The organism is Helicobacter zhangjianzhongii, from assembly GCF_030249855.1.
Taxonomy (GTDB): domain Bacteria; phylum Campylobacterota; class Campylobacteria; order Campylobacterales; family Helicobacteraceae; genus Helicobacter_B; species Helicobacter_B zhangjianzhongii.
The window spans coordinates 1-56,466 of record NZ_JANURN010000002.1; the positions used below are offsets into that span (position 1 = coordinate 1).

Consider the following 56,466-nt stretch of genomic DNA (forward strand, 5'->3'; position numbering starts at 1 on the left):
ACCCAAGAGAATGTCTCTATCGCCAATGCTAGCTCACAAATCTCACAAGATGTATCAGGGATTGCCAAGGCGATATTAGATGATGCAAACAAGAAAAAGGTATAGCCACAAGCGATTCGCTCTTGGGTAGGCATTTACTTGATTGCTAAAATTTTGGGGCAGTCATTACCGCTTAGGTAGCTCCTGCCCCAAAACAAGCGCAGCGAAGTTTCTTTAGTAATCCACTCTCCCACTAGAATCCACTTTTTGACTTGCCGCGTTTTTTCCGTCATCTCGAGCGAGTGAAACGAGCGCGGCGATCCATAAAACAAACCCAGAATCTAGTTTTGCAAAAGTGGATTCTAGGATTTAGCTCAAAAGTTACATCTCTAGCCTCAAGCCAGCACGCCCTTTTCACAAAGTCTTAAGCACAACTACATCTACGCAAACACAGCTAGATTCTACTACAAGCCCCAAAGTATCTGCTATAATCGATCATCATAAATTCAAAGGAGTAGCAATGGCGATCAAAAAGGTAGTGCTAGCATATAGTGGTGGGCTTGATACAAGCGTGATTTTAAAATGGCTTGGCGATACTTATGGCTGCGAGGTGGTAACCTTCACCGCAGATATTGGGCAAGGGGAAGAAGTCGAGCCAGCACGCGCCAAAGCCTTAAAGCTTGGCATTAAGGCAAAAAACATCTTCATAGAAGATTTGCAAGAAGAATTTATCCGTGATTTTGTCTTCCCAATGTTTCGTGCTAATGCGATTTATGAGGGGGAATATCTGCTAGGCACAAGTATCGCACGCCCATTGATCGCTAAAAGACTTGTGCAAATCGCGCAAAAAGTCGGTGCCGATGCGATCGCGCACGGCGCGACAGGCAAGGGGAATGACCAAGTGCGCTTTGAGCTAGGGGCGTATGCGCTAGACCCGGAGATTAAGGTCATAGCTCCGTGGAGAGAGTGGGATCTAAATAGCCGAGAAAAGCTCCTAGCCTATGCCAAAAAGGCTGGAATCCCCATTGAAAATGCGAAGAAAAAGTCCCCCTACTCAATGGACGCAAATCTCTTGCACATCAGCTATGAAGGGCAAAATCTCGAAGACCCAAGCCAAGCTCCAGAAGAGAGTATGTGGCGGTGGAGTGTCAGCCCTAAAAATGCCCCTAATACGCCTGAAGTCATCACCATAGAGTTTGAAAACGGCGATGGCGTGGCGATAAATGGCAAAAAGCTAAGTCCTGCAAAATTCTGGCAAAAGCTCAATGCGCTAGGCTCTAAGCACGGCATAGGCAGGCTTGATCTTGTGGAAAATCGCTTTGTGGGTATGAAATCGCGCGGCTGCTATGAGACTCCGGGCGGTGCGATCTATCTAAAAGCACATCGAGCGATAGAATCCATCACGCTTGATAGAGAAGAAGCACATCTCAAAGATGAGCTTATGCCGCGCTATGCGAGCCTTATTTATAATGGATTTTGGTTTAGCAAGGAGAGAGAAGCCCTGCAAGCTCTCATCGACACCACGCAAAAAAGCGTGAATGGACTTGTCCGCCTAGAGCTGTATAAAGGCAGTGTAATGGTGCTAGGGCGGGAGTCTAGCAACTCGCTCTTTAGCGCGGCATATAGCACCTTTGAAGAAGATAGCGTCTATGATCAAAAAGATGCCGCAGGCTTTATCAAGCTCAATGCCCTGCGCTTTATCATCGCGGGCAAAGCTCACAAAAAGTCTAAAAAATCCACCAAAAAGCTTGATAAATCAGGGGCGAAAAAATCAGGCAAAAAAGAATCCAAAAAGAAGCAAAAATAATGCATAAAAATCTCGCGCTTGTGCTGGCGTTTTTACTCTGTGGCTGCGGCACGGTCTATACGCCAGGCAGTGCCACAGGTATGGCAAGTAGTAAGAAAACAGGCATTGGGATTTGCAAGAACTTTTTCTACTTTTTTGACTTTGGGGACTGCACGATCGCAGCGGCTGCACGCAATGGCGGGATAGAGAAAATCGCTACCACAGATTTCGCTCGCAATGGCTTCCCCTATATTTACACCAAGCGCACGACAATTGTTACAGGTGAGTAGAATCCACTAGAAAACCCTTTAGCTAAGTGTTGCGGAGCTAGAATCCATAAAGGCGCGGAACTTTAGCTCTGCTAGATTCCAGTCTTCTAGCGTGTCGATGTCGTGGGCTAGGGAGTGGGGCAGCACAATGGGGCGAGAGTGCGGCGCGAAAATCGCTAGCTCATCGTGCCACGCCCACACTCGCCCGAAGTAAAACTGCCCTGCATCGTGATAAATCCTAGGGAGGTCTTGTGAGCGTTTGTGATAATGCTCGGGGAAAAGCATAGTGGGGCTACCTTCATCAATGACAAAGCTTCTATAAGGATTGTAGCTATACTCTAGTGCGCCAAAGCTATATGCCGCGCTAGAATCTAGCAGAGCCTGCAAGCCTTGTGCAAGAAAGCTTGCTTGCAAAAGTGGGGTAGTGGGGTAGATCACACAAAGCACATCGCTAGAGCTAGAATCTAGCCCTAGCTCTTGTGCTGCGTGTGCGGCGACAGCGGCAGTGGGCGTGAAGTCATCGCTTAAAGAGCTTGGGCGTAGGAATGGGATTTCTGCCCCATAGCTTTGGGCAATATCGGCTATGTGCTGTGAGTCCGTGCTAACAATCACACGAGAAAAAAGCTTGGATTCTAGCGCGGTTGTGATAGGGTAGGCGATGATGGGCTTGCCGCAAAAGGGCTTGATATTTTTGCGCGGGATTCTCTTGCTTCCGCTTCGCGCAGGGATTAGGGCGATGATCTTTGGCGCGCTAGTATGTGAAGTATCGGTATTTAGCGCGGTATTTGAGGTGATATGTGGGGCGGTGGTGCGCAAGGGCTAGAATCTAGAAAGGAAATTCATCTTCTATGGCTTGTGTGCCATCTTTTTTGTGGTTGGTCTGTCCGATCGCGCCGATACTTGTGTAAGCGATTTTGGAGTCTGCGATAAACTTTGATGAAATGCTATTATCGCGCTCTATGTCATAGGGGCGGATCACGCCGCTAATGGTTACTAGCCGCTTTTCACCATCGATTAGCACTTCATTATGCCCATAGACGAAGTAGTTGCCATTTTCTAGCACTTTTAGGATTCTAGCGGTTATTGAGAATTTCAGCGCGTCATTGCGGCTTTGCTGTCCGCTGCCCTTGAAGTTGGAGTTATCGGCGGTTTTTTGCAGGGTGTAGTTGGTCTGGTTGTTGAGATCTTGGGTGTCTTTGGCGGCTTGCTCATCGCTGCCGTTATAGCCTAGCACAGGGGCGTTGATCGCGCCACCGCTTGTGCTTGTGTAGTCTTTGGAGCTAGAGAGAGAGGCATTGGAGCTTTCATCGATGTTTATGGTGATAAGATCATTGGGGCGCATAGCTCGCCTATCGGCAAAAAGTGGGCGATCGCCTTGCCCAAAGAGTGAGCCTGCTTGAGCTGGAGCTGGGAGGAACTCCTTGCTAGGCATTTCCTCGACATAATTTGGGGGATTGAAGTCGATCTCTGGGCTTAGGGCTTGGGCTAGGCTTAGTGCGCTAGCTAGTGTGATTAGCGCGGCGATCGCGCGTGCCTTGCGTGATGGGCGGAGCTGGATTCTAGGGCTTTTGGCTGTGTGTGCTGGCTGTGTCCTTACAATGCTCATTTAGGCTATCCTTAGTGGTGTTTGGTAAGGATTGAAGCAAAGGGCGTTCCACTCACTGCGCCAAGCCTTAGCGAAGTATATGCTATGATTGCGCGCTTGTTTTATGTAGGAGGTAGTTATGGGCAAACGCGGATATATATATATATATATTAGTAGTTATTTGTGTCCTTTGTGGGCTGGGGCTTGCATATAGCATTGGGAGTGTGCAAAGGAGTGCGACTTTTAGCACGATCACTTTAGATATAGAGCGCACGCTAGCTAGCAACTCCGCAGTCAAAAAAGCTGATGAATTTGCTGGGGTTGATGAGTTTGCCTCTTATGCTAGGGCACAGAAATTTACGCATTTTATTTATGTATTTACATTTGTGCCTAGTGGCAAAATTTTCACACATAATCGCCTTTATGCAATGCGTGCTATCGCACTTGATCCACATATAGAGTCTATCACTTTTGCTAGAAAGGGGGTAGGGCAGTTTGTAGCAGGCTCGCTTCTTGCACCAAGCGTGCTGCAGGGCTTGAGTGAGCAGGGACTCATCTACACACTAAGCATACAGAAGAAATTTTACAGGGCTGTGGCGATAGGCTTGCTCGCGCTACTTCTTATAATGCTTTTGCTCCAAAGTAGCGTGCGTGTTTATCTAGCTAGAATATCGCATATACCCACACTTTTTAAGCCTAGTGATAGTGTGATATATGTGTATGATTATAGCCTTACACAGGCTCTGCGACTTAGGTGGGATTTCCCCACAATCGCGTTTATCTTGTATGTGGTAGGGCTTAGTGCTTTGATCGCTTCTAGGGCGACTTTATGCGCACTTGTGGGCGATGATTGGATTTATAGCTCTACTTATCCGGCATTTTATAGTCCGCTGGATTTTACGGGCGTGCTTCAAGGGTGGTTCTGGCAAAGGGGGCGACATATCGCTGATGTGCTGATGGTAGCAAGTATGCGCCCCTTTGGCGAAGTGCTAGTAAGCTTTGGTGTAGAAGTTGTAGCGGCTTTTAAAATTATGGCGGCGTTTTTTAGCGTGTGTGCGTATTTGCTTATAAGCTGTATGGCTAGCGTGCTTGTGTATTGGATCAATCAAAGGCGAGATTTTAGGCTGATTTTTGTGCTGGTATCGCTTGTGGTATTTGTGCTTTTTACGCTTATTAACTTTGTCAATATGGCGGCGTATGTGTGGAGTGCTGGGGTGGCGTTGCTGGCGTTTTTGCCTGTGGGGTATTATTTTGTATTTGGCAAGGAAGTGCGCTTTAGCCGTAATCTTCCTATGCATATCGCATTTGTCTTTGTGCTTAGCTATTGCGCGTGCTTTCAAAATGAGCCAAGCACGCTATCTATCGCTGGGCTTAGCTTTTTGCTCCTGCTTAGCAGGGGGTTTAGGGGTATTAGTGCTATGGTGTGGTATTACTGCGCATTGCTATGTGCTATGCCTTTTGTCGCTACGCTTTTGACCTATGTCTCTGGCAGGGGGAAATGGCAGCAAGAAATCATACAAGACACCACCACTTTGGGCAATATCAAGTCCTATCTAGCAGAGCTTATTGCAAGCAATCATATCGCCTTGCAGTGGGTGCTGATCGCTTCTGGCGTGCTGCTTATGGTGCTTGCGTGGCAGCATATACGCAAAAGGCTTGCCCCAGAGCTAGCTTTGAGTGCTGCTATGCTGGTAGTTGGGCTTATAGGGGTTGTGGGGTTTAGCGCGATTAGAGTGAATGCCGTGTGGTTTTTGGTCTTGCTCGTGCTTTGCGCACTTTTTGGCGTGGCGTTTTTGTGGCGACACTCTCGTAATGGTGCGCTTGCCTTGGCGGGTAATTTTGGCATTGTGGTGCTTATCTTTACCCTGCTTATTGCTTCAGCTAGAGTGTATGAAGAGTCTTTTAAGAAGTATTATCCAGCGCATAATGCCCCCTATAATCTCATCACTCTTTTTGTAGAAGCTCAAGCAAAAGGACAAGATGAAATCACTCTAACAAGCAAAGACATCGCTTTATACAGCCTTGAGCTTCAACGCCTAAACACCGATCCAAAGGGCTATCCAAACGAGCATATAAGCTATTTTATGCGGCATTATGGCTATACAAAAGACATCATTGCTATCCGCCGCGTGGAGTAGCGCGGCAAGCTTGCCTATGCGCGGCTCTTGTAGAATCTATGTGCTAAACTTGTCTATCTCTTTTTGTATAGAATCTTATTTATTTGTGATGACATCACTATATAAATCAGCGACAAACTTCCCTATCGCCTTACCAAAATAGTTTTTAAAGTTCTCCGCATTCATCATATCACTCTTAGCGTTATTGCATAAAGAGCAGGTAAGCACGCAATTATCAACACTATACCCAGCATTAGAATCTTTACGCTCTATATGTGGTGTGCTATTAAACTTTTTTGAATCTAAAAGCTCCTTAGCAAACACTTTTTTTAGCAATGCAAATTCCGTATTGCAATAATAGCACCTATCCCCTTGAGCTTCATACCAATAATAAAATTCCTGAAAATCTTTGAATCCAAACTTTATGCCTTGTCTTTTAGCACTAGATTGTTTGTGTGTAAATTTACTTTTCATAAGCTTAATATGCTCCATTTCATTGCTATTAGCAAAAGCTTCTGCTTCACTATCGCTAAGGTTATATCTAGCCTTAAGTGTTTTTACACTTCTTATAAAATCCCCTTGACTTGTAAATTTTATATGTTTTTTCACTAGCTCTTGCATATCCATTTTATCCCCTTTAGTAAGTAAAATTCTGCGCCAAAACGCAGAGCGCAACCCTATCACAAAAAAAAAAAAAAACAAGCAGCCACAAGCATAGAGCAAAGCGCGCGCCAAGCACAAAGCCACTTTACTTTGTGTCGTTTGCCTTATAGAGTAGGGCAAAGCAAATGAGCGTGAAGATAAGCGTATCTGCCCCTTAATCTAAAGCCTGCTTGCTATGTAAGAAAGCGTTCAACTACTCTCATCAGGCTTTATTTGCGCGTGTATTTTTAAATCTTAGCTACAATGCTCGCACATAAAGCAAGGAGTGATTATGCAAGCAACAGATCAAGTAAAATCCATTTTAGTCCCGCTGGCTGATGGCTTTGAGGAGATTGAGTGTGTGAGTGTGGTGGATATTTTGCGCCGAAGTGGGATAGAGGTGCTGCTAGCTGGAGTGAGCGGAGCTAGGGCGTATAAAGGCGCGCACGATATAGAGATATTTGCGCCACACGATCTAGCAAAAGTGGATTCTAGTGTATTAGATCGCCTAAGCGGCATAGCCCTGCCCGGCGGGCTTAGAGGGATGGAAAATCTTAGCGCAAGCGCGGAGATTAGGGCAATTTTGCAGAGCTTTGCTAAGGCTAAAAAACTTATCGCTGCTATTTGCGCCGCGCCTATCGTGCTAGCACGCGCCAATGTGCTGCAAGGATATTTTACTTGCTATCCGGGCTGCGAGTCTTCTTGCTATGAGAGCTCTAAAGCCCCAAATCTGCGCTATCAACAAACAAGTGTCCTTACGCACGACTCCCAGATCACCGCTTCTGGTCCTGCTAGCGCGCCGTTTTTTGCCCTAGAGATTGTGTGCTACTTGCTAGGAAGTGATCGCGCACAAGAGGTGAAAAAAGAGATGCTACTAGATATGCCCCCTTCTAATTCGTATGCTATATGATATGGCAGCTCTAAGGCTTGGCAAAAGTGGATTCTAGTGTAAAAGTGGATTCTAGGGATTTTGCTAGCGCAGAAAAAATGGATTGCCGCGCGGATTTTCAATCCGCTCGCAATGACAGAAAAAACAACGCCGATAGTAAAAAAGTGGATTCTAGGCTTAATGCTCCATTTCTGTCATCGCGAGCCGTGTGCCAGCACGGCGTGGCGATCCACAAAGGCGCGCAAGCGGATTCTAAGAAAAATGCTCAAAATGCAAACCCCCTAGAATCCTTGTTTGAACACAACGCTCCAATTTCGTCATTACGAGACACTGCGCTAGCAGTGGCGTGGCGATCCACAAGCAACAACGCGCAAAAACCACAAAAAATGGATTGCCGCGCGGATTTTCAATCCGCTCGCAATGACAGAAAAAACAACGCTTACACAAGCACAAGCACCGCTCGCAATGACGGAGATATTTCGCCTGCGACTCAATATGACAATAAAAAAGTGGATTCTAGGCTTAAAGTCCAAAGTGTAAAAACGCCAGCAAAGGATTCTAGCGATTTCACACAGAGCTACCGCTTCCGCCTATGGCAAAATCGCTGGCACACCTTCGCCAAAAACACTCGCGCTAGAATCTCGCTCTATCTTTTTGCCGCGCTTTGTCTCCTAGCCTTGCTAGCTCCCTTGCTAGCAAACCACAAGCCCCTGCTCATCTACCATAATGCGCATTTTTACTTCCCCTTGTGGCAGAGCTACCCAGAATCCACCTTTGGCGGAGACTTTGACACCGAGCCTGATTATAATGACCCATATATGCAAGAGCTTTTGCGCGATAGCTTTGTGCTAAAAGCCCCTATCCCTTATAGCTATGATACTATCGTGCTAGATCTGCACACCCCTGCGCCCACGCCCCCTTCTCTTAGGCATTGGCTGGGCACAGATGATCAAGCCAGAGATGTGCTAGCGCGGCTTATCTATGGTGTGCGCACAAGCATAGCCTTTGGGCTGATTTTAAGCGCGTGTAGCGTGGTGATTGGCATTGCTATTGGGGGCTTGCAGGGGTATTATGGAGGGCTGCTTGACCTCATCGGGCAAAGGGGGATAGAGGTGTATGCAAGTATCCCGCTGCTGTTTTTGCTCATCATTCTCTCAAGCTTTATCACACCTAGCTTTTGGTGGATTCTAGGCATTGTGCTGGCGTTTAGCTGGATTAGCCTTAGTGCGATTGTGCGCGCGGAGTTTCTCAAAGTGCGCGAGAGCCTGTATGTCAAGGCGGCGCGTGCTTTGGGGGCTAGCGATATGCGGATAATGCTTATGCATATTTTGCCAAATGCCTGTGTAGCGACGATCGCTTATGTGCCTTTTCTTATGGTGGGGAGTATCGGCACGCTTGTTACGCTTGATTTCTTGGGCTTTGGTATGCCTGTGGGGAGTGCGAGCCTAGGCGAGCTACTAGAGCAGGGTAAAAACAACCTTGCCTCCCCGCATTTAGCCCTAAGCGGCTTTAGCGCAGTGGCGTTGCTGCTATCGCTATTGTGCTTTATCGGCGAGGGCGTGAGAGACGCGCTAAACCCTAGCGCACAGCCCCGATGAAGTCTGCCCTAAAGCCTAGCGCGCCTGTGCTATGCGTGCGGGATTTGTGCGCGCGATTTGGGGACTTTGCCTTAGAAAATATATCGCTAGAAGTGTGGGCAAATGAGCGCGTAGGCATAGTAGGGAAGTCTGGTAGTGGGAAGAGCCTTTTAGCAAAGCTGCTTATGGGGCTAGTGGCAGGCAGTGATATACGCGGAAGTATCACGCTACAAGGCATTGAGGCAAATCTCGCCGCCTGCCCTATCAGCTCGCCTCTATGGCGCACGATCCGCGCTAAAGGCATAGCCTATATCCCCCAATCCCCCAAGCTCGCCCTAAATCCGCTACATAGCATAGCAAAGCAGCTAGGTGAAATGTGTGCCTTGCACCTGCCCCACACGCCAAAATCGCACTACAACGCCATTATTGATGACGCACTAGAATCCGTGGGGCTAGAATCTAGCCTAAAGCACCGCCTGCCCCACACGCTTAGCGGCGGACAGGCGCAGAGGGTGTGTATCGCGATGATGATCCTAGCACGACCAAAGATTTTACTCTGTGATGAGCCTACAACAGCCCTAGATGCGCATATACAAAGCCAGATTCTAGAGCTTTTAGCCTCTTTTACAGAAATGGCGATCGTGCTTATCAGCCACGATTTGGGCTTGATGGGGAGATTTGCGGAGAGGGGGTATGTGATGGAGGGAGGGCAAATCTGCGGGCATTTTGGGAGGGATTCTAGCTCCGCAATCTTAGAATCCAAAAGCCCCACTGCAAATCTTAAAATCCTTGAAGAAGACAAACAAGCCGAGTGTGAAAAATCTGCCGAAAATAAAAAAGTGGATTCTAGTAATGATTATTTTGCTGCTGCAAAAATTATGGATTCTAAAGAAACATCGGCACAGCCTAAGCGGTATCCCTTGTTTTGCCACGCCGCTGCTACCACAGCGGCTCGCAATGACGATAAAAATACCGATACGCAAAAAGTGGATTCTAGGGATAACGCCCAAAATGTAGAAAACTCCGCACAGGATTCTAGGATTTTTACCCAAAATGCCCCAATTTCAACCACGCCACAGGCGGAAGGATTTTGCGATGATTTTGGGGGTTTTCAAGGCGGGGGCGAAGGGATTTTACTCGGCGTAAATGAGCAAGTCCCCGCCGCAGAATCCCCCAAAAGCGCGCAAAAAGCCAACGCCGATACACAAAAAGTATGCCTACGCTTGCAAGATTTTGGCGCATATCACACGACTAAAGGCTTCTTCACAAAGCAAAAAATCCCAGCCGTGCAAGGCATCAATCTAGCCCTAAAAATGGGCGATAGTGTGGGCATAATTGGGGCTAGTGGGAGTGGAAAGTCTAGCCTAGCCCTTGGGATTTTGGGGCTAGAGGGGCAGCTAGGTGAGCTTTGTCTCTATCCCACCGAGTCAAAAGATCCGCTCATCTACACGGATAAAAGGCGCGATAGGGCGTTTATCTCTATGGTGCAAATCGTTTTCCAAGACCCTCTAGCCGCGCTTAATCCGCGAATGTGCGTGCTAGAGATCGTGCAAGAAGCCCTGCAAAGCCAAAATGCCAAAAAATCTAGCCCCCTACAAGCTATGCAGATTTTAGAGCAAGTGGGGCTATCTAGGGCGTTTGCCTACCGATATAGTGCTACTCTTAGCGGTGGAGAAGCCCAAAGGGTGTGTATCGCTAGGGCGTTGGCAAGTGGGGCTAGGATTTTGCTGCTTGATGAGCCTACTTCCGCACTTGATAAAAGCACGCAAAAAGACATTATCACGCTACTTTTAGACCTGCAGCAAAGGCTTAATCTAAGCTATCTTGTCATAAGCCACGATCTTAGCGTGATAGAGGCGATGTGTGATTGTGTGCTGGTGCTAGAATCCGGGCAGGTGATAGAGCAAGGAGAGCTTGCGCAAGTCTTTAGCGCACCTAGCCACCCTTATACGCAGGCGTTGCTTAGGGCTAGGATTTAGCTTGATTTGCTCCGTGGGGGGAGAGAGCTATGGAAGCGGGGCTTGCAGGGCAGCGCGGATTTCTTGCCTATCATCAAAATGCCGCTTTTCATCACCGATGATTTGATAAGTCTCATCGCCCTTGCCTAGCACCAGCAGCACCCAATCTCCTCCTAACCCCTCCATTTTTGGCTCCCCTTTCTTTAGCTCCTCCATTTTTAGCTCCGCTACGGCTTTTTGTATGCTAGCACGCCGATCAATATCAATATACACGGGCTTTTTAGGATCTTTGGGTATGCCTTGTAAAATATCGTTGATAATGCGTGTAGGATCTTCACTGCGTGGATTATCGCTTGTGATGTAGAGCTTGCTTGCGTATTTATACGCCACTGCGCCCATTTTGGGGCGTTTGGTGGGGTCTCTATCGCCTCCAGCCCCAAAGACTACGGCGATATTTTTGCCTATAAAGCTTGTAAATATCGCTTCCATACCATCGTGTGTGTGGGCAAAATCCACGATGATCAAAGGATCTTTGCTTACTACCTCCATACGCCCCTCCACACCGCCAAAATGCTCCAAATGCTCCGCGCAGGATTCTAGGGGCTTTTGGGCGATGAGCTTGACACAAAGCAATGCGGCTAGGATATTGTAGAGATTGTGCTTGCCATATAGGGGGGCTTGTATGATAGCGTGCTCTAGAGAGTCTTTAGCTCTGCTAGCTGGGGTATAGGATAAATGCGCGGTGATGGCGTGATCTAGGCTATAAGCGTTTGGCTTTAGGTGGGCGTTTGCTTCTATGGCATAGGTGTGGGCGTTGTGGCGATTATAGCTAGCGTGCGGCTCATCGGCATTGATGATTTTGCAGCCATCATCGCTAAAGAAGCTATTTTTCACGCGGATATATTCGGCTTGGGTCTTGTGGTAGTCTAGGTGGTCGCTTGTGATGTTGGTTAGGATTTTTATAGAAAAGTGAATGCCAGCAATGCGCTCTTGCACGATCGCGTGCGAGCTTACTTCCATAATCACAAATGCACACTTCCCAACCATAGCCAAAATCTCATACAGCTCTAGCACGCAAGGCGTGGTAAGCCCCTTTGGCTTAAGCTGCTTGTCATTAGCAAACACTCCGCGCGTGCCAACTAGCGCACACGAGTAGCCAAGATCAAGCAAGAGTGAGTAGATAAGCGCGGCGGTCGTGGTCTTGCCATTGGTGCCGGTTATGCCGATGATTTTGGGCAGTGGGGCAAAAAGCTCTGCTAGCTGCTTTGCTTCTATGCTGGGGTGATCTGGCGTGAAAGCCGCATTTAGTGGCGTGCGGACAAAGAGTGTGTGAGAGTCTAGCTCTCTGCTATCATCGCTTAAATGCGTGTAGGCTGCGCCTTGATACACGCAAGGCTTAGTGATTTTCACTTATGACCTGCGATATGAGAAACGATCTTTTCTGCTTGGGCGATCGCCATAGCCACAGACGCCCCAGATTTAAAGCCAATATCCCCAGCGATAAACACGCCTTGCACAGAAGTTTGCAAATGCTCATTCACTATGGGGAGATTGTTGCTATCTAGCTCGATATTGCACTTTTTAAGAAAATCCACCGGCGAAGAGCCGCCAATGGCATAAATCGCGCGGTCAAACACATCGCTACTACCATCGCTAAAATGCGCACAAATCTTGCCCCCTTGCTCTTCTAGGCTCTCTATATCCACGCCTAGTTTTGTCTTTAGCGTGCCGCTTGCTATGACCTTTTCTAGCTCTTGCTTGTTTGTATCATTGATCCTTGCAAACTCGGTGCGGCGGTAGTTTAGCGTGGTATCGTGCGAGGCGCAGAGGTCGATAGCGTATTCCACAGCGGAGTTCCCACCGCCTACGATCAGTAGCCGCTCGCCTGCTTGGATACTAGAGGCATTGTAATTGACTTGGCGCAAAATCGCTGGAGGGATTTTGTAGCTAGGCTTATTGGGCTGCCCCATTTTGCCAATGGTGATAATCGCATAATCCGCGCTTATAGAGTGATTGCCACTTGTGCGGATAAGTAGGCTGCCATTTGCTTGTCTTTGGATCGATTCTACATCGTTGTTATAAGCGACATTGATCGCGTGCTTTTCTAGCAGGCTATCAAACATCGCTAGCGCGCCTTCTTTGTTTGTATCGCTGAAATCTATCGCGCCTACAAGCTCGACTTTATCGCCTTTGTAGTCTCTATCTACGCGCTTACCATCTTTGTAGAATTTCCGCAGTGTGGCATTATGCTCTGCGCCCTTTTCTAGCAAGATGACAGAGAGTCCTTTAAGCGTGGCTTCCACACTTGCGCTAATGCCTCCGGGTCCTGCTCCTATGACTGCTATGGTGTAATGCTCCATTTTTGACTCCTTGTGTTTGGGATTGGGGGTTGCTTGCTGGTTTTGAGCTATGGCATTGGCTAGGTTTAGATCCTCTATACTATCAAATAGCGCGCCGTGCGTGATTTTATGCGCATCATCAAACTGCCCATTACGCAAGCCCCAGAGGAATACCACTAGCCCCACTAGCCCTATCCCTAGTGATACCAGCAGCATAATGGTAATAATAGGGGTATTCATACTAGCTCCAAGAATCTCACAAGCTTTTCTATACTAAGTCCTAACGCGCTGGATTCTAGCCCGATTTGCCTGCGGATATAGCGTTTGTGGAAGCCCTCTATCATCACGCAGCCAGCTTTGCCCACCCACGCTAGAGAATCCACATAGCCTAGCATATCGCTTGGCTCAAATTTGCCTAGCTCCAAGACACACGCGCTTAGATCCACAAAGCTCGCGCGTTTGCTTTGGTAGGCTAGGGCTGTTAGGATACTTATATGCTTGGAATCTTGCAATTCTAGCATATTTCTAGCTTCTTGCTTATCTCTAGCTTTGCGCAGTAGCTTGCCATTGACACTTACCACGCTATCTGCACATAGCACCCCAGAATCTAGCGCGCTAGTGAGCTTGCCCCTTTTGTCCAAAAGTGCTAAAGTGGATTCTAGCTTTTTCATACAAGCGATATAGGCAAACTTCGCAGGATCGCTGATCTCTAGGCTCTCTTCATCAAATCCGCTATCCATTTGGCTAAATGCTATGCCCCACTCTTGCAATATCCGCGCACGCGTGGGGCTAAGGCTCGCTAGGATAAGTGGCTCTCTCATAATCGCTCCTAGATTCTAGTGGCATTTTGGGATCGCTATTATACGCTATGTGATTGTCTTGGCGAGATTATTGGTGGTGCTTTGGTGGTGGTAGATATAAGGCTTGCGTTTTTTTTTTTTTGATTTACTATTGTGATTTGCAAAATATTAAGGAGGGAATATGCGTGTAAAAATCGCGATATTGCTTGCTGGGGGCATTGTCTCTAGCTATGGTTCAGGCTTTAAGCTTACAGAGCAAAGTCTCAATGGCACCGCGCTAAACTCTGCATATATCGCTGGGGCGTATGGCGCGGACTCTAGCTACTATAATCCCGCGAATATGGGCTTTGATGAAGCTAATGAGATAGAAGTTAATGGGACGATGATTTTTATCCCGGGGTTTGACTTTACTACGGCAGGTAGAGATAAAGGGGAAATTTCTACGGGAAATATAGCTGCTTTGGGTCCAAATCGCCCAGCAGGACCCGCTATCGTAAGCGGTAGGGCAAACCCCACGCTAGCCTTTGCGCCAAAGATATTTTTCAAAACCAAGCCTTGGCATATAGGCGATAGCGTGAAAACAAACTTCGGGCTATCAATCACAACGCCCTCAGGGCTTAGTATGGATTGGAGCGGTGAGGGGGGAGAGTTTTTAGACAATGTGGGGATAATGATGATAGAGACAAATCCCGTGGTTTCCCTCACGCTATGGGATCGGCTAGGGCTTGCTGCTGGAGCGCGTATCATCTATGGCTCTGGGGATTTTGATAATACGCTGTATGTGCCTTACACTGCAGAAAATGCTATGGGGCTTGGCTTAAATATAAAAGGCACTACTAAAATTTCCCAATCATCATCGACAAAGGCTTGGGGGCTAGGCTACAATGTCGCACTTACATTAAAACTTACCAAAACCACGACCCTAGCGGCTACTTATCGCTCTAAAGTGCATTTTGATATGAAAGGCAATCTCTCTGCTACTTCACACATAGATGGTGGGAAGTTGGCTGGAAAAGGGACGGTTGATATGCGAGCAAACTTGCTGCTTTCTACGGATTTGCCCGATACACTTAATGTCGCCCTAGCCCAAAGGCTTGGCAAACTTCTCGCAGAATTTACCTATGAGCATACATTCTGGGGAAGTGCGGATATTTTTGAATTTCAATATAGCAATCAAGAATTTAGCAATGCACAAGGCTTTACGCCTGGGTTTGAAAATACCATTATCGCAACGGCATATCAAAATATGGCAGGAGCCGACTACAATGCCGTGGCTATGGGGCGTGGCTGGAAAAATAGCAATGCCTTCCGCCTAGGCTTTACACACTTCTCTACCGAAAATCTCACGCTTATGGGATCACTCGCGCTAGATTTTACCCCTGTGCCGCAAGGCAGAGATACATTTGGTATCCCTGATGCCAACTCCTATATGCTAGGGCTTGGTGCTAGGTATAATCTCTTTGGCGGGAGGGCAGATGTAGGGCTTGCCTACTCACTCGCGCTCAAAGATAATACAAAGAGCTTTATCCAAAGCCAAAATGGCTTAGGGCAGCTGCATTTAGTAACCTTGGGCGCGAAGTATAGATTCTAGTGCAAGCAGATTCTAGTGCAAGGATTTGGTATAAATAGATTCTACTAATAGCTTCAAGGTAGCTAGGATAGAATCGCTTCTACTACATTGCCCTTTTGTCTCTTGCGTTGTTTAAAAAAACCCATTATAAACACATTCATATATCGTAATTATTTATTCTCATAAGGAGTGTAATGCTACCTTTTAGCGATAGTGAGCTGTATGAGCCTGTGCAACGATCATTAGAAAAGGTGCGACCGCATCTTTTGCGCGATTCTGGCGATATAGAGCTACAAGAGATTAAAGGCGGTAAAGTTTATGTGCGCTTGCTTGGGGCGTGTCAAGGCTGCTCTGCTTCGCATATCACGCTAAAGCGCGGTGTAGAGCAGCAGCTTAAGCGCGATATACACCCAGATATGGAAGTAGTAGAAGTTCGATAAAGGCAGAGTATGACCATAATCCCACCAAACCCCACCTACAATCCGCGTAAAAAACGCTTGATAAACAAAGGCTTCAAAGCCCTTGCGGCTAGGGATTTCACCCTTGCGGCGCATTATTTTAACCTAGCTTTAGCACTAGATTCTAGCGATAAACGCGCGTGCATAGGTGTGCTAATCGCGGATATTGCGCAAGACTTCCCCAAAAAGGCTGAGATTTTCACAGAGCTTTACCAAATCTTGCTAGCTTCAGCCCCCCGCGCCCAGCACAATGCTATCCATACGCAAATGCTTGAAATCTTGCGTGATTTTGACACAAGCTTAGATCATATCTCCCACGCCGCACAGGCAGAAGACTCCCTAGAATCCGAGCAGCTAAATGGCATAGCGTATAAGGATTTTACTACGCTCTGTCAGGCAAAAGGCTTTAAAGAAGTGTTTGAAAACTTAATCTTTAGCACTAAAATCATCTTCACCGAGCGCGATGATTTTTATCAATTTCTTAAAGATCTTATCCACTATGGCTTTAAGCAAATCGCACTCACTTATATAGAAGATATGCCACAAATCGCTTATAACAGCGAGATACAAGAGATTTTAAAGCAGTTTTAGTAGTTTGGGTGGGGCTAGGATTTGGGCTAAATGTGGCTCTAGCCCAAAGTGGATTCTAGGGGAATGCCAATGGATTGCCACGCCACTGCTACCGCAGCGGCTCGCAATGACAAAGTAAGCGACTTTCCCCATCATCGCGAGCTGCGCAAAGCGGCGTGGCGATCCATAACACAATCTTAGAATCCCAAGCAGAAAAAACGCACAAAGGGTAGAATCCACTTTTGCAAAAGTGGATTCTAGTAGGGGGATTCAGCTTTTCTAAAGAAACCTGCTTGCGTGCCCCCGCCTCGCACCGCTGTCGCTGGTTTTGGGCTAGAATCCCAAAACGACAAGAAAAAGTGGATTCTAGCAATGCCACAAATTTAAAAAAGCAAGCACAGGATTTTAGGATTTTTACCCAAAATGCCCCAATTTTAACCACGCCGCAGGCGGCAGGATTTGAGATGAAAAATTGTAGTTTTCAAGGCGTGGGCACGCAAGCAGGTTTCTTTAGTAAAAGCGCGCAAAACAAGCGAAGCGCAGTTTCTTTAGAAAAGCCAACACCATTTCTAAGGGCTTAGGCTAGACTTTGATATTAAGCAAATGTGTCTCACCACTAGGGGAGCTAGCAAGTGTGTCTAGGCTTTGAGCCTGCTCACTCTCCTCTTTGTCTTTTTTGCCTTGGTCATCTTGCTGCTCCCATTGGCTATTGCCTTTAGCGTCTTTATCGACTTTGTTATTTGTCTCTGTGGGGCGCACTTCTTGGATCTCTTTGAGCTTGTCTTCAAACTCTTGGGGGATCATATCGCCGCGCTGCATAGCGTTTGCGTGGGCGGCAGAAGTTGTCTGCATATTTTGATTGATATAGGTGATATTACCAATGGGTGAGATTGCCATAATGCCTCCTAGTCTATACGCGATAGCGCAGGCTTTGATGTTTGCTAAAGATCACGCACGCACCGCTTGTGATTTTGACAAATTTTCTCTTTGTATAATCGACTAAAAAGTCCCCTTGCTTAAGCCCGCTTACACCGAGCAAAATCTCACCGGCTTTGTAGATGATAGATTCTGCTAGGGCATTTTTCCCACAATGTATAATCAAATGCGATGAAGGTATATCGCGGATATGCATCCACAAGTCATCAGCCCTAGCGGATTCTAGGAGCTTGATATTTTCTCTCTCATTGCGCCCTATGGAGATTTTCACCCCTTGGATAAAGATCACATAGACTTGATCGTTAGAAGGCTTTTGCCTTTTTTCTATCTTTTTGGGAGCTAGGATCGCAAGGGTGTCAAGCTTATCTGCTCGCGCGATAAATGCCAGCTCCTTGTCTAAAAATGCGATTTTTTCTTCTAAGTTTGTGGCTTCTTTGTGGATATTTCTTGCCTTTTGGGCGAGCTTCTTTGATGTGCTAAAGAGCTTATTGATCGCTTCTTGCGGGGTTTTGCTTGCGGGGAGATTGATATGATAGAGTGTGCCATTATCTGTGATTGTAGCGTGGCTTTGGTAGGGGCTTAGTGTGTGGAGATGAGAGAGTAGCAGGCTTGCTTGGTGATTGAGCGTGCGACTCTCTTGCAAAAGTGCTGTTTCTTTGGGGAGGGTATCTAGCAGGGCTTGCAAGCGGGCTTTGGTGCGTGTGTAGTGCGATAGCAGAGAGTGGCGTAAGGATTCTAGGGCTTTGCTTTGCTCAAGATTGTGTGCTTGTAAGAGTAGCTTAGGTATAGATTCTAGGGCTAGTGGCGCGCATTGGGGGGCAGGCTTTTTGGGATTTTTGGGGATTTTGGCAAGGGGGTAGCCTACTTTGACTTGGCGGTGTGATTGGGCTTGGGAGATATGGCGCAGGGCATCGATAATGATTTGCTCGTGGGTTAAGATGATCGCATTGGTGTGCTTGCCGGTAAATTCACATTGCAAAAATGTGATAGATTGCTTATAGCTACCTTGCTGCAAGAGCTCTAGGCGCAAGATCCTATCATCATCATAAAGCGTGGCGGATAGGATTTTAGAGCGATTGAGCCGTGAGAGTGCGACATCAAAGGGAGCATTGTAGCGTTTGGGGCTTAGGGATTCTGGCTTAGAGTCCTTAAGGGTCGCTTGGTCTTGAGGGGGCTTTTGGAGGTCTTGTGTGGTGTAGGCAAAGCTTTTGCCCCTTGTCATAGCCAGATACACATCAAAGCTCTTTGCCCCTTGGAGCGTGGCGCATAAGCTAGGATTCTGGCATTGGGCTAGGGTAAGCTTTAGCGTCATATCTGCTACGCGCTGCACAAGCACAAGCTTATCAAAGCAGCCTATAAAGCGCGCTAGCGCATCAATCTCTGCTAGGGTCATTTGAGTCCTTGGGGGCTTTAGGTGTGTTATAATGCCATAAATTCCGTGAAAGAAAAGAGATGATTGGCTTCTATCGCTCGGCATTCCTTGGGGATAATGTCATCGCTATTAGGGCGTTATATACACTGCGCAAGCTATATGACTGCCCTATCGTCATCTATACAAATGCCCAAGGTATGCAGATTTTCTCTAGGCTTAATGATGGCTTTGATAAGACTAGGGGCTTTATATGTATCGATACAGAGACTATGAGCAAGCAAGAGCTGCTAGCACATATCAATGCCAAGCAGTTTGACTACTTTATCCTAACCCAGCCTAATCGCTGGCGGTGTAAGCTACTAAGTGCGAGTAATGCTAAGTGTATCATCTCCTTTGCCACTGCGGCAAATCTCCTTAACCCTCGTATCCATAAGGTGTTTTTCTCGCGTGCTTTTTCAGCTATCCCTTATCATAAGGCGTTATTAAAGCTTGTGCGCAAGATTGATCCTACGCGCTATGATAGGGCAGAGATCGCTTATAGCCACTTTTCCTACCCCATAGATGAGTGCGCAAAAGCTCGCGTGCTATCTGCCTTGGATAATGCCTTAGCCAAAGCGAGTAATCTCATCACTATGGGCGATATGCCACCGCAAGCTCGCGTGCAGGCGCAAGATTTTGCACGCATTACTACGCCTATCATTTGTCTAAATCCCTTTGTCAAATCCACACGCATCAATCTCCCCCTAGAATCCTACATCGCAGTAGCACAAGAGCTTGCCACGCATTATCCGCAAATGCTTATTGTCTTGCTGCATTATAAGGGCGCACCTACTATCACACTGCAAAGCCCTATGCCAAATCTCCTAGTCTTTAGCAATGATGACAATCTAGCGCATATCATCGAGCTTTTGCGGCTCTCTTGCTTGTTAATTAGCCCAAGCACTGGCACAATACATCTAGCCGATATGCTGCGCATAAACACCATAGGCATATACAACCGCAAAGATTCTAGGCTCTGGCTGGGTGAGAGTATGCAAAAAGAGCATTTACTCTTGCTTGAAAAGCCCCTAGAGCAAATGTCTAAATACGAGATAGCCACAGCGACACAAGATCTACTAGCCCTAGTCAAATCCCTACTGCCCCTACCCCAAAAGCCCCAAATCTCTCCTGTAAAGAGAGTCAATGACTAGCATACGCCCATCACACACACCGCCCACGCCACATCTCCCAAGCCTTCTGCCACACCTCCCGCCAAAGCCCCTGCTAATCGCCCAAGATCTGCGGCTTTTAAGCATTATGCTACGCGCACATATTTCACTCCAAGACGCCCTCCTAACACTCTCTCACACAAGCCAAAACACAGCCCTATCAAGCGCGTATAAGCAGATTCTAGCCCAGCTGCAAGCAGGGGCTAGCCTGCCTAAAGCCATAGAGCCTTATGCGCATATTTTCTCCCCTATGGGCATAGCCTTGCTTCACTCTGGATCGCAATCTAGCGAGCTTGATAGTATTGTAGAAATCCTAGCGCGCTATTTTCAAACCATCGCCAAAAATCGCGCGAATTTTCTTAAAGCATTGTTTTATCCTATCTTTGTGCTGCTAGGCATTGCAGTGGCATTTATCATCATCGCCCTTTTTGTGATCCCAGAATTTAGCGCACTTTTTGCAAGCTTTGATGCTGTGCTGCCACTTAGCACGCGCACGCTTATCGCAGTATCATCGCTTGTGCAGGAGTTTTGGTGGGGGATTGGGCTAGCAGGGCTAGCTTTACTCTATGTGGGAGTCGTGAGTGTGCGCAAGAAAAATGCCCTTTATACCGCAAGCCTAGGGCTACTTCTACGCGCACCACTGCTTGGTAGATTGCTACTTTATCGGGAGTTGTGGGGGTATTTTCTAGGATTTTTTTACTTGTATCAAGCGCATATTGACTTTGACACATCTCTGCCTATCGCGCTACAAAGCGTGCAAAATCCCACCTTGCAGAGAGCTTTAAGCATCTCTTGCGAGCGAGTTGCTAGAGGTGATGCGCTAGATAGGGCGTTTGCTTCTTGTGCGTATATTGATACAACTCTGCAAAGCTTCCTTGCCACCGCGCAAAAATCCGGTGAGCTAGAGTGCATTTTAGAGCTTTGTGCGCAATACTGCCACGATATGTATGAGCAGCAAATCGCTAGGATTCTAGCACTCATCGAGCCGTTTTCGACTATCATCATCGCGCTTTTTGTCTCGTGGCTGGCGTTTGGGATATTTTTGCCTATTTGGGAGCTAGGGGGGATAAGCCTATGAATCTAGCCATAAGCATAGGCGATAGCAATGGCATAGGCTGTGAGATCATCTTGCGCTCTCTTGAGTGGCTTTTGCGCCAATGTGGGCAGCTGCCTAAGCAGTCCTCTAGCGTGGGGGGAGATTCTAGCCCTAGCGCACTTTGCACGCCTATTATTTGCGCGCATAAGAGCCTGTTAGAATCCGCCCTACAAACGCTACTTACGCGCGGTGGGATAGGATCTAAGCGTGCTAGCCATATCCACTGCTTGCTTGATATGGTGTGCTTTGAGCCTCCAAGCATAGAGCCACCCCCTATCCACATCGCCCAAATCACCGCAGAGAGCGGGGCATATAGCTTTGCTAGCTTTGCTAAAGCCATAGATCTAGCCCAAAGCCTGCCAGATACCGCGATACTCACGCTCCCTATCCACAAAGCCGCGTGGAAGCAAGCAGGGATTAGCTATGCTGGGCATACGGAGTATTTACGCGCACATTTTCAACGCCAAGCCCTTATGGTGCTAGGCTGTGAGGCTATGCTTGTGGCACTTTTTTGCGATCATATTCCGCTAGCACAAGTGAGCCAGCATATAAGCGAGCCAGCATATACAGACTTCTTGCTAGCCTTAGAATCCAGCCTAGATTTCTCTCAAGCCCTTGTGCTAGGGTTTAATCCACATTGCGGTGATAATGGTGCTATCGGCGGAAAAGAAGATACGCTTATACAACGCGCCCTAGAATCCGCAAATGCCACGCTTAACCGCCAAGCTTTTGTGGGGGTGGTCGCGCCTGATAGTGCCTTTACCCCACAGATGAGAGAAAAATACCGCGTGTTTGTCGCGCCCTATCACGATGTGGGGCTAGCTCCGCTTAAGGCTCTCTACTTTGATCAAAGTATCAACATAAGCCTAAATCTCCCTATAATCCGCACTTCTGTGGATCACGGCGTGGCATTTGATCTAGCCTATCGTGGCAAAGCCAGCACGCAAAGCTTTCGCAATGCCGCGCTTTTTGCCCTAAAGCAGCTGCAAATCCCATAAACTATCTCCACGCTAAAGGCATATAATGATCCCAAAGACCTTGCATACAGAATGGATAGAGCTTTTGGCTGATGAGTTTGAGAAGCCATATTTCAGCGAGATTATTAGGCACTATACGCTAGCTAAAGCACATAGTGTGATCTTCCCTCCTAGTGATAAGACATTTCACGCGCTCAATCTCACGCCGCCATCTCGCGTGCGTGTGGTGATTTTGGGGCAAGATCCCTACCACGAGAGCAAAATGCTAAATGGTATAGAGATCCCCCAAGCTATGGGACTAAGCTTTAGCGTGCCTAGGGGCGTGGCTATCCCTCCAAGCTTGCGCAATATCTACAAAGAGTTAGAATCCACTTTAGCTATCCCGCCCCCAAATCACGGCGATCTAACCCAATGGGCGCATAGAGGTGCGCTGCTGCTAAATGCGATCCTTAGCGTAGAGAAACACAAAGCTGCCTCACATAGGCATTTTGGCTGGGAGAACTTTAGCGATGCGATTATTAGCACGCTTTCAACGCACTATCAAGGCATTGTCTTTATGCTCTGGGGCAATTATGCAAGGAAAAAGGCAGCACTGATAGATTCTAGTAAGCACTGCATTATACAAGCCCCGCACCCAAGCCCGCTAGCAAGGGGCTTTGTGGGGAGTGGGGTATTTGTGCAGGCGCAAAATGCGCTTCAAGCAATGGGCAAAGAGCCATTTGATTGGCATCTTGTGTAATCCTGCTTTTGAAAAGTGGATTCTAGGATCGCTGGGCTAGAATCCACTTTTTACACTACCACCTGCGGCGTGGTATAAAACGCCTTTTTTCTGTCATCGCGAGCGGTGCTTTTGCACCGCGTGGCAACAAGCCCCACGCAGTTTCTTTAGAAAACAAGTAAAACGCTCGGCGTAGCCGATGTTTCTTTAGTAATCCACTCTTTCCACTAGAATCCACTTTTTCAAAAGTGGATTCTAGGCGCATATCACTTAGTGTTTAGCGGCGAGGTTTTTGTCTTTTGGGCTTTTGGGGAGTCTTTTTGGTGGGTAGCACAGAGTAGGATTCTAGGCGGCGCAAGACCCTATCAAAGCCTTTAGAGTCATTAGCATAGATCCTAGGAGAGTAGTCATTATAGCTTGGCGTGGAGCTAATGCTTACAGGGATTACGCTATGCACTAGCACGAAATCCCCTAGCTCATCGACTCGCTCCACACCTTTGATAAATGGCTTTTCCAAGTAGGCTTCTTGCGCACACGCATCAAAGCGCAAGTCCTCTATAAACTCACGCCTTTTACGCGCAGAATCTAGCCTTATAAAGCGCGTTTGATAGATCATACTATCTTTATCAGCGGGGTTTTTTGCCCCTCCATAGATGAAATTCCCTAGGCTATACACGATTTTTTTGCCCTTGTATGTCTCTACGCCTTGTAAGACATGGGGGTGATGTCCTATCACCATATCCGCCCCAGAGTCAATAGTAAAATGCGCTAGCTCTCTTTGCGCGGCGTTGGGATAGTGCTGCCGCTCCTCCCCCCAGTGGAAGGTGAAAATCACAAGCTCCGCGCCTTGGTCTCTTAGGGCTTTGATCTCTCTTGCCACTTGGGGTTTAATGCCTAGATTCCAGCCTCTATGTCCAGCTAGCCCGATCTTTATGCCATTGACTTCATAGATATGCACAATCCCCTCCCCAAAGACCGCAAGATGTTGCGCGCGTAAATGCGTAATCGTATCTTCAAAGCCTTGCTTGCCATAATCACGCGAGTGATTATTAGCGATATTCATCGCTTCAAAGCCCGCGGTGGTAAGGATTTTGGCATAGTGTGAAGCCCCTTTAAAGGAAAAGGGCTTGTCAAAGGCATTTTTCAAAGGCTTATCACTAAGCACGCCCTCCATATTGCCAATGCTTAGATCATCGGCTTGCAAGACTTCACGCACACCCAAAGAGAAATACCCCAGATCGCCGCCCACTTCTTCAAACTTGGCATTAAAGGTCGCCCCAGAGCTGCCTTTATAATCTCCTAGCACATTATCACCCACAAAGCTTAGCAGAGCTTGGGGCTGCAAATGCGGCACGCACGCTTGCGTTGTGGTGAGAAAAATCTTTTTACTATCTAGTCGCAAGTCTTGGGGCTGCAAGCCCATAGGAGTATCGTCATTTTTCACCGCACAAGCACTGATATATGCTGCTAGGCTCGCTACCCCCACAAAGCGCACCAAGTAGTAGAATCCACTTTTATGCAGAGCTTGTCCTAATATGGCGGCTTTCATTCTTTCATAATCTCTAGCGCGCGGAGAAAGCTTAGCGATTCTAGCTGCATACCTGTGGTCATATTTTTTAGCGTGAAAGTATGGCTTAGAAATTCATTTTCGCCGATGATTAGGCAGTATTCGTGTCCTTTGTTATTAGCATAGGCAAGCTGCTTTTTAAGCTTCTGGGCTTGGGGATAGACTTCTGTGTAGATCCCACTACGGCGCAAGGATTCTGCGATTTTATGGGCAAAGCCTAGATAAGAGCTATCCATACAAGCAATGAGTGCTCGCGCACTTGTGCTTCTGCCTTGCAGCAATCCTAGCTCCTCTAATGCCGCTAGCAATCTATCTAGCCCAATGCTCGCCCCAACGCCGCTTAAAGACTCTTTAGAAAAGGACTTTGTGAGATTGTCATATCGCCCGCCAGAGCAGACACTGCCGATATTTTTGAGCCGATTGAGTGTCGTCTCATACACGATGCCTGTGTAGTAGCCAAGCCCTCTAGCGATAGAGAAATCCATTCGGCATTTTGATGTGTCCATTTCAAGGTGCTTTAGGATAGAAAACATCTCTTCAAGATCTTCTAGCCCCTTTTTTAGCTCATCATTCCACGCTTTCATATACCCCACCGAGTCTAAAAACTCATCAACAGCGATGGTTTGGCGCATTGTGATAATGCCTAGCACCTCACTAATCTTACTAGAATCCACAAAGGCTTCTAGCTCTTTTGCTACGCCATCTTTGCCGATTTTTTCAAGCTTATCAATGCTGCGCAAAAAGCCTTCAATCTCTGTGATAGCAAAGTGCTTGCAAATCCCATTTAAAATGCTGCGGTGATTGACCCAAATGGTAAATTCATCGATATTAAGCGTGGCTAGAGAGGCATAGATGACTTGGATAATCTCCGCATCACAGCCGATAGAATCACTCCCAATAAAGTCAAAATCACATTGCGTAAATTCCCTATATCTGCCTCTCTGCGCCCTCTCTCCGCGGAAGACATTGCCAATAGCAAAGCGTTTGAATGGCAGATCAAGCTCATTTCTATACTGCGAGATGAAGCGCGCTAGTGGCACGGTTTGATCAAAGCGCAGCACCACATCGCGCCCGCCGTGATCTTTGAAGCGATAGAGCTCTTTTTGTATCTCATCGCTGCCGTGTTTGACCAAAATATCTGCATACTCTAAATGTGGTGTTTCTATGGGGGCAAAGCCAAAGCTCTCAAAGACACTAGAGAGCTTTTGCAGGAGCTTTTCCTTTGCCATTGCTTCTTTAGGAAGCCTATCGCGGAAGCCACTTAGTGTGCGGGGGACTACAAGATCTGCCATAACTCCTCCAAGCCAAAATCTAAAGGCGCGATATTACAACAAAGTTGCTAAAATTATCATTTAGCTAGGCACTAGCACAAGCCACAAAGGAGAGCCCATAAAGCCCACAAGCCCTATTATCATTATGCGCCTGCCAAATTGGCTAGGTGATGGCGTGATGAGCACACCTTGTATAGAAATGCTCTTTACGCAGCTTCCTACCGCTAGGCTTTGTCTCATCGCGCCTAAGAGTATTTTGGAGCTTTTTAGCGCGGATTCTCGCATATATGCCTGCTTTGAGGACTCCACCAAGCAGGCAAAAAACCGCCTTAAAGCCACTTGGCAGCTAGGGCGTGCGATTAGAGCTAGGCTAGAGTGTGATGGGGGGATTGACATAGGCATAACCCTTACCAATCACTTTTATAGCGCGTTGCTACTTTTTGCCGCTGGGACTAGGGTGCGAGTGGGCTATAAACGGGGGCTTGGGAATGTGTTTTTGACTCATAAGCTTGGGAGAGTTGGGGGGATTCATCAGGTGGAGAGTTATGTGCGGCTGATAGATTTGGCTTTGGGTGAGCAAGGGCGCGTTGGCTTTTTGGCTAAAAATGGCGATTGCTGCGGCGAGTCTGCGCTCATTACCACTCAAGGTAAATCCCTTGACTCGCCTTGCAAAGCCCCATTTTTAGCTCAAAAATCCTGCCGCGAGGATATGGAGCCAGAATCCCAAAATGGCGTTACAAGACAAGCTGAAAACAAAATCGGCGAGTGTGAAAAATCTCCCTTCTCGTCATTGCGAGCCGACAACGGCGGCGCGGCAATCCATAATAAAAAGACACAACCCCTAGAATCCACTTTTGAAAATAATGCTAACAAAACGCACAAAGTGACTCCTATTTTTGCTGCCGCAAAAAATATGGATTGCCACGCGGTGCAAGCGGTGCTTGCAATGACAGAAAAAGAAGCCGAAAATAAAAAAGTGGATTCTAGGAAAAACGCCCAAAGTGTGTTTGATAACCACGCCGCAGGCGGTAGGATTTCTCTAAAGGAACACCAACAATGTCAAAGCGATTCTAGCCCGCAAGCTGAATCGCCCAAACAAAATGAGGATTTTGGGGAAAGCACCACCCACATCCCCCCACTCAAACTTCACACAAAGCCACTAGATTCTAGCAAGTCTCGCAAACACCTACGCATAGGGCTAAATCCGGGTGCAGCCTATGGCAGTGCGAAGTGCTGGGATAAGGAGCATTATGCGTGCGTGGGGGCGTATTTTGCGGCTATGGGGGCGGAGGTGGTGATCTATGGAGTGGAGGCAGATAGGCAGCTAGCGGAAGCAATTATTACTTCAATAGATTCGGTCTTGGGTAGTCATTCCGCAGATTTAGCAAATTTTGAGGCAACCGCAGACCACAAGTCTAGCTCTGCCCCAAAACAAGCGAAGCGCAGTTTCTTTAGAAAATTTGCTAAAAACCACGAAAGCAATACCGCAATGCCTAGAATCTTTGAAGAAGAAAGCCGAGCGTCATTGCGAGACACTGCGCCAGCAGTGGCGCGGCAATCCACACATAACGCACAAAAAAGCAAAAAAGTAGATTCTAGTATGGATTCTAAAGAAACATCGGCGCAGCCTAAGCGGTATCCCTTGTTTTGCGGCGGCGAGCCTGCGGTTACATACGCCCGAGTATGTGCCCTTGACTCACCTTGCAAAGCCCCATTTTTAGCTCAAAACAAGCAAAGCGAAGTTTCTTTAGAAAAGCCAACGCCCCAAACAAAAAAAGCCCAATCCACCAGCGCAAAGCCAACGCTAGAACAAACGCCAAAAATCATAAACGCTTGTGGCAAAACAACTATCCCCACCCTTCTCCAAGACCTCCAAGCCCTAGATCTTTTCATCACCAATGATAGCGGCTCTATGCATATAGCAGCGGCATTAGGCGTGCCTATGGTAGCAATCTTTGGTCCTACAAATATGCGCGAGACTGCGCCGTGGCGTGCGCGAGACTGCGCCTTGCTCAATCTCAATCTCCCTTGTGCGCCGTGCAAAAAGCGCGTATGTCCTTTGGGACATCATAAATGTATGAAAGACTTGCGCCCAGAGATGGTGATAGAAGCGGCTTTAGCGATACTGCATAAGCCAAAGCTTAGTAAATAAGGAGGATCTATGCTACTTGATTTTGCTACACAAGGGGCTTTGACCAAATATCGTATCCTTAGCAACACCATAACCCCGCGCCCAATCGCGTGGATTAGCACCATTAGCCACAATGCCACGCTAAATCTCGCGCCTTTTAGCTTTTTTAGCGTGGTAAGCTCTAATCCTGTGATTTTTAGTCTGTGTATAGGCACAAAATCTAATGGCGAGCAGAAGGACACCTTGCGCAATCTCCTAGCTACAAAAAAGGCTACGATCAATCTTGTGATGGTGGATTTCCTCCCGCTGCTAGAGTCTAGCTCCCAAGAGCTGCCTTATGAGAGAAGTGAGGCAAGTGCCTTTGATATTAGCCTGCAAGCTGTGCATACACAATACCCCCCAATCGCCCAAGGCGTGAAGGTGGCGTATTTTTGCGATTTGGTAGAGACAAAGAGCTTTGGCGGGAGTGATACTAGCGTGTTTCTAGAGGCAAAGGGCTGCTTTATTGATGATGTGATTTATAGAGAGGATCTGCGGTTTTTGCCGCCGCATTTGGGGCGTGTGGGGAAGTATTATTTGCAAGTAAGTGAGCTAATCGACCCTAAAAAGCCCTAAGGCGTTTTGGCTTTGGGCTTTAAAGGCTAGAGTGGCGTGCAAAAGCTTGCAAGTGAAAACCACGATCTAGCCCGCAAGCTGAATCCTTGTCAAAAGTGGATTCTAGGGGGCTTGGCGGTTTTTTGTATGGATTGCCACGCCGACAAGTCGGCTCGCAATGACAGACAAGGCGCATTGTGTGAAAAAGTGGATTCTAGGGGGTTTGGCGTGTTGTGCCTTAGCACTTTGTCGTGTTATTTGACTGCGATAAATGTCGCAAAATTGACCCACTTAAATAGCACTTCCACGCTAGCAAACCCCGCATCTTTGAGCAGGGCAAGATTTTCTTCTAAGCTATATGGCACAAGCACATTTTCTAGGGCTTCTCTTTTAGCGGCGATCTCGCTTTTGGTGTAGCCATTGCGGGCTTTGTATTGATGATAGTAGGAGATCATTTGCGCATCTAAGTGCGGACTATGGCTTATGGTCTTCTCGCTAAGGATCAGCACGCCGCTGGATTCTAGGGCATTATAGAGCCTAGCAAGCAGTTTGGCACGCAGAGGTGGGCGGATAAACTGCAAGGTGTAATTAGCGATGAAGCCTTGCGCATTTTCGTATGGGAAGTCCATAATATCCGCACACATAAAGCAAATATCCGCATTATAGGCGTTTGCCTTGCGCGTGGCTTGATCAATCATCGCTTGAGAGCTATCTAGCCCTATTAGCTCGCCGCTTACTTGCTCTCTTAGGGCTAGTAGGGTGTTGCCCGTGGAGCAGCCTAGATCATAGATCCTGCCCTGCCTAGCAAAGGTGGATAAAAAGTCGATACACAGCTGTTGCGTGTCTTTGTAGTAGGGGATCGATCGAGCAAGCATATCATCAAACACGCTTGCGACTTCATCGTTGAATGTGAATTTCTGCTCTTTTTTGCTTTGAAATATTCTATCTTTTGCCATTATTGTCTCCAAAGTCGTGATTATACAAGCAAAACTTATTGCGCCACTTTAATTATGGAAGTTTTAAGTATAATGCAGAGCTACATTCTAGGATTTCAAAGGCTTTGTATGCAGTTTATGGCAAATTTTAAATGCAACCACACTGCGCACTCTGTGCAGGAGTATTTCACCACCTTAGGCGCACTAGGATTCTCGCAGGAGTTTTTGCGTGAGAATGAGCTAGTGTTTTTCCCACAGGCTCTAAGCCTTCAAGCTTCTAAAGACTTCGCGCCTTTTGGGGAGATCGGCGTGCAAAACGCCTATCCAGCGTATAGCGGGGCTTTCACAGGGGAGATCGGCGTGCAAGCTCTCGAGTCTATGGGGGTGCGCACGATACTTATCGGGCATAGTGAGCGGCGTGTTTTGCTTAATGAGTCCCAAGAGTTCATCGCAGAGAAGTTTGCGTTTTTCGCTAGGCTTGGGTTTTTTATCGTGTATTGTGTGGGCGAGCCTTTGAGCGTGCGCAAGCAGGGGGAAAAAGCGGTGCAAGAGTATTTGCAAGCGCAGTTTGCAGGCATAGATGTAGAATCCACTCGCGTAAGCGTGGCGTATGAGCCTATCTGGGCGATTGGCACGGGTAGAAGTGCTAGTGTGCAAGAAATCGCCCAAACACACGCATTTTTACGCACCCTAGTCCAGAATCCACTTTTATACGGCGGCAGTGTGAATGCTAGCAATGCCAAAGAGATCCTATCAATCCCCAATGTCAATGGCGTGCTAGTAGGCAGCGCATCATTAGATGCAAAAAGCTTTTATGCTATCACGCAAAGCGTGCTTGCGTAGTGTAAAGGAGTAGTATGGAGCCGATATATCTTTCTTCAATCATTGATATGCTTGGGATCACAAATCCTATCACAAGGGATTTCCCCATAGCCTCTCTAACGCCCCTAGAGCAAGGCGGAAGTGAGGATATAAGCTATATTGATCAGCCTAAGTATTTTGCCTTGCTATCTAGCTCACAAGTGGGCGCGGTGCTAGTGCGTGAGCGCGATTATCTCGCGCATAAAGAGCTTTTCCCACCTCATATCCAAGCCCTTTTTGTCCCAAATCCACATCTAGCTTTCGCCAAGCTCTCCCAATGCTTTGCTATAAGTGAATTTGCCAATCCTTTAGAGCCCACACTCTATGACCCAAGCAAGCCCACAGACTCCCAAAGTGCGCATATCCACCCAAGTGCGCAGATTATGCAGGGTGTGCATATCGGCGATGGCGTGCATATCGGTGCTAGGACTTGCATAATGCCCGGTGTTGTCCTAAGCGATGGCGTGCATATCGGCGATGATTGCAAAATCTATCCTAATGTCGTCATCTATCGCCAGAGCATTATCGGCGATCGTGTCAATATCCACGCAGGCAGCGTGATCGGCAGCGATGGCTTTGGCTATGCGCATACAGATTCTGGGGAGCATTGCAAGATCGAGCATAATGGCATTGTAAAAATCGGCGATGATGTAGAGATCGGCGCGAGCGTTACCATTGATCGCGCAGTATTTGGGGTAACGATGATTAAGCGCGGTAGCAAAATCGATAATCTCGTGCAAATCGGGCATAACTGCATAATCGGCGAGAACTCCTTGCTTGTCTCACAAGTGGGGCTTGCTGGCTCTACCACCACAGGGCGCAATGTGATAATGGGCGGACAAGCAGGCACAGGAGGGCATATACACATTGGCGATTTTGTGCAGATAGCTGGGCGTGGGGCTGTGGGGAAAAATCTCCCCCCACACACCAAGTGGGGCGGACACCCGCTTATGCCGCTTGATGAGTGGATGAAGTTTTATGTCTCGCTAAGAAGAATGCTGAAAAAATCATAATTCTAAAGTGCAAAGCCTAGCTAGATCTAGCTAGCAGTAATGATTGTGGATTCTAGCGGGGCGGATCTAGTGAGATGATTTGCGTGCTTTGAGAAACTGCTCTCGCAAGGCGATGAGCGATTGCTCTGTGGAGGTGGATTCTAGCCATTTGGCAAACTCTTGTGTAAGCGGGCTTTTGAGCTTGGCGATAAGATTGTGGCGCGATTTTGTGCTAGGGGATTCTAGGAGATTGCGCAAGTGCTTCCAGCCTTGATAATATGGGAGCTTGATTTTAAGCATAAAGCCTGCGCTATCTTCTAGCACAAAGCCCTCAATAAAGCCATCTTCCCTAGCCCCACTGCCCAAAAGCCTAGAATCTTTTGCGTGTGGCGACTCATCGCTAGGCAGTTGATCGTGCTTGCGCAAAAACTCCATAAACTCCTCCCAGCACGCGATACTGCCTACTTGCTCTTTAACCCTAAAGCCAAATCTAGCCCCTAGTGCGCAGAGCTCATCATAAGGTAGCTTGGCAAGATTTGGGGTGTTGTAGATGGCATCAAGCAAGATGACTTGCGGCGTGCTATAAGCGATGATATGGGGGTCTTTGCTAGGCTCTATTATCTCAAACACTAAGCTTAGATTCTGGTCTTTTAGATAGGTGGCAAGAGTGGATTCTAGGGACTCTTTGGTGCTTTGGATCGTGCGTGCGTGGTGAGCTAGGTGGCTATCAATAAGCTCGCGCATAATTGTGGCATAGGGGCTTAGGGCATCGGATTTTGAAGTGATGAAGAGCTTGCTTTCTGGCGTTGCGTTGGAGGATTGAGCTTCTCTAAAGACCCCGCCTTGCACCGCTTTGTTTGTTTGCTCATCGCAAAAGCAAGGCGCAGTTTCTTTAGTAATCTTAGAATCCTTTGCCTGCTCGTGTGGATTCTGGGCGTTGCTAGAATCCACTTTTTTGCTGTCATTGTGAGATATTGTGCTAGCAGTGGCGTGGCAATCCATAGAATCCGCGTTTGCAAAAGTGGATTCTAGGCAATAAGCACTAACACCACTCATTATGCCTAGGAAGCCATTTTCTTTGATATAGACTTGCACAGGGTAGGAGAGATGCTCTTGCAAAGATTCTAGCGAGGATTCTTCTCTCTCATAGAGGTTGAAGAATTTATCATAACTTCGCGCTACGATTTTATAGGCGTGCGTGTCGATAAAGAGCCCGCGTGCCTTACAAGTGAGCGTGCTCCACTTTTTGTGATAAAAGACTTCTTTTGTGAAATTAAAGCTTGAGATGGGACCAAAGCTTTTTTCTTTGATTAAGGGGCTTTTGCGTAGCTTTTCTACAAGGCTGTGGATTTTCCTAGCATTGTGCCTAGCATTTAGGCGGTGTGCTAGGGCAGGGTCTTTGCTATTTTGTAAGTAAATTTCGCAAAAATCTCCTAGCACAAGCCCTAGTAGATCCCCGCTAAGCGCGGATTGTAGATTGTGCTTTGCTGGGACTTTGGTATGCAGTGATATAGGTAGCCTAGAGTGGCGCAAGATACACGCACGCAAGCACCCCCCAAACTCCACGCCTCCTTCTAGGGCGAAGCTGCGCTCATAGACACGCACGCCGTGCTTTTCTCTATTGCGATGACCAAAGACTTGATAAGTGCTAGAGTCTGTCGTTTTGGCAAAATTTCGCGCACAGCTTTGCATATCTTCATAATCTCCACTGCCATAGATAAGCTGCCTTGTGCCAATGAGCAAGAGATTTTCCGGCAAGGTGGGTAAGCCTCCGTGCGTGCATAGCACTTGTTTATTATCAAAGCTATAGTAAGCGCATTGCCGTAGTCTGGCATAAAGGCGGTGCGTATCTTTGGGGCTAAGTCCTGCTTGCTCTAAATCTTTCACACTAAAGGTGCTAAATTCATTATCCCCTAGCTCCTCTTTGCCCCATTTTTGCAGCCATCGCTCGTGATTGCCTTCAAGTAGGCAGATATTGCGCTCTTCCATAATCGCTAGCAGCAGAGCCACGACCTCTCCGCTACCCACGCCCCTATCGATATAATCTCCTAGGAATATATAGTAGGAAGTGGGGTGGAAGAGTTGTAGGCAGATTTCTTTGGCGAAGTTGCTTTGGCGCAAGGCATTTAGTGCTTGCTGCTTTGTGCGATAGGGTGGGGTGCGTGCTTCTAGGATAAAGCTATATAGCAAGTATTCTATGACACTTTCAATGCAGCCGTGTATATCGCCTATGTGGTGGATAGCGGTATAGGCGTTTAAATCAATGGGCTTTAGGCACAAATGCTCAAAAGCGGATTCTGGCTTTAGCAGTGTGTAGCGCGAGGGAAGGACAGGGGAGTCTTGCAGTCTTTTTGCCATAGATTCTAGGATAGATTCTGGCACGGCTTTGTGGCTAGCTGTCAGGCTTCTTGCATAATTGCGCTTTTTGACTATCTCTAGGCTCACATCGCTAAAATCTAGCACAAAAATGCGGTAGCGATAGCTCTGGGCTAGGCTCTCATACGCGCGCAAGGCTTGCAAGCTTGTATGCGTGGCATCGATTATAGTGAAGTCTCCCCTAGCCATTCTTAGCTCTAAAAGCTCAAAGAGCATTTTCCATACGCGCTTGTCGTTTGCCTGATTGATTATATAGCTAGAATCCACTTTTTGCGTGGGGCTAGCGTGGAGGGTGTTTGGCGTAGGTAGCATAATCGGCGCACTTGCCATAAGCCGCAAGCAATCTGGACTTAGCGCGTAGGGGTGGAGATTATGCTCGCGTAGCCAAGAGCTTTTCCCACTTGCTGGAAGCCCACGCATAAGAAGAAGTGTGCGCATAAAAATCCTTCACTCTAAGTAAAATCGCTAAGATAAATTAAGAATGGTGGATCTTGTAGGACTTGAACCTACGACCAATCGGTTATGAGCCGAGTGCTCTGACCAGCTGAGCTAAAGATCCGTGATTATCGTCTGTATTTAGGGGAGCGTAAGATCGCCTTGAAAGGATTGGCATTATAACTGAAATTAAACCTAAAGGCAAGCAAGTTTTCTAGTAGCCCAAAAAATATCATAAAAGTGATAAAGCTACTTCCACCATAGCTAAAAAGCGGCAGAGGTATCCCCACAACAGGGGCAAGCCCGATAGTCATACTGATATTTACCGCCACATAGAAAAACAACAGCAATGCCACAGAGCAAGCCATCACGCGTAGGCGATAGTCTTTAGGATCGATGAGAGAAAAAGACAAGATATGCAGGGTGAGAAAAATATATAGCCCAAGTAGCACGACACCCCCGACAAGCCCATACCGCTCCGAAAAATACGCAAACACAAAATCACTTGTAGCAATGGGGAGAAACTTGAGCTGGGTTTGCGTGGAGTCTTCTTTCTTTTTGCCAAATAAGCCGCCAGAGCCTATGGTGATGATACTTTGCTGGACATGGTAGCTAGGCTTTTCCGCGATGAAGTCGTGGATACGCTTTTTTTGATAGTTTTTGAGTGAGCCATAGATGAGCGGCGAGGCGACAAGGGTGGTGATGATGATAGCTGTCCAGATTTTGTAATTTACCCCGATTAAGAATAATGTCCCAAATCCCACAAACAGCACCACAAGCGCAGTGCCTAGATCAGGCTGCTTTAGGATCAGCACAAAAGGAAGCAAGATATAGCCACTAAGGATAGCAAACTGCTTTAGCCCATAGCCCTGCGGTGGCGGAGGGTTGTTGTGGATATGGAGTCCTAGAAGCAAGATGATAGCGATTTTGACCGGCTCACTTGGCTGGATAGAAAAAGCCCCTATGGTAATCCACCTTTGCGCCCCTAGCTGCTTTGTGCCGATGATATACACCAAAATCAGTAGCACGATACAAATCCAATAAAAAATCACTATGGATTTATTAAGCTGTCGTATCGGGATAAAAAACGCCACAACAAACGCGCAAAGCCCGATAAGGATATAAATGCTTTGGCGGAGATTTTGGCTAGGGCTTGCCTCGCCGATGAGTAGATATGAGAGCAGCACAATGGGAATGATAAGGATAGGAAGCAGTATGTCAAAGTGGATTAGCACACGCCGATCGATCATTCTTAAGTCCTAAAAGTGGATTCTAGCTCGGTTGCTGTGTTTGGCAGTGATTGTAGCACAAGGGTGCTTAAGCTACAAAGAGTGAAATCTATATGCGATATATAGTGCGCAAAGTAGCCTAAAATGCTTCAAGAAGCATTAAGGAAAGTTTGATAAAAACTAGCTTATAATCCAGCCTTGCACTTGGTCAAATACCGATAGATAAATACTTCGTAAGGGATTGTTATGGCGATGGACGAGAATAAAAAAAAGGCGATTGATCTAGCGTTAAAGCAGATTGATAAAGCCTTTGGCAAAGGTGCGCTTGTGCGGCTTGGGGATAAGCAGGTGGAAAAGGTGGATTCTATCGCGACAGGCTCGCTTGGGCTTGATATGGCTCTGGGGATTGGAGGTGTGCCAAAGGGGCGCATTATTGAAATCTATGGTCCAGAATCCAGCGGGAAAACGACCCTTTCACTACAAATTGTCGCAGAGTGCCAGAAAAATGGCGGGATCGCCGCCTTTATCGATGCCGAGCACGCGCTTGATGTGTATTATGCAAAAAAGCTTGGGGTCGATACAGAAAATCTCCTTGTCTCCCAGCCAGATAATGGCGAGCAGGCGTTAGAGATTTTAGAGACGCTTACTAGAAGTGGAGCGGTGGATTTGGTCGTCATCGACTCTGTGGCAGCCCTCACGCCAAAGGCAGAGATCGATGGCGATATGGGCGATCAGCATGTGGGCTTGCAAGCACGCCTTATGAGCCACGCTTTGCGCAAAATTACAGGCGCACTGCACAAGATGAATACCACGCTAATATTTATCAATCAAATCCGTATGAAAATCGGTATGATGGGCTATGGCAGCCCAGAGACCACCACAGGTGGGAATGCGCTGAAATTTTATGCAAGTGTGAGGATCGACATACGCCGCATAGCATCTCTTAAGCAAAATGAGCAGCATATCGGCAACCGCGTCAAAGCAAAAGTGGTGAAAAACAAAGTCGCCCCACCTTTTAGAGAAGCGGAATTTGACATTATGTTTGGCGAGGGGATTAGCAAGGAGGGCGAGATCATCGACTATGGCGTGAAGCTTGATTTAATCGATAAAAGCGGTGCGTGGCTAAGCTATAAGGACCAAAAGCTAGGGCAAGGCAGGGAAAATGCCAAGCTTATGCTTAGAGAAAACACCGCCCTAGCCCAAGAAATCACCCAAAAGATCAAAGAGCAAATCGGCACGAGTGAAGAGATCCTCCCGCTTCCAGATGAGCCAGAATCCAACTAACACCACCTAAAGGAGCTTCAATGATTTACATCGATAATATTTATGCCCAAGAAGTGCTAGATTCTAGGGGGAATCCAACCATTTGCGCAAGTGTCTTTCTAAGCGATGGCACAAGTGCTAGTGCCATTGTGCCAAGTGGGGCTAGCACGGGTAAGAGAGAGGCTCTAGAGCTGCGCGATGGGGATAAAAAGCGATTTTTGGGTAAGGGTGTGCTAAAGGCGTGCGAAAATGTCGATACCACTATTTCAGATGCGCTCATCGGCTCTAGTCCTTTTGATCAAGGGCTAATTGATGGGATTTTGAAAGATATTGATGGCACGCATAATTATGCAAATATCGGTGCAAATGCTGCGCTTGGTGTCTCTATGGCAGTCGCAAGGGCGGCGGCAAAAAGCCTAAATATCCCTCTCTATCGCTATCTAGGTGGGAGCAATGCGATCACGCTCCCCGTGCCAATGCTTAATATCATTAACGGCGGTAGCCACGCGGATAACACGGTGGATTTCCAAGAATATATGATTATGCCTCTAGGCTTTGATACCTTTGATGAGGCTTTGCGTGCGAGTGCGGAGGTGTATCAGCATTTAAAGCAGATTCTACACAAATCTGGGCATATCACAAGTATCGGCGATGAGGGGGGCTTCGCGCCAAATCTCACAAACAATGAAGAGCCTATTGAAGTGATTTTGCGCGCGATTGAAGCAGCAGGCTATAAGAGTGGCGAGCAAATCGCTATCGCGCTTGATGTAGCGAGCAGCGAGCTTGTCGATGAAGCTGGAATCTACCACCTAAAAGGCGAGGGGAGAAAACTGGATTCTGGTGAGCTTGTGGGATATTACGAGAAGCTTTGTGCGAAATACCCCATCGTCTCTATCGAAGATGGGCTAAGTGAAGATGATTGGGAGGGCTGGAAGCTGCTTACTCAAAAGCTAGGAGATAGAATCCAGCTTGTGGGCGATGATTTGTTTGTAACCAATCACGAGATTTTAGCCCAAGGGATTAAGGGCAACATCGCCAATGCGATTTTGATTAAACCCAATCAAATCGGCACCGTGAGTGAGACAATGCAAACCGTGCGCCTTGCTCAAAGATACGGCTATAAGTGCATTATGAGCCACCGAAGCGGAGAGAGTGAAGATCACTTTATCGCGGATTTTGCTATCGCGCTTAATACAGGCGAGATTAAAACAGGCTCGACTGCTAGGAGTGAAAGAATGAGCAAGTATAATCGCTTGCTTGCTATCCAAAAAGACATCGCCAATGCGCAGTATCTAGGCAGATCACTCTTTGATAAAAATGTCTTATAAGAAGAATCTATGCGCACCTATCTTGCCCTGCTTGCGACACATCAGTTTTGGTATAGAATCTATGCGCGTAGAATCTACATTTATGGCTTTATTGCCGTAGTGTGTATGGGGGCGTATGTGGGATTTTTGCTCTTTGGGGATAATTCACTTGAAGTCCTGCTTAGAAACATCGCCCAGCGCGATGAGCTACTTGAAGAAGTAAGCGATCTTCAAGCCAAAAATGCGCGATTGCAAAAAGACTTATTTGAGCTAAAGGGGCTTGAGCCGTGAGGGCGTGGATACGACAGGGGCTTGTGTTGTGGATTGTGGTGGGGGTGCTATTATCCTTGCACGCGAGAGAAAATCCCTTTGAGCCTGTTATCCAGCCCAAAGAAGATAGCTTTATCCAAAAAAATGCGAAAGATCCTTTTAAAGATCTAGACTTCAAGCTCCCAAGCACCGCTAGAATCCTAAAAAGCATCACAATCACTTACCAAAACATCGATGGCACCATAGGGACAAAGACAATTCCCATTGATGAGAGTATCGATTGGCATTATCCGCTGCTACTTACGCAAAAGGGCGCGATTTTAAACGAAGATGTGCGGTATTGGACGATTAAGCCATTTCAGTTTTTCACACAGGGGAGTAAGTTTTATCTCTACACAAGCTCTAGTATCGTGCGCTCCTTTGTCCTGCCAAGCCCCTATCGCATTGTGCTTGATATTGAGAAAAGAGATGAGAATCCAAGCGGCTCTGTGCAGCTTGGTGTCAAATATTTCACCAAAGTAGCAGTGGGCGTGCATAAGGACTTTTATCGCTTCGTCATTACCCTTGATGGGCAATACCCCTATGACATCACGCGCGATGGGGACTACTATATCATCTCTGTGCGATGAAAAATCTCGTATTGATCGGCTTTATGGGCTGTGGGAAAAGCACGCTAGCTGTGGAGCTAAGCAAGATATGCGGGCGATTTGTGCTAGATAGCGATAAGATCATTGAGCAATCAAGTGGGATAAGTGTGAAAGAGTTTTTCGCACGCTTTGGGGAGGAGACATTCCGTAAGAAAGAGGGCGAGTTTGTATCGTGGGTAGAATCCAGTGTGCGTGGGGCGATCATCGCCACAGGCGGTGGTATGCCTATATATCACGATCTTAAGCCTATGGGGAAAGTGGTGTTTTTATCCATTAGTTTTGAAGCAATTTGTGCGCGTTTAAGCCAGCAGGATTATGACTCTCGCCCACTTTTTGCCAATCTTTCTCAGGCAAAGGAGCTATTCCTAGCGCGACAGGAGAGCTATAAGGCTCAAGCAGATATTATCCTTGATGCCACAAGCCAAGATCTAGCTGCACAAGTGTTGGGACAAATTCACTAAATAGGCAAGGGGAAAGTTTGACACAGGCAAAACAAATACATTTATTTAGCTATAACGATTTGTATCACACAATGTATAGACAAAACAACGCCATTATCCGCTCGCCTTTGTTTTATGTCGGCGATAAATATAAGCTTATGCCACAGCTTAGAAAACTTTTTCCAAAGATGATAAACAACTATATTGAGCCATTTTGTGGCGGTGGTAGCTCGTTTTTAAATATCAACGCAAAATCTTATAAACTTAATGATATAGATTCTAATCTCATTGCTTTGCATAGATTTTTAGCACAACACAGCAGGGATACACAAGGCTTTTTTGACAAGCTTTTTGACTTGATAGAATCCTATGATCTCTCTTGCTCGTTTTTAAATAACACGCCAGATAAAGCACTAAAAGCACGCTATAAAAAAACTTATTTCGCAGAATTCAATAAGGCTTCTTACAAACAATTACGACAAGATTTTAATGCAAATAAAAATGATTTTTTGCGACTTTATGTGCTGCTTATCTATGGCTTTAATCGTGTTTTGCGATTTAATAGTAAGGCTGAATTTAATCTACCTGTTGGTAATGTGGATTTTAATGCTAATGTATATCAAGCCCTGCAAGATTATTTTCATTTTATGGAAAATAAAAATATAGATTTTTTTAATATCCACTTTATAGATTTTATAGAATCTTTAGAATATGAAAAAGGGGATTTTATCTATTTTGATCCACCTTATCTTATTAGCGGTAGCGAGTATAATAAGCTATGGAATGAATCTTTAGAATCTAGGCTTTATGCGCTTTTAAAAAAGCTAGATTCTAAAGGAGTGCAATGGGGACTAAGCAATCTTTTAACCCACAAAGGCAAAACAAACACGATTCTACAAGCATTTATGCAAGATTTTCATAGCCACACGATACAAAGCAATTACATAAGCTTTAATGATAATTCTATTAAAAAAGATTCTAAAGAGGTATATGTAAGCAATGTCAAAAGCTAGAAGTAAGAAACATTAAGGGAATATCTTTGAAAAAAGCTTGTAAAAATATTTCATATTTTACACCCATTCAAAGCACTATTAACTACACAGGCTCTAAGGCAAGATTGTTGCCTCAAATACTGCCGCTTTTTCCAAGAGATATGGGGAGTTGTGTGGATTTATTTTGTGGCGGTGGAAGTGTGGGGATAAATGTCGGCATTTATAAGCATTGTAAAAATATTATTTTCAATGACAAGTCTAAGCCTTTGATAGAAATTTTTACGCTTTTTTTACACACGCCTTTTAAGGTCTTATTGCAAGAGATAGAATCCATTATAGAATCTTATGGTTTATCAAACACTGCGGATTTCGGCTATAAATATTATGACTGCGATAGTCAAGAAGGGCTAGCAAGCTACAATAAAAAAGGCTTTGAGCGATTGAAAAATGACTACAATATAAACAAAAGTCCCATAAAGCTTTTTGTGTTACTTATATTTAGCTTCAATAATCAAATGCGTTTTAATGCTAAAGGCGCATTTAATCTACCTTGTGGAAAAAGGGATTTTAATACAAAAATGCGAGCAAAATTGCAGCATTTTGTGCAGGAGTTGCAGAGATTAGAACCTAAGCTTTTATGCTGTGATTTTAGGGATTTTGATTTAGGTATTTTGGATTCTAAAGATTTTGTTTATATTGATCCGCCTTATCTTTTAGCCCTTGCAAGCTATAATGAAAATGGTGGCTGGATGCAACAAGATGAATGCGATTTATATGTCTTTATGGAAAAGCTGGATTCTATAGGGGTGCGCTTTGCGTTTTCTAATGTTTTAGCCCATAAAGGCAGACAGCATATAGTATTAAAAGAATGGCTTAAAAAAACAGGTTTTAGAGTGCATAAGCTAGAATTTCACTATAAAAATTGCAATTACCAAACAAAAAGGACAGAATCTAGTGAGGTGCTAGTTACTAATTACTAAAGGAAAAAGAATGCAATATAGCTATTTTGGTAATACAAGCAATAGGGTGGATAGATTGCTCTATAATTTTGAAACACAACTTATGCTATTTGATAGTTTATTTAAAAATGCAGATTCCAAAGAAGTGTGGGAAAATAATTCAAATCTGCAAATGCGATATTTAGAACTTTTAAAAGCAAACAAACTTATAGAATCCAAAAGTAGCACAAAATCTTTAGGCACAAAAGATGCACGGGTAAAATCTGCCCCTTTAGAAAATTATCATCTTATATGTCGCAAAGAAAAAAGATTAACACAACAAGGATTAGAGCTTTTAAGATTGATTGAAAATGAGGGCTATAAGATTGCTAATGAGTTTTTACAAATTGATTTAGTGTCTTTGTTTTTTATAAAAGCAAGTTTGTGGTTTAGTAAGGATTCTATAAGAGATGGATTGTTTGAGCGATATTTGGAAGTGTTTAGACTTAATGGTGGGGAAATGTGTTTGCAGGATTTTAAATATCTGCCTTTGATTGATAATTTTCCTAGCACACAAGAGTTTATAAAAAATTTAGGCAGTGTAATGATTGACTACACATATTTAGAATCTTTCATACAAGATATAAAATCTAATCATTTTAATCCTTTTTATTTTAAGACTGCTAAAGGAGAAAAAAGTGCCTTAGAAATCATAAAAACTTTACAAGAAATATTTTTACCATTAAGGGAAGCAAAGATTACTTTTGAAACAGCGTTAAAAAATTTAAATAAAAGTGCCTTTAAAAAAACATATTTAACTTTTTTGCTGCATAATGCAAAAACTAAAAATGAAAAAATTACAACACTACAAAATTTTATACAGGGCGATATAAAAGTATTTGCAAAAAGATTTTTTGAACTTATTTTTACCGCAAGAATTGAAGCAAATTTAGATGATTATTTAGACTTAAATCGTAGATATTTGAATCTATGTGGAATCTTTGAGTTTTCAAGCGATAGAGTCGCACTTAATCCCATTTTCAAGCTCATTGTAAAACACTCAAAATATAATGAAATTTTACATATCATAAAAAATGGAGAAATCACTCAAAACCTACTTAAAGAAATGATAAGTGATGTGGAGTTCTTAACACTTTGTAAAAGTGAGCTTGGTATCACTCAAATAAATGATTTAAGAGATTATCAGCAAGCAAGGGATAAGCAACGCTTGCAAAACCTTTTGCAAACTCGTTTTACTAAAGATGATATTGCCTATATTTTAGGGCTTTTTGAAGATAGAAAAAATGATGAAAAAATCGCACAATTAGTTAGCACAGAAGCGACCATTCCTACTATTTTTGAATATATTATTGCTATTGTTTGGTGCTATGTTGATGAGTGTAAAATTGAGCGGATTTTAGAAGCTAATTTAAGCCTTGATTCTAATCTTTTGCCTAAAAGCCACGCAGTTGGTGGTAGTGCAGATTTTATTTATACCTATTCAAACCATTCCTTAATGATAGAAGTAACCCTAACTGAAAAGACAAATCAACGCCGTGCAGAAATGGAAAGTGTTTCAAGGCATTTGGGAAATATGCTCTTGAGATTGGATGCTTATAAGCGGCAAGAATCCTATGCGATTTTCATCGCTCCTTATTTGGATAAAAATGTTTTAAATGACTTTAGAAGTCGCTTATATTGCTATTTTGAAAATGATGAAAATTATATTAAAGGTATGAGTATTTTACCACTTAGCACACAGGATTTAAGTAAAATTTTACACTCAAATCTTTCATACACATCACTCTATAAATCGTTTAAAAATCTTTTGACAAGCAAGAATGATTGGGGTAGCAAATGGTATTTTAATGAGATAAAGCCATTTATTGATAGTTTAGAAATAAAGGCAAATAATGTTTAACCCCCATAATCGCCGATATACAGGAGCAAAAACAAAGCTTTTAGCACATATTGATTCTGCACTTATACATTGTTTTGACTATACTAAAAAGAGTGATTTACGCTTTTTTGATGTGTTTGCTGGGACAGGTGTGGTGAGCCATTATTTTATGCAAAAGCCAGAATTTAAGCATTTTTATATCAATGATTTTTTATATGCGAATTTTGTGATATATCAAGGCTTTTTTGCTAAAGAGTCTTTTAGCCAAGAAAAGTTGGATTCTATAAGGCAGGAATTTTTAGAGCTAGATTCTGCTATGCTAGGTGAAAATTATTATTCCTTGCATTTTAGTGGCACATTTTTTAGCCATAATGATTGCAAATTTATGGGATATATACGAGAGAAAATACAAGAGCTTTTACATACAAAAGCAATCAATCAAAAAGAATATTTTATCCTACTTGCAAGCTTGCTTTATAGTGTGGATAAAGTCGCAAACACAGTGGGGCATTATGATGCTTATCGCAAAAAATCAATGCTAAAAGATAGATTGCAATTTGAGCTTATTGAGCCTTATGTAAATCCGCATATACACACAGAGATTTATCAGCAAGATTCTAATACCCTTGCAAAATTGTTTCGCGCACAAAATACAAAGCTTGATATTGCCTTTATTGATCCGCCTTATAACTCTAGGCAATACAGCAGATTCTATCACTTTTTAGACACCCTAGCTAAAAACCATAGCCCAAAACTCTATGGCATAGCCCTAAAACCAAAGCCAGAAAATTTAAGTCTATACTGCACAGCTAGAGCAGAAGAGGCGTTCAAAGATTTAGTTACAAATCTTAGTAAAATCGCTAGAATCTTGGTAGTAACCTATAACAACACCGCCGCAGCAAATGCAAGAAGTAATACGAGAATTTCCCTACAAGCCTTGCAAAATATCTTAGAATCTAGCGGTAAAACAACGCTTTTCACATTTCCACACACGCCTTTTAGCAGCGGCAAAACAGATAGAAAAACAAGCTTCAAAGAGCATAAAGAATGTGTGTTTGTGTGTGAGATAAAGCAAAAGCCTTCCTAGATTCTAGCGACTGCTAAAATCTAGGACAAAAATAAATATGGTTTCAGGCTTGATATGCTGCGCTTAAGCTTCTCACACCAACGGCATAACCTTTTTAGCGATATATTCTAGCTCTTTTTGCATATTGGCACATTGGATTATGAGTAAATCTAGCCCTGCTTCTTTATATGCCCTAATCTTTTGTGCCACGCTCTCCGGCGTGCCAACTAGATTTGGTCGCAGTCCGCGATTAGACACGCTATATTCCTGCTTACTTATCTCTACATCAAGCTGTGAATTGCCTGTGAAATTCTTATAGGAGTTTTCATAATCGGCGTAATTTTTAATGGTAGTAATCCGCTTTAGCTCATTTTGTGCCTCTTCTTCACTATCTCGCACAATCATATACACCGCCATACCAAAGCCCTTAAATGGCGGCAATCCTGCCCTTTTCTTTCGCTCTTTCATATCAGTAATTTTTGCTCTCACTTCATCAAGTGTGCCGCCGTGCAGGAGATAAAAGTCTGCAAATTGTGTGATAGCATTCCTGCCTATCTCGCTCTCTCCCCCAGCATACACAAGCGGAATCTTGGGCGGTTTAGGCTCATTATAGGAATTTTCAAAGCTAAAATACTTACCGCTATGATGAAATGGGCTTTTACTCCAAAATCCCCGCAACACATCGGTGTATTCGTGTGTGAGTGTATATCTATCATCGTGTGCGTCAAAGTTTATGCCATACTGCCTAGCCTCCTCTTCCCACCACGCTGATACCATATTGATAGAAAATCGCCCATTGCAAATCTGTGAAATGGTAGCAATCTGCTTTGCCGTGAGTGCTACTTGATGATACTGCGGACGCAAAGCCGCTAGAATCTCAATGCTTTGCGTAACCGCTGCCAAGCCATTAGCAATAGCCCACGCATCAAGGGCTGGGGCTTTTTCACCCTTAATGTCATTCAAATACAGCTCTGGCACAAGGGTAAGCGTATAGCCTAGATTCTCCGCGCTTACCGCTAAATCGCGGATATACTCCCAAGAACACTGCGTGCTATCATCATCTACATTCCTAAGCCAACTGCCAAATACCGGACTCCAATACCCAAACTTCATTTTACGCTCCTTTATTGTTTGTCAAACTGCTCTTTTAAAAAACTCACAAGCCTATCAGCTGCTGCCACGCCGCCACTCTCTCTAATCTTAGATTCTAGTGTGGAGTTGTAGTTTGTGTTTGTGTTTATATCATAGACCACAATATCCCCACTCACACTCTCAATAAACTCAATCCCTGCCACAGCGATATTATGCACTGCTAAAAACTGCTCTAAACACCGCACGATAGGGCTTTTAGAATCTATCTCTTTACGCAAGCTAAACTTATCCCCAGCTCCCACTTCACACGCCGCCCCAGCAAGAGCAGGTCGCTTTGTAGATTCTGCTTTAGAATCCGCCGACTTAGAATCCCTGCTAGAATCCGCTTTAGAATCTAAAGAATCTATTTGACACGCATCAGCAGGACATAGCTCAAACGCCCCATTGCTTGTATCCACTCGCACCGCATAGTGAAACTTCCCGCCGATAAACTCACATCGCGTGATAAACGCTTCCCTAGATTCTACATACTCTTGCAGTAGCGTAATGCCATCAATGGGTAGCTCAAATTCGCTAGATTCTACATAGTCCCTAAACTCTTCAATATTTTCAAAAAGTCGCACCCCTAAGCCCTTGCCACCTTGATTATGCTTTGTGATAAAGGGCTTGTTGCCTAGATTCTTAGCAAAGCTCCTTGCCGCATTGATTAAATCAGTTTTCCCAAATACCGCAAGTGTTTGTGGCGTTTTAAAATCCACGCCTTGAGACTTAAAAAAGGATTCTAAAAGCAGGGCTTGTTTAACCTTGCTGACTTCAAGCTCTAGCACGGAGCTGCCATTTATCACGCAACGCCCATAGCTTTCTAGCCACGCTAACAACGCACGACCATATTCCTTAGAAAAGGCATTATCACGCGTATGACTTGAGGCACTAAGCCTACTCCAAAACACCCCTTGCGGTGGGATAGAATCTAGAGTGATCCCCCCTTGTGTCAAAAGGATTTCATTAAATCTAACCCCAGCCCTATCAAATGCCTCTTTAAAAGGCGGTATCCACTCGGGATTTTCGTGGATTATGTAAATGCCCTGTGGCAGTGAATCATATAACATAGTCTTGCTCCTTATTGTGTTTAAATCGCCCTGTGTTCGCATAATCATTGATTGTGCTTTTTGCCCCGCCCACACGATAGCGTGAAGCGATATGTGTGGAATCTAGCCTATCGCCCTTGCCAAAAAGTTTATGCCGCAGTGAGCCTTGTGCGTATTCTCTTTTATACACGCCGCGATTTTGAAGCTCTGGCACGATAAATCGCACGACATCTTCAAAGCTCCCGGGCGTCGTCGCATAGGCAAGATTAAAGCCATCAGCATCGCTATAAGCAATCACTTCTTGTAAAATATCGCAAACTTGCGTAGGTGAGCCTACAAACTTTGGTCCTTGACAGCCTAGCCCTGTGAGTTTTAGCAAGTCTTTTAGTCGCCACTCCTTGCCAGATTCTGTCGTGGAGTTACTCAAGGCTTCTACTTGTGCGACTATGGCGTTTGACTTGATATTGCTTAATGGATCTTCTAAGTCATAGCGGCTTAAATCTACGCCAAGCCAACCAGAATTTATCACTAAAGAGCCTTCCTTGCTAGAATAAGACAGCAAGTCATTATACTTAGCCTGTGCTAGATTCTCATTTTCATCGGTGATGATGGTAGCTAGAATGTAGATTTTGGCACTATATGGATCTCTCCCCGCTTGGATTAGCGCATCTCGCACTTGTTTCACAGCGATTTTAGCGTATTCCTTTGTAGGTGGGGCGATGAAAATGGCTTCTGCGTGTGTAGCGGCAAAGAGCCTACCACGCGTAGAATTCCCCGCTTGGAATAGCACAGGGGTTCTTTGGATACTTGGCTCACACAGATGAATACCCGGGACATCAAAGTATTTGCCGTGATGACCTATGTGATGAATCTTGTTTGGGTCAGCAAAGTCCCCACTCTCCCTATCTAAAATCACCGCAGAATCTTCCCAGCTCCCCTCTAGTAGCTTATAAATCACCTCCATATACTCTTCAGCCAAATCGTAGCGTTCATTGTGCGGCAGCTCACTTGACCCCATATTTTTATTCGCACTTGGCAGATAGCCTGTAACGATATTCCAGCCAATCCTGCCCTTTGTGAGATGATCTAGTGTGCTAAGTCGCCTAGCAAAGGGATAGGGATGCTCAAAAGGCACACCAGCAGTAACCCCAAAGCCTATGTGTTTGGTAACCGCCGCACCAATCACGGCAAGCTGTGTGGGATCATTGACCGGCACTTGCAGGGCAGTCTTTAACGCCCCACAATCATTGCCCCCATAAATATCATACACGCCCAGCACATCAGCGATAAACACCGCATCAAATAGCCCCTTTTCAGCGATTTGTGCGATATTTTGCCAGTATTCAATGTCTTTATATTGTAGGGCTTGATCGTTGGGGTATCGCCACAGCCCCGGACTTAGATGAGAGATACAATTCATCTCAAAGGCATTAAAGCTAATGTGTTTATGTGGTTTGCCCATAGGATCTCCTTAGTTATTTGCTTGGGGGTATAATATGCTAAATTTTATATAAACACAATATGTGTTTGATAATTTTGTAGGATTTTTTGCAGAATGTTACGATTAAACACATATTGTGTTTATACATTTTTGTAGTTCCTAGAATCCAGTTTGGCTAGATTCTGCTATACTTCACGCGCAATTTGGCACGCTTTGTGCCTAGTCTGCACATTTCCTAAGTGCCAATATTTAAGGAGCTATGATGAGTATCAAAGAGCGATTACAAGCGGATTTAAAAGAAGCGATGAAAAGTGGGGATACATTTTTGCGCGATTGTGTGAGGCTGCTTAATGCTGCGATCAAGCAAGTTGAGGTCGATACGCGGTCCAGCCTTGATGATAATGCTGTGCTAAAGATTTTAAAAAGCGCGTATAAGCAGCGAGAGGACGCGGCACAAGCCTATAAGCAGGCAGGGCGAGCGGATCTATATGAACAAGAGAGCAAAGAAATGCAAGTGATTTTGCGCTATTTGCCTGCCCAGCTTAGCGATGAGCAATTGCGCCAAAGGCTAGAAGAGATTATCGCACGCACACAAGCTAGCGGGCTAAAAGATTTGGGCAAGGTAATGCAAGAAGCCAAAAGCCTAAGCGATGTCGCCGATGGGCGCAGGATCTCCACAATGGCAAAATCCTTGCTACAATAATGCCACACACACCCAAAACACTTACAAAAAAGCCCCATACGCCACAGATAGGCATACACATAGGGCGGATAAATCGCCTACGCATAGCACGCCTAAGCCTACACGGCGCGTATCTCAAAGTGGATTCTAGCAATACGCAAGCATTACAAAAAGTGGATTCTAGTCCGCTGCCCCACGCACTCTATGAAGTCCTGCTACCTAAGAAATTCTGCCCCGCGCAAGCACAAATCGGCGATATGGTGCAAGTCTTTGTCTATACTGATTCGCTTGATCGTCCTGTGGCTACGACACAAGTCCCCCTAGCCCAATGTGGTGAAGTGGCGTTTTTGCGTGTGGTGAGCTATGCGAGCAATGGCGTGTTTTTGGATTTGGGGCTTGATAAAGACATCTTTATGCCAAGCAAAACCCCTACAAATTATGCGCTGGATTCTAGCGTGGCAGTGTATATCACGCTGGATAAATCGCGCCGACTCATCGCTAAAAAGGACATACAATCCCATCTCCTGCCCTATCGCGCTAGGGGCTATGTGCGGGGCAAAAAGGTCTCTATATTGCCTTTTTCTGTGAGCGATCTAGGTGTGAGCGTGGTGGTGGATCCCTGCTACTATGGGCTGGTATATCTGCCCCAAAGTGTGCGCGATAAACAAAAAAGCCTAGAATCCACTTTAGCGGCTATGGGGCTAGGGCTTGGGACTAAGGGAGTTGCTTTTATCCACAATGTCCGCAGCGATGGCAAGCTTGATCTTGTGCTACACAAGCGGCAGCACGCTGATGAGAGTGCTGCTAAACTACTCCAAGCCTTGCGCGATAATGGCGGCAAGCTGGCGGTGCATTATGACTCTAGCCCAGAATCCATTTTTGCTTTGCTTGGTATGAGTAAAAAGGCTTTAAAGCGTGCATTGAGCGATCTGCTTGCACAAAAGCTCATCACACTAACCCCACAAGTAGGCATAGAGCTTGTAGAATCTAATGCAAGTAGATAGCCGCGCAAGTGCGTTACAAACTTTTGCTAGTATTTTGCTTTTATTTTCATCTTAGGAGCATTGTATGAAGTTTAGTGGCAAAAATGTGCTTATTACAGGCGCGTCAAGGGGTATTGGCGCAGAGATCGCTAGAGTGCTAGCAGGCTATGGGCTAAAAGTATGGATCAACTATCGCTCAAAGCCAGAGGTCGCTGATGCGCTCAAAGCCGAGATAGAATCCAGTGGCGGCAAGGCAGCGGTCATAGAGTTTGATGTAACAAATGAAGAAGCCTTTATCCAAGGTTTGCAAGCTATCGTGCAAAGCGATGGCGAGCTAAGCTATATCGTCAATAATGCTGGTATCACCAACGATAAGCTTGCTTTGCGTATGAAGACAGAGGATTTTACAAAGGTGCTTGAAGCAAATTTGCTTTCCTGCTTTATCGGCTGCCGAGAGGGGCTAAAGCTTATGAGCAAGCAGAGATTTGGCGCAGTGGTCAATATCGCTTCTATCGTGGGTGAGCGAGGGAACCTTGGGCAGACAAACTATGCTGCGAGCAAGGGTGGGGTGATCGCTATGAGCAAGAGCTTTGCCTATGAGGGGGCTTCACGCAATGTGCGCTTTAATTGCATTACACCGGGCTTTATCCAGACAGATATGACAGAAGCCCTTAGCGATGAGATAAAAGAGCAGTATCAAAAGACTATCCCGCTAGGGCGTTTGGGGCAGAGTGCCGAAGTCGCGCAGGCAGTGGCGTTTCTGCTAAGTGATGGTGCGAGCTATATCACAGGGGAAGTGTTGAAAGTCAATGGTGGCTTATATATGTAATTATTTATATATTTAAGGTAATTTCTAAATTTTTTTTGTTAGAATCCCAAATTCTAAAAACTTGCAAGGAGTATCGTATGGCATTGTTTGATGAGATCAAGGAAGTAATCGTAAAAGAGCTTAGCGTAGAAGCAGATAAAGTAACGCCTGAAGCAGAGTTTGTAAAAGACTTAAACGCAGATTCTCTTGATGTGGTTGAGCTTATTATGGCTCTTGAAGAGAAGTTTGGCGTAAATATCCCAGATGAAGAGGCAAACAAAATCCAAAAAGTCGGCGATGTCGTAGCATTTATCGAAGCGCATAAATAGCCTAACTACAGCTAGCTCCGCGTGCTTTTTGAGTATGGCGTGTGGGCTAGTGGCTGATGAAGTTTGATGATGAAGGAGTGATATGCGTCGTGTAGTCGTTACGGGCATTGGTATGATAAATGCAGTTGGACTCAATAGAGATGATTCGTTTTCCGCGATTGTTGATGGCAAGTGCGGCATAAGAAGGATAACTTCTTTTGATACCAACGATTTTCCTGTGAGCATAGCGGGCGAGATTGTAGGCTTTAATCCTGAAGAGGTCCTAAGTCCAAAAGATGTGAAAAAAGCCGATAGATTTATCCAGCTAGGGCTTAAGGCTAGCAAAGAAGCGATGAGCGATAGCGGCTTGCTAGGAAGCGATGGTCGTTGCGATGAGGCATTGAGTGATCGCTTCGGTGTGAGTTCTGGAGCTGGGATCGGAGGCTTGGCAAATATCGAGAAAAACTCCATTACCTGCTTTGACAAAGGTCCGAGGAGAATTACACCATTTTTCATACCAAGTGCGCTTGTAAATATGCTAGGTGGATTTACTTCAATAGAGTTTGGCATAAGAGGTCCCAATCTTGCGAGTGTTACTGCCTGTGCGGCTGGCACACACGCGATCATCGAAGCGGCTAAAACGATTATGCTAAATGGTGCAGATGCGATGCTAGTCATCGGCGCAGAATCCACTATCTGCCCTGTGGGGATTGGCGGCTTTGCTGCGATGAAAGCCCTATCAGAGCGGAACGATGAGCCACAGAAAGCTTCTCGTCCATTTGATAAAGATCGTAGCGGATTTGTTATGGGTGAGGGTGCTGGTGCGCTTATTTTGGAGGAATATGAGCGTGCTAAGGCGCGAGGTGCGAAAATTTATGCCGAGGTGGCTGGATTTGGCGAGAGTGGTGATGCTAATCACATCACCACTCCTGCACCAGAGGGCGAGGGTGCGGCACGCGCGATGAAAGCCGCGCTTACTATGGCAAATACAAAGATCGACTATATCAATGCTCACGGCACTAGCACAGCATATAATGATCTTTTTGAGACAATGGCATTGAAGAAAGTCTTTGGCGGCAAGGATAATGTCCCGCCTGTTAGCTCGACAAAGGGGCAGATTGGGCATTGTTTGGGAGCGGCAGGGGCGATTGAGGCGGTGATTTCTATAATGGCTATGCGAGCTGGCGTTCTCCCCCCTACGATCAATCAGGAGCATAGTGATCCAGAGTGTGATCTTGACTATATACCAAATGTCGCTAGAGAAGCAAAGGTCAATGCCGTGATGAGTAATTCCTTTGGCTTTGGTGGCACCAATGGTGTGGTCATCTTTAAAAATATATAGTCATACCAGCGCATAGCGCATAATATGGAGTGGCAATGGCGACTTGTTTAGATTTTGAAAAACAGCTTAAGAGCATTCAAGATGACATTGAGCTAGCTTCTATGCGCGGAGATACTGCAGCTAAGGAGATATTGCAAAAGGACTTAGAAAAAGAGCTGAAAAAAGTCTATGGCAATATGAGCGATTATCAAAAGCTCCAGCTAGCGCGCCACCCCGATAGACCTTACGCGCTTGATTATATTGAGCTATTGCTAAAAGATGCGTATGAGATCTGTGGCGATAGGCATTTCCGCGATGATAAAGCTATCGTATGTATGATAGGCAAGATTGATGAGCAGCCTGTGCTAGTCATAGGTGAAGAAAAGGGCAGAGGCACTAAGAATAAAATCACGAGAAATTTTGGTATGCCAAACCCTGAGGGCTACCGCAAAGCCCTTAAAGCCGCAAAGCTAGCGGAGAAATTTAAGCTCCCTATCCTTATGCTTGTCGATACTGCTGGTGCGTATCCGGGGATAGGCGCGGAGGAGCGAGGGCAGAGTGAGGCTATCGCTAAGAATCTCCAAGAGTTCGCCGCCTTGCGCACACCTACGATTTCTGTTGTCATCGGTGAGGGGGGTAGTGGTGGTGCGCTTGCTATCGCTGTGGCAGATAGGCTGGCTATGATGCAGTATTCTATCTTTAGCGTGATTTCTCCTGAGGGTTGTGCGGCGATTTTGTGGAATGACCCTGCCAAGATAGAGTCCGCCACAAAAGCGATGAAAATCACCCCTGATGAGCTGAAAAAGGCTCAACTCATCGATGACATTATCCCAGAGCCACTAAGTGGTGCGCATAGAGATAGAGAGAGTGCAGCCCAAGCGATCAAGACATATTTCCTAACAAGTCTAAGCGAGATTCTAAAGGATAAAGACTATCTCCAAAAACGCTATGAAAAAATTATGCACTATGGAGCTTTCAGTGAATAATTCTCGCTACACCCTACCTTGCAAATGACGATTTTCATAACAAAATTGCCCAAAATTCAAGCCTAGAATCCAGCCCAAAATCCCTAGAATCAAAGGCGGATTCTAGTGTGGATTGCCACGCTTTGCCTTGTGCCAAAGCTCGCAATGACAGCTTAGATTCTACCCAGCCCCTAGAATCCACTTTTGCCTACAAAGCCCCTGATGACTACAAGTTTCATTGCTTTGGGAAGAGGGTGTTTTCTGAAACGATTATCGATCGTGGGAGCAATACGCGCTGCACATTTTTTGATGAAGCGTGGAATCCACTTGAAGTAAAGATCACCTATGATTTTGCACAAAGAGCGATAGAGAAGCCAAGCGTGCTACCCCTAATGCTTGAGATAAGCAGAAGATTTTTTGATGATTTGGGGTATTTGCGCTGTGATTTTTATCTGCAAGGAAATACGATTTTACACATAGGGGAGCTGACATTCACGCCCGGTGGCGGCGTGCTGCCGATCTCGCCTAGAGAGTTTGATGGGACTTTGGGGGAGCTTTGGGAAATCCACTAGTGCCACAAATCTCCTAGCTTTTTATCCCACTCATTTGGAGTAAAATGCCCTGTGCCGCCCTCTGGAGTCATCGTAAGCTCGCCCACGATAATCGCCCCACAAATACTATACAAATCCACACGCACAAACCTGCAACTTTTGCTTAGTAATCTAGCTATATCAAGCATAGTGGGGAGATTCTGCGGTTTTGGCGGGGTGGTGCGTGGCAGTGGGTAGTAATACACCACTTCTAGCGCATTCCACTCCGTATCAAACATCGTGCGTGTGTGGCTAGTGAATCGCTCTGTATCGACTTGGATAAAGATTTGCCCCCCAAAGCAATGAAACTTGTAGTCATCAGGGGCTTTGTAGGCAAAAGTGGATTCTAGGGGCTGGGTAGAATCTAAGCTGTCATTGCGAGCTTTGGCACAAGGCAAAGCGTGGCAATCCACACTAGAATCCGCCTTTGATTCTAGGGATTTTGGGCTGGATTCTAGGCTTGAATTTTGGGCAATTTTGTTATGAAAATCGTCATTTGCAAGGTAGGGGTAATAGTTTTATAAAATTAGCAAATCCTAAGCAATTTTCTAAAAACTAGGCATAAGTCCAAGCACGCATTATAGGGGTTAATACGCGTTTTCTCTTGTGGTGATTTCGATGATCTCAAGTGTGAGCTGCTGGGACTTGACATCGCCTATTATGCGGTATCTCCCCACTCGCCACCGCCAAAGATTGCCCATAGATTTATACCGCCCCTGAAGTTTCGCGCAGTTGGGCAGAGTCGTTGGGTTTGGGGACTCTTGCAAATGCGTATCGATGAAAAGCCGCACCAAATGTATCCCGTGTGGATCGCCTTTATACTGCTTGGCTAGAAATTTTTCTGCTTTATTTGTCAGTAGGATCTGCATAAGACTGCCCATTTACTAAAGTTTCTAGCTCATCGCGCAAGCAGTCTTGCTGCTCTTTAGGCATCGCGGCAAAGTCGCTTGCAATCTGTCGCATAGCCTTTGACTCGCTAAGCTTGTGGCACGCAGGCTTCTCCACCTTGCACTTGGCGTTGATCGCCTTTGTAAATGCTTTCATACTCGGTAGAAACTCTTCTTTGACATTTTCTACGATGATAGTCATTGTCGCTCCTTTGTTTTGGTGGATTATACACTAGAATCCATAAGTGCCTAATATTTTACCCCTACCTTGCAAATGACGATTTTCATAACAAAATTGCCCGAAACCCAGAATCCTACAAAGCCCCAACAGACTATAAATGCCATATATTTAATGGCGCATTGAGTCATATAGATACAATTATCGATAAATTCACCAATCAGACCGAAATCGCTATGACTCCCACTTGGGAGAAAATGCCCTTTGACTATGACAAAAAAGCCTCACACATACCAAAAAAGCCAAAAAATCTAACCCTAATGCAAGAGTTAGCCATATCGCTTGCGGATAAGTTTTCTTATGTGCGGGTTGATTTATACGAAATTGATGAGCAGATCATCGTAGGGGAGCTGACTTTCACTCCCACAGGTGGCACGGATAGATTCTCGCCTATGCAGTGGGATAGGAATTTGGGGGATTTGTGGGTTTAATCACGCGTGCATTTTCCAGCGATCGCCAAGGACATTATCCCACTCTTGTGGGCTAAATTTATCTGTCCCACAAGCAGGAGTAAATGTCATCTCCCCAAAAAATATCACAGAATCTATCTCATATAAATCCACGCGCACATACGCAAAGGGTTGTGATAAAGCAATGGCGATTTGCTTCATAGTGAGCAAATTTTTGGGCTTTGGCGGGATCGTGGTGGCTCTTTTTTCATAGTCAAATGGGAGCTTTTGCCACTGCTCATCTAGGGCGATTTCTTCTTGATGGACAAACCGCCCCCTAATCACTTCTATATGACTCAATGCGCCATTAAATATATGGCATTTATAGTCTGTTGGGGCTTTGTAGGATTCTGGGTTTTGGGCAATTTTGTTATGAAAATCGTCATTTTCAAATGTTTTTGTGCTGGAGTCTGCGATAGATTTTGCATTAGGTGCGGTGTTTGCGGGGCTGGAAGCTCCTAGAAGCTCCTCGATAAACACGCGTGGCTCGATGTCTTTGTAGTGCCATTCGCGGAAAAGGGTGTAGAAATTGGTCGCTAGGTGGTGCTGGATTTTGCTCCTAGCAGCTTCAAAGCGTGCTTGATCGCGTAAAAATTTCTGCTTATCTGGCACAAGCACCACGCCGCCGCCATCGTGATTGGTCTTTATCGCAAAGGAGGTGGGCAGGGAGGTAAAGTCTATCTCATCAAAGCTTTTGTAAATCCCATAGAGCTTAGGCAAATAGGGGCAGATATTGGTAGCAAGGAGGGTGGATCCTAGCGAGTCTATGGGGGCAAAGAGTGGGGAGCTAGGCTCTAGGAGATTGAGCTTGGCTAGGGCTTGTATGGTGGGCTGCGCACTAGAATCTAAGCTAGAATCTAGGCTTGCATTACACTCTGCCCCCCCCCTAATCGCGTTTTCATAGAGTGGGTAAAGTGTGGCGGCGATGTAGATCCTAGCCTTTAGCTTATCGGCTAGCGCGGTATAGACAGGGCTTCTGTCAAACAAAATGCGGTGGATAATCTTTTCATTAAAGGTCTTGGGATTGCGGAAGTCTGGGGTGTAGCCAAAGATCTTTTTATGTCGGCGGACAAAGTAGGCTTCATCATCTAAAGTGGATTCTATGAGAGCATTTAGCTTCACGCGTAAGGGGCGGATCGCCTTTGTGTAGATGGGATTGTGCTTAATGCTCTCTTTAAGGCGGGATTTGAAAGATTGTGGCTCTTGGCTCATTGGATCTCCTTGTGTGTGGTGTGGGGTGGCTAGCAAACGCTTGAGAGCGTCTTGGCTAGACCGCCTAGGGCGGTTTCGCGGTATTTGGCATTCATATCTTTGCCGGTTTGATACATTGTCTTTATCACTTCATCTAGGCTGACAATCGGCGTGCTTTTGCGCGTCATCGCCATTCTCGCAGCAGAGATAGCCTTGATCGCGCCAAAGGCATTGCGCTCGATACAAGGGATCTGCACAAGCCCGCCCACAGGGTCGCAAGTAAGCCCCAAGTGGTGCTCCATAGCCATCTCCGCGGCATTGCAAGCTTTCCTAGCATCTGCGCCAAGGATAGTCGCCATAGCC

At 45.6% G+C, this 56,466-nt stretch carries 55 protein-coding genes, 1 tRNA gene and 3 pseudogenes (1 of these 59 only partly in view); 35 read left to right on the top strand and 24 right to left on the bottom strand.

The window, feature by feature from the left end:
- Positions 1-499: 499 nt before the first annotated feature.
- Both NYG90_RS01735 and NYG90_RS01740 read left to right on the top strand, forming a co-directional pair.
- Positions 500-1,705, top strand: a pseudogene (locus NYG90_RS01735) (argininosuccinate synthase); the annotation flags it as partial.
- 80 nt (positions 1,706-1,785) lie between these two features.
- A complete protein-coding gene (locus NYG90_RS01740) occupies positions 1,786-2,055 on the top strand; it encodes a TRL domain-containing protein (RefSeq protein WP_115010912.1) in 270 nt (89 codons plus the stop codon).
- 18 nt (positions 2,056-2,073) lie between these two features.
- On the opposite strand, the gene pseF is transcribed toward NYG90_RS01740, so the two are convergent.
- Together pseF and flgH are read right to left on the bottom strand one after the other, a co-directional pair.
- Entirely contained in the window at positions 2,074-2,850 is a 777-nt protein-coding gene (pseF, locus tag NYG90_RS01745; protein WP_350338541.1) for a pseudaminic acid cytidylyltransferase, read from the bottom strand.
- Positions 2,851-2,860: 10 nt separating this feature from the next.
- The gene (gene flgH / locus NYG90_RS01750; RefSeq protein WP_285256694.1) at positions 2,861-3,640 is read right to left on the bottom strand and encodes a flagellar basal body L-ring protein FlgH; all 780 of its coding nucleotides are present in this window, start codon (positions 3,638-3,640) and stop codon (positions 2,861-2,863) included.
- A gap of 203 nt (positions 3,641-3,843) precedes the next feature.
- Here flgH and NYG90_RS01755 point away from each other — a divergent pair, with 203 nt between their 5' ends.
- Positions 3,844-5,757: a hypothetical protein gene (locus tag NYG90_RS01755; RefSeq protein WP_285264618.1), complete on the top strand. Its 1,914-nt coding sequence runs from the start codon at positions 3,844-3,846 to the stop codon at positions 5,755-5,757.
- Between the two features lie 75 nt (positions 5,758-5,832).
- Here the strand turns inward: NYG90_RS01755 and NYG90_RS01760 are convergent, their stop codons facing one another.
- Positions 5,833-6,363: a hypothetical protein gene (locus NYG90_RS01760; protein WP_285256692.1), complete on the bottom strand. Its 531-nt coding sequence runs from the start codon at positions 6,361-6,363 to the stop codon at positions 5,833-5,835.
- 307 nt (positions 6,364-6,670) lie between these two features.
- Here NYG90_RS01760 and NYG90_RS01765 point away from each other — a divergent pair, with 307 nt between their 5' ends.
- From NYG90_RS01765 to NYG90_RS01775, 3 genes and pseudogenes are all read left to right on the top strand, one after another.
- On the top strand, positions 6,671-7,288 hold the full coding sequence (locus NYG90_RS01765; protein ID WP_285256691.1) for a DJ-1 family glyoxalase III: 618 nt from the start codon (positions 6,671-6,673) through the stop codon (positions 7,286-7,288).
- Positions 7,289-7,857: 569 nt separating this feature from the next.
- A pseudogene (locus NYG90_RS01770) lies at positions 7,858-8,865 on the top strand (ABC transporter permease subunit); the annotation flags it as partial.
- Positions 8,862-10,823 (top strand): ATP-binding cassette domain-containing protein, encoded by a 1,962-nt coding sequence (locus tag NYG90_RS01775; RefSeq protein WP_285264619.1) that lies wholly within the window; start codon positions 8,862-8,864, stop codon positions 10,821-10,823. The pseudogene NYG90_RS01770 and the gene NYG90_RS01775, both read left to right, overlap by 4 nt.
- Before the next feature lie 27 nt (positions 10,824-10,850).
- On the opposite strand, the gene NYG90_RS01780 is transcribed toward NYG90_RS01775, so the two are convergent.
- From NYG90_RS01780 to maf, 3 genes are read right to left on the bottom strand one after another with little or no spacing between them, the layout of a single operon-like run.
- Entirely contained in the window at positions 10,851-12,212 is a 1,362-nt protein-coding gene (locus tag NYG90_RS01780; protein WP_285256689.1) for a UDP-N-acetylmuramoyl-L-alanyl-D-glutamate--2,6-diaminopimelate ligase, read from the bottom strand.
- The gene (gene ccoS, locus NYG90_RS01785) at positions 12,209-13,381 is read right to left on the bottom strand and encodes a cbb3-type cytochrome oxidase assembly protein CcoS (protein WP_285256688.1); all 1,173 of its coding nucleotides are present in this window, start codon (positions 13,379-13,381) and stop codon (positions 12,209-12,211) included. Before ccoS ends, NYG90_RS01780 begins: the two co-directional genes overlap by 4 nt.
- Complete coding sequence (maf, locus tag NYG90_RS01790) at positions 13,378-13,962, bottom strand: septum formation inhibitor Maf (RefSeq protein WP_285256687.1); 585 nt, start codon at positions 13,960-13,962, stop codon at positions 13,378-13,380. Before maf ends, ccoS begins: the two co-directional genes overlap by 4 nt.
- Positions 13,963-14,122: 160 nt before the next feature.
- Here maf and NYG90_RS01795 point away from each other — a divergent pair, with 160 nt between their 5' ends.
- From NYG90_RS01795 to NYG90_RS01810, 4 genes are all read left to right on the top strand, one after another.
- Complete coding sequence (locus tag NYG90_RS01795; protein WP_285256686.1) at positions 14,123-15,532, top strand: OmpP1/FadL family transporter; 1,410 nt, start codon at positions 14,123-14,125, stop codon at positions 15,530-15,532.
- Between the two features lie 173 nt (positions 15,533-15,705).
- The gene (locus NYG90_RS01800; protein ID WP_115010902.1) at positions 15,706-15,951 is read left to right on the top strand and encodes a NifU family protein; all 246 of its coding nucleotides are present in this window, start codon (positions 15,706-15,708) and stop codon (positions 15,949-15,951) included.
- Between the two features lie 9 nt (positions 15,952-15,960).
- Positions 15,961-16,560: a histidine kinase gene (locus NYG90_RS01805; protein WP_285256685.1), complete on the top strand. Its 600-nt coding sequence runs from the start codon at positions 15,961-15,963 to the stop codon at positions 16,558-16,560.
- A 272-nt stretch (positions 16,561-16,832) separates the two neighbouring features.
- Positions 16,833-17,120, top strand: a complete 288-nt coding sequence (locus NYG90_RS01810) for a hypothetical protein (RefSeq protein ID WP_285256684.1) — start codon at positions 16,833-16,835, stop codon at positions 17,118-17,120.
- Position 17,121: 1 nt separating this feature from the next.
- On the opposite strand, the gene NYG90_RS01815 is transcribed toward NYG90_RS01810, so the two are convergent.
- Positions 17,122-17,436 (bottom strand): hypothetical protein, encoded by a 315-nt coding sequence (locus NYG90_RS01815; protein ID WP_115010899.1) that lies wholly within the window; start codon positions 17,434-17,436, stop codon positions 17,122-17,124.
- Positions 17,437-17,449: 13 nt separating this feature from the next.
- Complete coding sequence (locus NYG90_RS01820) at positions 17,450-18,868, bottom strand: NFACT family protein (protein WP_285264620.1); 1,419 nt, start codon at positions 18,866-18,868, stop codon at positions 17,450-17,452.
- Between the two features lie 59 nt (positions 18,869-18,927).
- Between NYG90_RS01820 and NYG90_RS01825 the strand changes: the two genes are divergently transcribed.
- The 4 genes from NYG90_RS01825 to ung are packed head-to-tail and all read left to right on the top strand — an operon-like array spanning position 18,928 to position 22,867.
- Complete coding sequence (locus NYG90_RS01825; RefSeq protein WP_285256682.1) at positions 18,928-20,037, top strand: glycosyltransferase family 9 protein; 1,110 nt, start codon at positions 18,928-18,930, stop codon at positions 20,035-20,037.
- Entirely contained in the window at positions 20,030-21,133 is a 1,104-nt protein-coding gene (locus NYG90_RS01830) for a type II secretion system F family protein (RefSeq protein WP_285256681.1), read from the top strand. Before NYG90_RS01825 ends, NYG90_RS01830 begins: the two co-directional genes overlap by 8 nt.
- Positions 21,130-22,149 (top strand): 4-hydroxythreonine-4-phosphate dehydrogenase PdxA, encoded by a 1,020-nt coding sequence (locus NYG90_RS01835; RefSeq protein WP_285256680.1) that lies wholly within the window; start codon positions 21,130-21,132, stop codon positions 22,147-22,149. The genes NYG90_RS01830 and NYG90_RS01835 overlap by 4 nt, the downstream gene beginning before the upstream one ends.
- Before the next feature lie 25 nt (positions 22,150-22,174).
- Positions 22,175-22,867, top strand: a complete 693-nt coding sequence (gene ung / locus NYG90_RS01840; protein ID WP_285256679.1) for a uracil-DNA glycosylase — start codon at positions 22,175-22,177, stop codon at positions 22,865-22,867.
- 55 nt (positions 22,868-22,922) lie between these two features.
- Here ung and NYG90_RS01845 read toward each other — a convergent pair whose 3' ends face one another.
- From NYG90_RS01845 to hisS, 3 genes are read right to left on the bottom strand one after another with little or no spacing between them, the layout of a single operon-like run.
- Complete coding sequence (locus tag NYG90_RS01845) at positions 22,923-23,111, bottom strand: hypothetical protein (protein ID WP_285256678.1); 189 nt, start codon at positions 23,109-23,111, stop codon at positions 22,923-22,925.
- A 12-nt stretch (positions 23,112-23,123) separates the two neighbouring features.
- Positions 23,124-24,395: a CapA family protein gene (locus NYG90_RS01850; RefSeq protein ID WP_285256677.1), complete on the bottom strand. Its 1,272-nt coding sequence runs from the start codon at positions 24,393-24,395 to the stop codon at positions 23,124-23,126.
- Positions 24,392-25,705, bottom strand: coding sequence for a histidine--tRNA ligase (hisS, locus tag NYG90_RS01855; RefSeq protein ID WP_285256676.1), 1,314 nt, complete (start codon positions 25,703-25,705; stop codon positions 24,392-24,394). Before hisS ends, NYG90_RS01850 begins: the two co-directional genes overlap by 4 nt.
- Positions 25,706-25,862: 157 nt before the next feature.
- On the opposite strand from hisS, the gene NYG90_RS01860 reads away from it, so the two are divergent.
- Both NYG90_RS01860 and NYG90_RS01865 read left to right on the top strand, forming a co-directional pair.
- Entirely contained in the window at positions 25,863-27,836 is a 1,974-nt protein-coding gene (locus NYG90_RS01860) for a glycosyltransferase family 9 protein (protein ID WP_285256707.1), read from the top strand.
- 9 nt (positions 27,837-27,845) lie between these two features.
- Positions 27,846-28,430 (top strand): flavin reductase family protein, encoded by a 585-nt coding sequence (locus NYG90_RS01865; protein ID WP_285256675.1) that lies wholly within the window; start codon positions 27,846-27,848, stop codon positions 28,428-28,430.
- Positions 28,431-28,519: 89 nt separating this feature from the next.
- Here NYG90_RS01865 and NYG90_RS01870 read toward each other — a convergent pair whose 3' ends face one another.
- Both NYG90_RS01870 and cmoA read right to left on the bottom strand, forming a co-directional pair.
- Complete coding sequence (locus NYG90_RS01870) at positions 28,520-28,654, bottom strand: hypothetical protein (RefSeq protein ID WP_285256674.1); 135 nt, start codon at positions 28,652-28,654, stop codon at positions 28,520-28,522.
- Positions 28,655-28,663: 9 nt separating this feature from the next.
- Positions 28,664-29,365 carry a carboxy-S-adenosyl-L-methionine synthase CmoA gene (gene cmoA / locus NYG90_RS01875; RefSeq protein ID WP_285256673.1) on the bottom strand — a complete coding sequence of 234 codons (702 nt, stop codon included), beginning with the start codon at positions 29,363-29,365 and terminating at the stop codon, positions 28,664-28,666.
- Positions 29,366-29,437: 72 nt separating this feature from the next.
- Here cmoA and NYG90_RS01880 point away from each other — a divergent pair, with 72 nt between their 5' ends.
- The gene (locus NYG90_RS01880) at positions 29,438-30,187 is read left to right on the top strand and encodes a triose-phosphate isomerase (RefSeq protein ID WP_285264621.1); all 750 of its coding nucleotides are present in this window, start codon (positions 29,438-29,440) and stop codon (positions 30,185-30,187) included.
- A 14-nt stretch (positions 30,188-30,201) separates the two neighbouring features.
- Entirely contained in the window at positions 30,202-31,218 is a 1,017-nt protein-coding gene (gene lpxD / locus NYG90_RS01885) for a UDP-3-O-(3-hydroxymyristoyl)glucosamine N-acyltransferase (protein WP_285256672.1), read from the top strand.
- A 66-nt stretch (positions 31,219-31,284) separates the two neighbouring features.
- Here the strand turns inward: lpxD and NYG90_RS01890 are convergent, their stop codons facing one another.
- The 3 genes and pseudogenes from NYG90_RS01890 to NYG90_RS01900 all read right to left on the bottom strand — a co-directional run bounded on the left by NYG90_RS01890 (position 31,285) and on the right by NYG90_RS01900 (position 35,258).
- Positions 31,285-34,011 carry an RNA ligase gene (locus NYG90_RS01890; protein WP_285256671.1) on the bottom strand — a complete coding sequence of 909 codons (2,727 nt, stop codon included), beginning with the start codon at positions 34,009-34,011 and terminating at the stop codon, positions 31,285-31,287.
- Positions 34,012-34,055: 44 nt separating this feature from the next.
- Positions 34,056-34,132: transfer RNA gene (locus tag NYG90_RS01895), tRNA-Ile, on the bottom strand.
- A pseudogene (locus NYG90_RS01900) lies at positions 34,094-35,258 on the bottom strand (FtsW/RodA/SpoVE family cell cycle protein). The gene NYG90_RS01895 and the pseudogene NYG90_RS01900 overlap by 39 nt, the downstream one beginning before the upstream one ends.
- Positions 35,259-35,483: 225 nt before the next feature.
- On the opposite strand from NYG90_RS01900, the gene recA reads away from it, so the two are divergent.
- The 9 genes from recA to NYG90_RS01945 all read left to right on the top strand — a co-directional run bounded on the left by recA (position 35,484) and on the right by NYG90_RS01945 (position 44,081).
- Positions 35,484-36,521, top strand: a complete 1,038-nt coding sequence (gene recA, locus NYG90_RS01905; RefSeq protein WP_115010884.1) for a recombinase RecA — start codon at positions 35,484-35,486, stop codon at positions 36,519-36,521.
- Positions 36,522-36,541: 20 nt separating this feature from the next.
- On the top strand, positions 36,542-37,828 hold the full coding sequence (eno, locus tag NYG90_RS01910; RefSeq protein WP_285256670.1) for a phosphopyruvate hydratase: 1,287 nt from the start codon (positions 36,542-36,544) through the stop codon (positions 37,826-37,828).
- Between the two features lie 9 nt (positions 37,829-37,837).
- The gene (locus tag NYG90_RS01915; RefSeq protein ID WP_285256669.1) at positions 37,838-38,098 is read left to right on the top strand and encodes a hypothetical protein; all 261 of its coding nucleotides are present in this window, start codon (positions 37,838-37,840) and stop codon (positions 38,096-38,098) included.
- Positions 38,095-38,706, top strand: coding sequence for an AMIN domain-containing protein (locus NYG90_RS01920; protein ID WP_115010881.1), 612 nt, complete (start codon positions 38,095-38,097; stop codon positions 38,704-38,706). Before NYG90_RS01915 ends, NYG90_RS01920 begins: the two co-directional genes overlap by 4 nt.
- Entirely contained in the window at positions 38,703-39,185 is a 483-nt protein-coding gene (locus NYG90_RS01925) for a shikimate kinase (RefSeq protein WP_285256668.1), read from the top strand. Before NYG90_RS01920 ends, NYG90_RS01925 begins: the two co-directional genes overlap by 4 nt.
- Before the next feature lie 71 nt (positions 39,186-39,256).
- Complete coding sequence (locus tag NYG90_RS01930) at positions 39,257-40,177, top strand: DNA adenine methylase (RefSeq protein WP_285256706.1); 921 nt, start codon at positions 39,257-39,259, stop codon at positions 40,175-40,177.
- A 26-nt stretch (positions 40,178-40,203) separates the two neighbouring features.
- Positions 40,204-41,136 (top strand): Dam family site-specific DNA-(adenine-N6)-methyltransferase, encoded by a 933-nt coding sequence (locus tag NYG90_RS01935; protein WP_285256667.1) that lies wholly within the window; start codon positions 40,204-40,206, stop codon positions 41,134-41,136.
- A 10-nt stretch (positions 41,137-41,146) separates the two neighbouring features.
- A complete protein-coding gene (locus NYG90_RS01940) occupies positions 41,147-43,015 on the top strand; it encodes an AlwI family type II restriction endonuclease (protein ID WP_285256666.1) in 1,869 nt (622 codons plus the stop codon).
- Positions 43,008-44,081 (top strand): DNA adenine methylase, encoded by a 1,074-nt coding sequence (locus tag NYG90_RS01945; protein ID WP_285264622.1) that lies wholly within the window; start codon positions 43,008-43,010, stop codon positions 44,079-44,081. Before NYG90_RS01940 ends, NYG90_RS01945 begins: the two co-directional genes overlap by 8 nt.
- Positions 44,082-44,153: 72 nt before the next feature.
- Here the strand turns inward: NYG90_RS01945 and NYG90_RS01950 are convergent, their stop codons facing one another.
- From NYG90_RS01950 to NYG90_RS01960, 3 genes are read right to left on the bottom strand one after another with little or no spacing between them, the layout of a single operon-like run.
- Complete coding sequence (locus NYG90_RS01950) at positions 44,154-45,173, bottom strand: LLM class flavin-dependent oxidoreductase (RefSeq protein WP_285264623.1); 1,020 nt, start codon at positions 45,171-45,173, stop codon at positions 44,154-44,156.
- An 11-nt stretch (positions 45,174-45,184) separates the two neighbouring features.
- Positions 45,185-46,261 carry an ATP-grasp domain-containing protein gene (locus tag NYG90_RS01955; protein ID WP_285264624.1) on the bottom strand — a complete coding sequence of 359 codons (1,077 nt, stop codon included), beginning with the start codon at positions 46,259-46,261 and terminating at the stop codon, positions 45,185-45,187.
- Entirely contained in the window at positions 46,251-47,702 is a 1,452-nt protein-coding gene (locus NYG90_RS01960; protein WP_285264625.1) for an LLM class flavin-dependent oxidoreductase, read from the bottom strand. The genes NYG90_RS01955 and NYG90_RS01960 overlap by 11 nt, the downstream gene beginning before the upstream one ends.
- A 238-nt stretch (positions 47,703-47,940) precedes the next feature.
- Here NYG90_RS01960 and NYG90_RS01965 point away from each other — a divergent pair, with 238 nt between their 5' ends.
- The 7 genes from NYG90_RS01965 to NYG90_RS01995 all read left to right on the top strand — a co-directional run bounded on the left by NYG90_RS01965 (position 47,941) and on the right by NYG90_RS01995 (position 53,320).
- Positions 47,941-48,384: a GatB/YqeY domain-containing protein gene (locus NYG90_RS01965; protein WP_285264626.1), complete on the top strand. Its 444-nt coding sequence runs from the start codon at positions 47,941-47,943 to the stop codon at positions 48,382-48,384.
- A complete protein-coding gene (locus tag NYG90_RS01970; protein ID WP_285256660.1) occupies positions 48,384-49,367 on the top strand; it encodes a CvfB family protein in 984 nt (327 codons plus the stop codon). The genes NYG90_RS01965 and NYG90_RS01970 overlap by 1 nt, the downstream gene beginning before the upstream one ends.
- Positions 49,368-49,431: 64 nt before the next feature.
- Complete coding sequence (fabG, locus tag NYG90_RS01975; RefSeq protein WP_285256659.1) at positions 49,432-50,175, top strand: 3-oxoacyl-ACP reductase FabG; 744 nt, start codon at positions 49,432-49,434, stop codon at positions 50,173-50,175.
- Positions 50,176-50,252: 77 nt separating this feature from the next.
- Positions 50,253-50,483, top strand: a complete 231-nt coding sequence (gene acpP, locus NYG90_RS01980) for an acyl carrier protein (protein WP_115010870.1) — start codon at positions 50,253-50,255, stop codon at positions 50,481-50,483.
- 82 nt (positions 50,484-50,565) lie between these two features.
- Positions 50,566-51,804 (top strand): beta-ketoacyl-ACP synthase II, encoded by a 1,239-nt coding sequence (locus NYG90_RS01985; RefSeq protein ID WP_285256658.1) that lies wholly within the window; start codon positions 50,566-50,568, stop codon positions 51,802-51,804.
- A gap of 35 nt (positions 51,805-51,839) precedes the next feature.
- Entirely contained in the window at positions 51,840-52,769 is a 930-nt protein-coding gene (accA, locus tag NYG90_RS01990) for an acetyl-CoA carboxylase carboxyl transferase subunit alpha (protein ID WP_115010868.1), read from the top strand.
- A gap of 107 nt (positions 52,770-52,876) precedes the next feature.
- Positions 52,877-53,320: an ATP-grasp fold amidoligase family protein gene (locus NYG90_RS01995; protein WP_285256657.1), complete on the top strand. Its 444-nt coding sequence runs from the start codon at positions 52,877-52,879 to the stop codon at positions 53,318-53,320.
- Here the strand turns inward: NYG90_RS01995 and NYG90_RS02000 are convergent.
- The 3 genes from NYG90_RS02000 to NYG90_RS02010 form a co-directional block, all read right to left on the bottom strand.
- On the bottom strand, positions 53,317-53,751 hold the full coding sequence (locus NYG90_RS02000; RefSeq protein ID WP_285264627.1) for an ATP-grasp fold amidoligase family protein: 435 nt from the start codon (positions 53,749-53,751) through the stop codon (positions 53,317-53,319). The genes NYG90_RS01995 and NYG90_RS02000 overlap by 4 nt on opposite strands.
- 174 nt (positions 53,752-53,925) lie before the next feature.
- The gene (locus NYG90_RS02005) at positions 53,926-54,207 is read right to left on the bottom strand and encodes a type II toxin-antitoxin system RelE family toxin (RefSeq protein WP_115010865.1); all 282 of its coding nucleotides are present in this window, start codon (positions 54,205-54,207) and stop codon (positions 53,926-53,928) included.
- On the bottom strand, positions 54,185-54,427 hold the full coding sequence (locus NYG90_RS02010; protein WP_285256653.1) for a hypothetical protein: 243 nt from the start codon (positions 54,425-54,427) through the stop codon (positions 54,185-54,187). Before NYG90_RS02010 ends, NYG90_RS02005 begins: the two co-directional genes overlap by 23 nt.
- Here NYG90_RS02010 and NYG90_RS02015 point away from each other — a divergent pair.
- On the top strand, positions 54,427-54,894 hold the full coding sequence (locus NYG90_RS02015) for an ATP-grasp fold amidoligase family protein (protein WP_285264628.1): 468 nt from the start codon (positions 54,427-54,429) through the stop codon (positions 54,892-54,894). The genes NYG90_RS02010 and NYG90_RS02015 overlap by 1 nt on opposite strands.
- Here the strand turns inward: NYG90_RS02015 and NYG90_RS02020 are convergent, their stop codons facing one another.
- Both NYG90_RS02020 and NYG90_RS02025 read right to left on the bottom strand, forming a co-directional pair.
- Positions 54,895-56,124 carry an ATP-grasp fold amidoligase family protein gene (locus NYG90_RS02020; protein WP_285264629.1) on the bottom strand — a complete coding sequence of 410 codons (1,230 nt, stop codon included), beginning with the start codon at positions 56,122-56,124 and terminating at the stop codon, positions 54,895-54,897.
- 29 nt (positions 56,125-56,153) lie between these two features.
- Positions 56,154-56,466, bottom strand: partial view of an L-serine ammonia-lyase gene (locus tag NYG90_RS02025; RefSeq protein WP_285256650.1) — the 3' portion only. The gene runs 1,040 nt beyond the window's last position; only the last 313 of its 1,353 coding nucleotides appear in the window; its start codon lies beyond the right edge, outside the window — the gene reads right to left on this strand; the stop codon is at positions 56,154-56,156.

Excerpts from the sequence above, each read along its gene's own strand:
- NYG90_RS01940 (WP_285256666.1), top strand. The coding sequence starts at position 41,147 with ATGCAATATAGCTATTTTGGTAATACAAGCAATAGGGTGGATAGATTG.
- NYG90_RS01740 (WP_115010912.1), top strand. The coding sequence starts at position 1,786 with ATGCATAAAAATCTCGCGCTTGTGCTGGCGTTTTTACTCTGTGGCTGC.
- NYG90_RS01795 (WP_285256686.1), top strand. The coding sequence starts at position 14,123 with ATGCGTGTAAAAATCGCGATATTGCTTGCTGGGGGCATTGTCTCTAGC.
- NYG90_RS01805 (WP_285256685.1), top strand. The coding sequence starts at position 15,961 with ATGACCATAATCCCACCAAACCCCACCTACAATCCGCGTAAAAAACGC.
- acpP (WP_115010870.1), top strand. The coding sequence starts at position 50,253 with ATGGCATTGTTTGATGAGATCAAGGAAGTAATCGTAAAAGAGCTTAGC.
- eno (WP_285256670.1), top strand. The coding sequence starts at position 36,542 with ATGATTTACATCGATAATATTTATGCCCAAGAAGTGCTAGATTCTAGG.
- lpxD (WP_285256672.1), top strand. The coding sequence starts at position 30,202 with ATGGAGCCGATATATCTTTCTTCAATCATTGATATGCTTGGGATCACA.
- NYG90_RS01860 (WP_285256707.1), top strand. The coding sequence starts at position 25,863 with ATGAGCACACCTTGTATAGAAATGCTCTTTACGCAGCTTCCTACCGCT.
- fabG (WP_285256659.1), top strand. The coding sequence starts at position 49,432 with ATGAAGTTTAGTGGCAAAAATGTGCTTATTACAGGCGCGTCAAGGGGT.
- NYG90_RS01775 (WP_285264619.1), top strand. The coding sequence starts at position 8,862 with ATGAAGTCTGCCCTAAAGCCTAGCGCGCCTGTGCTATGCGTGCGGGAT.
- accA (WP_115010868.1), top strand. The coding sequence starts at position 51,840 with ATGGCGACTTGTTTAGATTTTGAAAAACAGCTTAAGAGCATTCAAGAT.
- NYG90_RS02005 (WP_115010865.1), bottom strand. The coding sequence starts at position 54,207 with ATGCAGATCCTACTGACAAATAAAGCAGAAAAATTTCTAGCCAAGCAG.
- flgH (WP_285256694.1), bottom strand. The coding sequence starts at position 3,640 with ATGAGCATTGTAAGGACACAGCCAGCACACACAGCCAAAAGCCCTAGA.
- NYG90_RS01815 (WP_115010899.1), bottom strand. The coding sequence starts at position 17,436 with ATGGCAATCTCACCCATTGGTAATATCACCTATATCAATCAAAATATG.
- NYG90_RS01760 (WP_285256692.1), bottom strand. The coding sequence starts at position 6,363 with ATGGATATGCAAGAGCTAGTGAAAAAACATATAAAATTTACAAGTCAA.
- NYG90_RS01985 (WP_285256658.1), top strand. The coding sequence starts at position 50,566 with ATGCGTCGTGTAGTCGTTACGGGCATTGGTATGATAAATGCAGTTGGA.
- NYG90_RS01890 (WP_285256671.1), bottom strand. The coding sequence starts at position 34,011 with ATGCGCACACTTCTTCTTATGCGTGGGCTTCCAGCAAGTGGGAAAAGC.
- NYG90_RS01965 (WP_285264626.1), top strand. The coding sequence starts at position 47,941 with ATGATGAGTATCAAAGAGCGATTACAAGCGGATTTAAAAGAAGCGATG.
- maf (WP_285256687.1), bottom strand. The coding sequence starts at position 13,962 with ATGAGAGAGCCACTTATCCTAGCGAGCCTTAGCCCCACGCGTGCGCGG.
- ung (WP_285256679.1), top strand. The coding sequence starts at position 22,175 with ATGATCCCAAAGACCTTGCATACAGAATGGATAGAGCTTTTGGCTGAT.
- NYG90_RS01925 (WP_285256668.1), top strand. The coding sequence starts at position 38,703 with ATGAAAAATCTCGTATTGATCGGCTTTATGGGCTGTGGGAAAAGCACG.
- NYG90_RS01930 (WP_285256706.1), top strand. The coding sequence starts at position 39,257 with ATGTATAGACAAAACAACGCCATTATCCGCTCGCCTTTGTTTTATGTC.
- NYG90_RS01850 (WP_285256677.1), bottom strand. The coding sequence starts at position 24,395 with ATGAAAGCCGCCATATTAGGACAAGCTCTGCATAAAAGTGGATTCTAC.
- NYG90_RS01970 (WP_285256660.1), top strand. The coding sequence starts at position 48,384 with ATGCCACACACACCCAAAACACTTACAAAAAAGCCCCATACGCCACAG.
- NYG90_RS01800 (WP_115010902.1), top strand. The coding sequence starts at position 15,706 with ATGCTACCTTTTAGCGATAGTGAGCTGTATGAGCCTGTGCAACGATCA.
- NYG90_RS01765 (WP_285256691.1), top strand. The coding sequence starts at position 6,671 with ATGCAAGCAACAGATCAAGTAAAATCCATTTTAGTCCCGCTGGCTGAT.
- NYG90_RS01915 (WP_285256669.1), top strand. The coding sequence starts at position 37,838 with ATGCGCACCTATCTTGCCCTGCTTGCGACACATCAGTTTTGGTATAGA.
- NYG90_RS01825 (WP_285256682.1), top strand. The coding sequence starts at position 18,928 with ATGATTGGCTTCTATCGCTCGGCATTCCTTGGGGATAATGTCATCGCT.
- NYG90_RS01945 (WP_285264622.1), top strand. The coding sequence starts at position 43,008 with ATGTTTAACCCCCATAATCGCCGATATACAGGAGCAAAAACAAAGCTT.
- NYG90_RS01835 (WP_285256680.1), top strand. The coding sequence starts at position 21,130 with ATGAATCTAGCCATAAGCATAGGCGATAGCAATGGCATAGGCTGTGAG.
- NYG90_RS01950 (WP_285264623.1), bottom strand. The coding sequence starts at position 45,173 with ATGAAGTTTGGGTATTGGAGTCCGGTATTTGGCAGTTGGCTTAGGAAT.
- NYG90_RS01880 (WP_285264621.1), top strand. The coding sequence starts at position 29,438 with ATGCAGAGCTACATTCTAGGATTTCAAAGGCTTTGTATGCAGTTTATG.
- recA (WP_115010884.1), top strand. The coding sequence starts at position 35,484 with ATGGCGATGGACGAGAATAAAAAAAAGGCGATTGATCTAGCGTTAAAG.
- NYG90_RS01830 (WP_285256681.1), top strand. The coding sequence starts at position 20,030 with ATGACTAGCATACGCCCATCACACACACCGCCCACGCCACATCTCCCA.
- NYG90_RS01845 (WP_285256678.1), bottom strand. The coding sequence starts at position 23,111 with ATGCGCCTAGAATCCACTTTTGAAAAAGTGGATTCTAGTGGAAAGAGT.
- cmoA (WP_285256673.1), bottom strand. The coding sequence starts at position 29,365 with ATGGCAAAAGATAGAATATTTCAAAGCAAAAAAGAGCAGAAATTCACA.
- NYG90_RS01865 (WP_285256675.1), top strand. The coding sequence starts at position 27,846 with ATGCTACTTGATTTTGCTACACAAGGGGCTTTGACCAAATATCGTATC.
- NYG90_RS02020 (WP_285264629.1), bottom strand. The coding sequence starts at position 56,124 with ATGAGCCAAGAGCCACAATCTTTCAAATCCCGCCTTAAAGAGAGCATT.
- hisS (WP_285256676.1), bottom strand. The coding sequence starts at position 25,705 with ATGGCAGATCTTGTAGTCCCCCGCACACTAAGTGGCTTCCGCGATAGG.
- NYG90_RS02010 (WP_285256653.1), bottom strand. The coding sequence starts at position 54,427 with ATGACTATCATCGTAGAAAATGTCAAAGAAGAGTTTCTACCGAGTATG.
- NYG90_RS01820 (WP_285264620.1), bottom strand. The coding sequence starts at position 18,868 with ATGACCCTAGCAGAGATTGATGCGCTAGCGCGCTTTATAGGCTGCTTT.
- NYG90_RS01955 (WP_285264624.1), bottom strand. The coding sequence starts at position 46,261 with ATGTTATATGATTCACTGCCACAGGGCATTTACATAATCCACGAAAAT.
- NYG90_RS01960 (WP_285264625.1), bottom strand. The coding sequence starts at position 47,702 with ATGGGCAAACCACATAAACACATTAGCTTTAATGCCTTTGAGATGAAT.
- ccoS (WP_285256688.1), bottom strand. The coding sequence starts at position 13,381 with ATGAATACCCCTATTATTACCATTATGCTGCTGGTATCACTAGGGATA.